The 57,462-nt window shown below is 72.3% G+C and carries 50 protein-coding genes and 1 pseudogene (1 of these 51 cut by a window edge); 28 read left to right on the plus strand and 23 right to left on the minus strand.

Annotated elements, in window-relative coordinates; genetic code table 11:
* The 4 genes from R2S09_RS24525 to R2S09_RS24540 all read right to left on the minus strand — a co-directional run.
* Window positions 1-185 carry the start of a roadblock/LC7 domain-containing protein gene (locus R2S09_RS24525; RefSeq protein WP_316743265.1) on the minus strand. It extends 328 nt beyond the left edge of the window, so 185 of the gene's 513 nt are visible here — the first part of the coding sequence; its start codon is at window positions 183-185; its stop codon lies beyond the left edge, outside the window.
* Window positions 186-198: 13 nt separating this feature from the next.
* Window positions 199-1,134, minus strand: coding sequence for a hypothetical protein (locus tag R2S09_RS24530; protein ID WP_316743266.1), 936 nt, complete (start codon window positions 1,132-1,134; stop codon window positions 199-201).
* Window positions 1,131-1,520 (minus strand): hypothetical protein, encoded by a 390-nt coding sequence (locus R2S09_RS24535; RefSeq protein ID WP_306186010.1) that lies wholly within the window; start codon window positions 1,518-1,520, stop codon window positions 1,131-1,133. Before R2S09_RS24535 ends, R2S09_RS24530 begins: the two co-directional genes overlap by 4 nt.
* Before the next feature lie 170 nt (window positions 1,521-1,690).
* Window positions 1,691-3,079, minus strand: coding sequence for a diaminopimelate decarboxylase (locus tag R2S09_RS24540; RefSeq protein WP_316743321.1), 1,389 nt, complete (start codon window positions 3,077-3,079; stop codon window positions 1,691-1,693).
* 173 nt (window positions 3,080-3,252) lie between these two features.
* Here R2S09_RS24540 and hutU point away from each other — a divergent pair, with 173 nt between their 5' ends.
* From hutU to hutI, 4 genes are read left to right on the plus strand one after another with little or no spacing between them, the layout of a single operon-like run.
* A complete protein-coding gene (gene hutU / locus R2S09_RS24545; RefSeq protein WP_316743267.1) occupies window positions 3,253-4,971 on the plus strand; it encodes a urocanate hydratase in 1,719 nt (572 codons plus the stop codon).
* Window positions 4,968-6,185, plus strand: coding sequence for an allantoate amidohydrolase (locus R2S09_RS24550; RefSeq protein WP_306186012.1), 1,218 nt, complete (start codon window positions 4,968-4,970; stop codon window positions 6,183-6,185). Before hutU ends, R2S09_RS24550 begins: the two co-directional genes overlap by 4 nt.
* Window positions 6,185-7,531, plus strand: coding sequence for a formimidoylglutamate deiminase (locus R2S09_RS24555; protein ID WP_316743269.1), 1,347 nt, complete (start codon window positions 6,185-6,187; stop codon window positions 7,529-7,531). The genes R2S09_RS24550 and R2S09_RS24555 overlap by 1 nt, the downstream gene beginning before the upstream one ends.
* A 26-nt stretch (window positions 7,532-7,557) precedes the next feature.
* Window positions 7,558-8,739, plus strand: a complete 1,182-nt coding sequence (gene hutI / locus R2S09_RS24560) for an imidazolonepropionase (RefSeq protein WP_316743271.1) — start codon at window positions 7,558-7,560, stop codon at window positions 8,737-8,739.
* Here hutI and R2S09_RS24565 read toward each other — a convergent pair.
* Together R2S09_RS24565 and R2S09_RS24570 are read right to left on the minus strand one after the other, a co-directional pair.
* Entirely contained in the window at window positions 8,730-10,460 is a 1,731-nt protein-coding gene (locus R2S09_RS24565) for an RICIN domain-containing protein (RefSeq protein WP_306186018.1), read from the minus strand. The two genes, hutI and R2S09_RS24565, sit on opposite strands and share 10 nt — an antisense overlap.
* A gap of 194 nt (window positions 10,461-10,654) precedes the next feature.
* On the minus strand, window positions 10,655-11,593 hold the full coding sequence (locus R2S09_RS24570; protein ID WP_306186020.1) for an RNA polymerase sigma factor SigF: 939 nt from the start codon (window positions 11,591-11,593) through the stop codon (window positions 10,655-10,657).
* A gap of 239 nt (window positions 11,594-11,832) precedes the next feature.
* Between R2S09_RS24570 and R2S09_RS24575 the strand changes: the two genes are divergently transcribed.
* Window positions 11,833-12,210, plus strand: coding sequence for an STAS domain-containing protein (locus tag R2S09_RS24575; RefSeq protein WP_030164158.1), 378 nt, complete (start codon window positions 11,833-11,835; stop codon window positions 12,208-12,210).
* Window positions 12,211-12,507: 297 nt separating this feature from the next.
* A complete protein-coding gene (locus R2S09_RS24580) occupies window positions 12,508-13,056 on the plus strand; it encodes an ATP-binding protein (protein ID WP_316743275.1) in 549 nt (182 codons plus the stop codon).
* Between the two features lie 154 nt (window positions 13,057-13,210).
* Here R2S09_RS24580 and R2S09_RS24585 read toward each other — a convergent pair whose 3' ends face one another.
* Window positions 13,211-14,707: an oligopeptide:H+ symporter gene (locus R2S09_RS24585; RefSeq protein WP_306186024.1), complete on the minus strand. Its 1,497-nt coding sequence runs from the start codon at window positions 14,705-14,707 to the stop codon at window positions 13,211-13,213.
* Window positions 14,708-15,271: 564 nt separating this feature from the next.
* On the opposite strand from R2S09_RS24585, the gene R2S09_RS24590 reads away from it, so the two are divergent.
* Window positions 15,272-15,949, plus strand: a complete 678-nt coding sequence (locus tag R2S09_RS24590; RefSeq protein WP_020940464.1) for a response regulator transcription factor — start codon at window positions 15,272-15,274, stop codon at window positions 15,947-15,949.
* A 55-nt stretch (window positions 15,950-16,004) separates the two neighbouring features.
* Window positions 16,005-17,276 (plus strand): ATP-binding protein, encoded by a 1,272-nt coding sequence (locus R2S09_RS24595; RefSeq protein WP_316743281.1) that lies wholly within the window; start codon window positions 16,005-16,007, stop codon window positions 17,274-17,276.
* Window positions 17,277-17,327: 51 nt separating this feature from the next.
* On the opposite strand, the gene R2S09_RS24600 is transcribed toward R2S09_RS24595, so the two are convergent.
* Window positions 17,328-17,882, minus strand: a complete 555-nt coding sequence (locus tag R2S09_RS24600; RefSeq protein WP_306186111.1) for a GtrA family protein — start codon at window positions 17,880-17,882, stop codon at window positions 17,328-17,330.
* 532 nt (window positions 17,883-18,414) lie between these two features.
* Between R2S09_RS24600 and R2S09_RS24605 the strand changes: the two genes are divergently transcribed.
* The 5 genes from R2S09_RS24605 to R2S09_RS24625 all read left to right on the plus strand — a co-directional run bounded on the left by R2S09_RS24605 (window position 18,415) and on the right by R2S09_RS24625 (window position 21,890).
* Window positions 18,415-19,554 carry a 5-(carboxyamino)imidazole ribonucleotide synthase gene (locus R2S09_RS24605; protein WP_306186033.1) on the plus strand — a complete coding sequence of 380 codons (1,140 nt, stop codon included), beginning with the start codon at window positions 18,415-18,417 and terminating at the stop codon, window positions 19,552-19,554.
* Window positions 19,555-19,619: 65 nt separating this feature from the next.
* Complete coding sequence (gene purE / locus R2S09_RS24610; protein WP_306186112.1) at window positions 19,620-20,135, plus strand: 5-(carboxyamino)imidazole ribonucleotide mutase; 516 nt, start codon at window positions 19,620-19,622, stop codon at window positions 20,133-20,135.
* Between the two features lie 5 nt (window positions 20,136-20,140).
* On the plus strand, window positions 20,141-21,319 hold the full coding sequence (locus R2S09_RS24615) for a dipeptidase (RefSeq protein WP_316743282.1): 1,179 nt from the start codon (window positions 20,141-20,143) through the stop codon (window positions 21,317-21,319).
* Window positions 21,320-21,357: 38 nt separating this feature from the next.
* Window positions 21,358-21,630, plus strand: coding sequence for a type II toxin-antitoxin system prevent-host-death family antitoxin (locus tag R2S09_RS24620; protein ID WP_316743284.1), 273 nt, complete (start codon window positions 21,358-21,360; stop codon window positions 21,628-21,630).
* On the plus strand, window positions 21,627-21,890 hold the full coding sequence (locus R2S09_RS24625; protein WP_306186039.1) for a Txe/YoeB family addiction module toxin: 264 nt from the start codon (window positions 21,627-21,629) through the stop codon (window positions 21,888-21,890). Before R2S09_RS24620 ends, R2S09_RS24625 begins: the two co-directional genes overlap by 4 nt.
* 10 nt (window positions 21,891-21,900) lie before the next feature.
* Here R2S09_RS24625 and R2S09_RS24630 read toward each other — a convergent pair whose 3' ends face one another.
* Window positions 21,901-22,260 carry a VOC family protein gene (locus R2S09_RS24630; RefSeq protein WP_316743286.1) on the minus strand — a complete coding sequence of 120 codons (360 nt, stop codon included), beginning with the start codon at window positions 22,258-22,260 and terminating at the stop codon, window positions 21,901-21,903.
* A gap of 134 nt (window positions 22,261-22,394) precedes the next feature.
* Between R2S09_RS24630 and R2S09_RS24635 the strand changes: the two genes are divergently transcribed.
* Window positions 22,395-22,901, plus strand: coding sequence for a CGNR zinc finger domain-containing protein (locus tag R2S09_RS24635; RefSeq protein ID WP_306186042.1), 507 nt, complete (start codon window positions 22,395-22,397; stop codon window positions 22,899-22,901).
* Window positions 22,902-23,088: 187 nt separating this feature from the next.
* On the opposite strand, the gene R2S09_RS24640 is transcribed toward R2S09_RS24635, so the two are convergent.
* Window positions 23,089-24,432: a UDP-glucose/GDP-mannose dehydrogenase family protein gene (locus R2S09_RS24640; RefSeq protein WP_316743287.1), complete on the minus strand. Its 1,344-nt coding sequence runs from the start codon at window positions 24,430-24,432 to the stop codon at window positions 23,089-23,091.
* Between the two features lie 185 nt (window positions 24,433-24,617).
* Between R2S09_RS24640 and R2S09_RS24645 the strand changes: the two genes are divergently transcribed.
* Window positions 24,618-25,775 carry an acyl-CoA dehydrogenase family protein gene (locus R2S09_RS24645; protein WP_316743288.1) on the plus strand — a complete coding sequence of 386 codons (1,158 nt, stop codon included), beginning with the start codon at window positions 24,618-24,620 and terminating at the stop codon, window positions 25,773-25,775.
* 86 nt (window positions 25,776-25,861) lie between these two features.
* On the opposite strand, the gene R2S09_RS24650 is transcribed toward R2S09_RS24645, so the two are convergent.
* The gene (locus R2S09_RS24650) at window positions 25,862-26,890 is read right to left on the minus strand and encodes a glycosyltransferase family 2 protein (protein WP_306186048.1); all 1,029 of its coding nucleotides are present in this window, start codon (window positions 26,888-26,890) and stop codon (window positions 25,862-25,864) included.
* A 128-nt stretch (window positions 26,891-27,018) separates the two neighbouring features.
* Between R2S09_RS24650 and R2S09_RS24655 the strand changes: the two genes are divergently transcribed.
* Window positions 27,019-28,530 carry an LCP family protein gene (locus tag R2S09_RS24655; RefSeq protein ID WP_316743290.1) on the plus strand — a complete coding sequence of 504 codons (1,512 nt, stop codon included), beginning with the start codon at window positions 27,019-27,021 and terminating at the stop codon, window positions 28,528-28,530.
* Window positions 28,531-28,543: 13 nt separating this feature from the next.
* Here R2S09_RS24655 and R2S09_RS24660 read toward each other — a convergent pair whose 3' ends face one another.
* Window positions 28,544-29,101, minus strand: coding sequence for an acyl-CoA thioesterase (locus R2S09_RS24660; RefSeq protein ID WP_316743291.1), 558 nt, complete (start codon window positions 29,099-29,101; stop codon window positions 28,544-28,546).
* Between the two features lie 119 nt (window positions 29,102-29,220).
* Between R2S09_RS24660 and R2S09_RS24665 the strand changes: the two genes are divergently transcribed.
* Window positions 29,221-30,564 (plus strand): LCP family protein, encoded by a 1,344-nt coding sequence (locus R2S09_RS24665; protein ID WP_306186053.1) that lies wholly within the window; start codon window positions 29,221-29,223, stop codon window positions 30,562-30,564.
* A 101-nt stretch (window positions 30,565-30,665) separates the two neighbouring features.
* Here the strand turns inward: R2S09_RS24665 and R2S09_RS24670 are convergent, their stop codons facing one another.
* Complete coding sequence (locus R2S09_RS24670; RefSeq protein WP_306186055.1) at window positions 30,666-31,028, minus strand: four-helix bundle copper-binding protein; 363 nt, start codon at window positions 31,026-31,028, stop codon at window positions 30,666-30,668.
* 153 nt (window positions 31,029-31,181) lie between these two features.
* On the minus strand, window positions 31,182-32,066 hold the full coding sequence (locus R2S09_RS24675; protein WP_316743292.1) for a hypothetical protein: 885 nt from the start codon (window positions 32,064-32,066) through the stop codon (window positions 31,182-31,184).
* 169 nt (window positions 32,067-32,235) lie between these two features.
* Here R2S09_RS24675 and R2S09_RS24680 point away from each other — a divergent pair, with 169 nt between their 5' ends.
* A complete protein-coding gene (locus R2S09_RS24680) occupies window positions 32,236-32,424 on the plus strand; it encodes a hypothetical protein (protein ID WP_316743293.1) in 189 nt (62 codons plus the stop codon).
* Between the two features lie 32 nt (window positions 32,425-32,456).
* Here the strand turns inward: R2S09_RS24680 and R2S09_RS24685 are convergent, their stop codons facing one another.
* From R2S09_RS24685 to R2S09_RS24700, 4 genes are all read right to left on the minus strand, one after another.
* Window positions 32,457-34,133 carry an LCP family protein gene (locus R2S09_RS24685; protein WP_399144564.1) on the minus strand — a complete coding sequence of 559 codons (1,677 nt, stop codon included), beginning with the start codon at window positions 34,131-34,133 and terminating at the stop codon, window positions 32,457-32,459.
* A gap of 90 nt (window positions 34,134-34,223) precedes the next feature.
* Entirely contained in the window at window positions 34,224-36,014 is a 1,791-nt protein-coding gene (locus tag R2S09_RS24690) for an LCP family protein (RefSeq protein ID WP_316743296.1), read from the minus strand.
* Window positions 36,015-36,243: 229 nt separating this feature from the next.
* Entirely contained in the window at window positions 36,244-37,515 is a 1,272-nt protein-coding gene (locus R2S09_RS24695; RefSeq protein WP_316743297.1) for an LCP family protein, read from the minus strand.
* A gap of 759 nt (window positions 37,516-38,274) precedes the next feature.
* Entirely contained in the window at window positions 38,275-39,030 is a 756-nt protein-coding gene (locus R2S09_RS24700) for a TIGR03089 family protein (protein ID WP_306186063.1), read from the minus strand.
* 115 nt (window positions 39,031-39,145) lie between these two features.
* Between R2S09_RS24700 and R2S09_RS24705 the strand changes: the two are divergent.
* Both R2S09_RS24705 and R2S09_RS24710 read left to right on the plus strand, forming a co-directional pair.
* Window positions 39,146-39,576: pseudogene (locus R2S09_RS24705) on the plus strand (N-acetylmuramoyl-L-alanine amidase); the annotation flags it as partial.
* Between the two features lie 106 nt (window positions 39,577-39,682).
* Window positions 39,683-40,765, plus strand: coding sequence for an NDP-sugar synthase (locus R2S09_RS24710; RefSeq protein ID WP_316743299.1), 1,083 nt, complete (start codon window positions 39,683-39,685; stop codon window positions 40,763-40,765).
* Between the two features lie 258 nt (window positions 40,766-41,023).
* Here the strand turns inward: R2S09_RS24710 and R2S09_RS24715 are convergent, their stop codons facing one another.
* The 4 genes from R2S09_RS24715 to R2S09_RS24730 form a co-directional block, all read right to left on the minus strand.
* Window positions 41,024-42,052: a DNA-3-methyladenine glycosylase 2 family protein gene (locus tag R2S09_RS24715; RefSeq protein WP_316743301.1), complete on the minus strand. Its 1,029-nt coding sequence runs from the start codon at window positions 42,050-42,052 to the stop codon at window positions 41,024-41,026.
* 113 nt (window positions 42,053-42,165) lie between these two features.
* Entirely contained in the window at window positions 42,166-43,473 is a 1,308-nt protein-coding gene (locus R2S09_RS24720; protein WP_306186068.1) for a coenzyme F420-0:L-glutamate ligase, read from the minus strand.
* On the minus strand, window positions 43,470-44,429 hold the full coding sequence (cofD, locus tag R2S09_RS24725; RefSeq protein ID WP_316743302.1) for a 2-phospho-L-lactate transferase: 960 nt from the start codon (window positions 44,427-44,429) through the stop codon (window positions 43,470-43,472). The genes R2S09_RS24720 and cofD overlap by 4 nt, the downstream gene beginning before the upstream one ends.
* Before the next feature lie 149 nt (window positions 44,430-44,578).
* On the minus strand, window positions 44,579-45,097 hold the full coding sequence (locus R2S09_RS24730) for a cysteine dioxygenase family protein (RefSeq protein WP_316743304.1): 519 nt from the start codon (window positions 45,095-45,097) through the stop codon (window positions 44,579-44,581).
* A gap of 684 nt (window positions 45,098-45,781) precedes the next feature.
* On the opposite strand from R2S09_RS24730, the gene R2S09_RS24735 reads away from it, so the two are divergent.
* The 3 genes from R2S09_RS24735 to R2S09_RS24745 all read left to right on the plus strand — a co-directional run bounded on the left by R2S09_RS24735 (window position 45,782) and on the right by R2S09_RS24745 (window position 51,595).
* Window positions 45,782-46,045 (plus strand): WhiB family transcriptional regulator, encoded by a 264-nt coding sequence (locus R2S09_RS24735; protein ID WP_003975777.1) that lies wholly within the window; start codon window positions 45,782-45,784, stop codon window positions 46,043-46,045.
* Between the two features lie 229 nt (window positions 46,046-46,274).
* Entirely contained in the window at window positions 46,275-50,078 is a 3,804-nt protein-coding gene (locus R2S09_RS24740) for a glycosyltransferase family 2 protein (protein ID WP_316743305.1), read from the plus strand.
* Window positions 50,075-51,595 carry a DUF5719 family protein gene (locus tag R2S09_RS24745; RefSeq protein ID WP_316743306.1) on the plus strand — a complete coding sequence of 507 codons (1,521 nt, stop codon included), beginning with the start codon at window positions 50,075-50,077 and terminating at the stop codon, window positions 51,593-51,595. Before R2S09_RS24740 ends, R2S09_RS24745 begins: the two co-directional genes overlap by 4 nt.
* 68 nt (window positions 51,596-51,663) lie before the next feature.
* Here the strand turns inward: R2S09_RS24745 and R2S09_RS24750 are convergent, their stop codons facing one another.
* Window positions 51,664-52,113, minus strand: a complete 450-nt coding sequence (locus tag R2S09_RS24750; RefSeq protein WP_306186077.1) for a metallopeptidase family protein — start codon at window positions 52,111-52,113, stop codon at window positions 51,664-51,666.
* A 374-nt stretch (window positions 52,114-52,487) separates the two neighbouring features.
* Here R2S09_RS24750 and R2S09_RS24755 point away from each other — a divergent pair, with 374 nt between their 5' ends.
* The 5 genes from R2S09_RS24755 (at window position 52,488) to manA (ending at window position 57,356) form a co-directional block, all read left to right on the plus strand.
* On the plus strand, window positions 52,488-52,913 hold the full coding sequence (locus tag R2S09_RS24755; protein WP_030182488.1) for a DUF3499 domain-containing protein: 426 nt from the start codon (window positions 52,488-52,490) through the stop codon (window positions 52,911-52,913).
* A gap of 245 nt (window positions 52,914-53,158) precedes the next feature.
* Window positions 53,159-54,523, plus strand: a complete 1,365-nt coding sequence (locus R2S09_RS24760) for a phosphomannomutase/phosphoglucomutase (RefSeq protein ID WP_316743307.1) — start codon at window positions 53,159-53,161, stop codon at window positions 54,521-54,523.
* Between the two features lie 132 nt (window positions 54,524-54,655).
* Window positions 54,656-54,826 (plus strand): Trm112 family protein, encoded by a 171-nt coding sequence (locus R2S09_RS24765; protein WP_078917501.1) that lies wholly within the window; start codon window positions 54,656-54,658, stop codon window positions 54,824-54,826.
* Window positions 54,827-55,012: 186 nt separating this feature from the next.
* A complete protein-coding gene (locus R2S09_RS24770; protein WP_306186082.1) occupies window positions 55,013-56,140 on the plus strand; it encodes an SIS domain-containing protein in 1,128 nt (375 codons plus the stop codon).
* Window positions 56,141-56,204: 64 nt separating this feature from the next.
* Entirely contained in the window at window positions 56,205-57,356 is a 1,152-nt protein-coding gene (gene manA / locus R2S09_RS24775; protein WP_316743311.1) for a mannose-6-phosphate isomerase, class I, read from the plus strand.
* Window positions 57,357-57,462 lie beyond the last annotated feature (106 nt).

The following is a 57,462-nucleotide window of genomic DNA, read 5'->3' on the forward strand; positions in this document are numbered from 1 at the left end:
TCCGCCATGCGTACGGCGACGCCGAGCGCGGTCGCGGTCAGCGCCGCCACGCCCTCCGGTTCCACGCCCGGGGTGTCGTGGGCCAGGACGAGGCCGTCGGTGCTCGCGGCGAGGGCGCCGGTGAGCTGGGGGACGCGGGCTCTCAGCCGGCGCAGCTCGTCCAGGATCTCGGGCTCGGCCGCCATCCGGTGTCTCCTTTCAAAGGGCCTCCAGCGCATCCCTGAGCCTCTTCAGCAGCGTGATGTGGGGGTCGGTGGTGCACGCGATCCGCTCGGTGACGCCAGGCGGCGGCCCGGCGCCCGACACCGCCGGTCCGGTGCCCGCCGCTGCCCGTCCGGTGCCCGACACCGCCGGTCGCTCGTCGGTCGGTGGCGGTCCGTCGTCCGGCGCCGCCGGCCCGGTGGCGGCCTCCGGCGGGCGCGGAGCCACGAGGCCGGCGGACGCCAGGCGCCGTACGTCCGCCAGGGTGTGGAACGCCTGCCGGCCCAGCTCCCGGGCCAGTTCGGCGGCCGTGCGGGTGCCGTCGATCCGTTGCAGCAGGGCCCGCTGGCGGGCGGTGAGCTTCGGCGCCGCGGTGGTGCGCGTCCGCGCCAGTGGGGCGCTGTCCGCCCGTGGGTCGGGCCAGATGCGGCGCAGCAGATCGCGGCGGCGCAGGGTCTCGCGCTCCAGGGCGGCGACCGGGACCGGCAGGACGGGGCCGAGCCGGTGGGTGACGCCGTAGCGGAAACGGCCCGGGGTGCTGCTCGGGGCGAGCGCGAAGTAGGCGGCGTCGTAGAGGGCGCCCAGATGGCACAGTTGCAGCGCGCCCTCGGTCAGCCGGCCACCGGCCAACAGCAGGTGTGCGGCGCCGCTGCGCTCGTCGGCCCGGGAGACGGCGTCCCGCCAGGCCTCGGCCGTGAGCGTGCCGTGCGCGGTGAGGAGGGTTTCCAGGTCCGGGGCCAGCGGGCTTTCGGCGTGCACCACGCGGCCCTCGTTGAGATAGAGCGTGCCGCGCTCGCGGACGAGGACGCCGCTGGCCCGCTCGGCGGCGAGCCGGGTCAGCATCGGCGACAGGCCGCCCCAGGCCCGCTCGGCGGCGGCCGCCCGGTCGCGCACCGGCAGCCGGGGCGGGGGAGTGGTGTCGACCACGGTCATCCCAGCACCAGCCGCTCGGCCATCTCGCCCAGGCGTATCCGGGCCAGCGCGAGGTTGCCCTCCGCACGGGTCAGCCACAGGTGCAGGAACACACTGCTGTCGAAGGTCGTCTCCACGAACCGCAGCAGGTGGTAGCTGTCCCGGTTGCTGACGATCAGGTCCTCGACCGGAGGGCGCTCGCCGTCGGGGTCTTCGGCGGCGAACGCCCCGTGCTCCGCGGCCAGCCGGGCCAGCTCGGCGGCCTCGGCCGCCGCGGTCTCGTGGTCGCCGCCCGGTGCCTCCCCGACGGTGCCCAGGGCCAGCCCGCTCGTCCAGTCGACCAGCGCGGCGCCCCGCGCGCCGGGCAGCCGCATGGCCTCCAGTAGGCACTCGTCGATTCCGGGCACCGTCGCTCCCCTCCCACCTGGTGTGTCGGCCGAGTGAGGACGACGCTACGCAGGGTGTGCGAAGCTGGTCGGGGTTACGGCATTTTCCAGAGGAACATGCGACCGAGGGGCTAATGTAGGTCAACTGACCCCGGTTTCCGCCTTGTTGCACCGGTTGCTTCTGGCGTGCCTCAAGAGCGCCCGGGTGCGCGCAGGGTGGTGAGCGCCGATGCGTGCGCCCCTCCGGCCTCGGCCACGATCTCCTCGACCCCCTGCGGCGCGCGCACGGTCGCGAAGGCGACACCGCTGGCGCCGTCGGGCGCGTAGCCGTAGACGCCGGGGCGGGGCAGGGAGTTGTAGGCGTAGTGGTGCGCGAAGTAGTACGCGCCGGTGTCCAGCGCGGCCACGTGGTCGCCCGGTTCCAGCGGGGGGAGCGCGCGGGCCTCGGCGAGCAGGTCACCCGCGAAGCACGCCGGTCCGGCCACGTCCTGGACCACCTCCGGGCCCGCCTTGGGCCGTCCCTTGGTGTCGTACGCGGCCAGCCGCAGCGGCCACGACCCCGGTGCGTACACCGTCCGGGTGGCGACCTGCACGCCCGCGTGCGTCACGGCGACCGGCCGCCCGCCGGCGCTCTTGGTGTACTCCACCCGTGCCACCACCGTGCCCTGCTTGGCCAGCAGCGACCGCCCGAACTCGGTCACCAGCCCGTACCGCCCGTCGAACAGCCCCGGCACCACCTCGCCCAGCAGCCGCGCGTACTGCGCGTACGTCGGTGTCGTCGCCTCCGAACCGAAGTTCACCGGCAGTCCGCCGCCGATGTCGAGGGTGTCGATCTGCCGCCGCCCCGCCCGCTCGTTGATCTCCTCGGCCAGCGCGTACGTCTCCGCCACGCCCCGCACCATCAGGGACAGCGGGATGCCCTGCGAGCCGGTGTGGGCGTGCAGCCGGGTCAGCCACGGCCGGTCCAGGTACGCCTGTACGACCCACTCGCGCGCTCCCTCGTCGAGCAGCGCCACTCCGAACTTCGAGGTCGCCGTCGCCGTCGACAGCGCCCCGATGGAACCCCCGCCGACCTGCGGGTTCACCCGGATCCCGAGCGGGGAGCGGGGCGCGGAGGACCGTACGAGGGCGTCGATGCGGTCCAGCTCCTGCGGGCTGTCGGCGTTCACGGCGATGCCCAGGGCCAGCGCCTCGCGCAGCTCGGCTGAGGTCTTGGCGGGCGAGTCCAGGACGGTGCGGGCGGCCGGCACCCCGGCCGCCCGGGCCAGCGCCAGCTCTCCCGGGCTCGCCACCTCGGCGCCGATGCCCTCCTCGCACAGCAGGCGCAGCACCGGCACCAGCGGGGTCGCCTTCACCGCGAAGGCGTGCAGCACCGGTGTCCCCGGCGCCGCGACCGCGGCGAACGCCGCCGTGAGCTTCGCCGCCGCCTCCCGGATGCCCTGGACGTCCAGCAGTCCCACGAGCGGGGACCCGGGCCCGAGCAGCCCCTGCTCCACCGCGGCCCGCACCGCCTCGTCCCGCCGGACGGCCCGCTCGCCGTCCGTACGGCCCGTCCGGTCCTCGTCGCCGTAGCCGCCCATGTCCTCGTCCCCCGTTCTCCTGCTGCCGGCAGTCGTCCACACCATGTGTCCAGCCAAACATCCGGGGCGCGCCGATGTCGGCACACCGACGTATTGACTAGTTCTATTCAGCAAGTCAGGATGTGAATAGACGTAGTAATAATCCATCGGGAGCAACCGCCAGGAGGCAGACCATGTCAGGACCCCGCCCGCCCGCCTCCCACCACCACCCTCGAACGGGGCCCTACGGGCCGCCCCCTGGTGGAGTGCGAGCGCCGCGCGGTACGGAACTGAGCGCCCTGGGATGGCAGCAGGAGGCCGCCCTGCGGATGCTCCAGAACAACCTCGACCCCGAGGTCGCCGAGCACCCCGACAAGCTCGTCGTCTACGGCGGCACCGGCAAGGCGGCCCGCGACTGGCGCTCCTTCGACGCCATGGTCCGCACCCTGAGGACCCTCAAGGCCGACGAGACGATGCTCGTCCAGTCCGGCCGCCCCGTCGGCGTCATGCAGACCCACGAGTGGGCGCCGCGCGTCCTCCTCGCCAACTCCAACCTCGTCGGCGACTGGGCCAACTGGGAGGAGTTCCGCCGCCTGGAGGCCCTCGGCCTGACCATGTACGGCCAGATGACCGCCGGCTCCTGGATCTACATCGGCACCCAGGGCATCCTCCAGGGCACCTACGAGACCTTCGCCGCCGTCGCCGCGAAGAAGTTCGGCGGCACGCTCGCCGGGACGATCACGCTCACCGCCGGTCTCGGCGGCATGGGCGGCGCCCAGCCGCTCGCGGTCACCATGAACGACGGCGTGGCGATCTGCATCGACTGCGACCCCCGCGCCATCGAGCGCCGCATCGAGCACCGCTACCTGGACGTCAGGGCCGACTCCCTCGACCACGCCCTCCAGCTGGCCGTCGAGGCGCGCGACCAGCGCAAGCCGCTGTCCATCGGCCTCCTCGGCAACGCCGCCGAGCTGGTCCCGCAGCTGCTCGCCATGGGCGCGCCCATCGACATCGTCACCGACCAGACCTCCGCCCACGATCCGCTGTCCTACCTGCCGCTCGGCATCGCCTTCGAGGACATGGCCGACGAGGCCGCCAAGGACCCGGCCGGCTTCACCACCCGGGCCCGCGAGTCGATGGCCCGCCATGTCGAGGCGATGGTCGGCTTCCAGGACGCCGGCGCCGAGGTCTTCGACTACGGCAACTCCATCCGCGGCGAGGCGCAGCTGGCCGGGTACGAGCGGGCGTTCGCCTTCCCCGGCTTCGTCCCCGCCTACATCCGGCCGCTGTTCTGCGAGGGCAAGGGCCCGTTCCGCTGGGCCGCGCTGTCGGGCGAGGCCTCCGACATCGCCAAGACGGACAAGGCGATCCTGGAGCTGTTCCCCGAGAACGAGTCCCTGGCCCGCTGGATGAAGATGGCCGGCGAGCGCGTCCACTTCCAGGGCCTGCCCGCGCGCATCTGCTGGCTCGGCTACGGCGAGCGGGACAAGGCGGGCGAGCGGTTCAACGACATGGTCGCGAGCGGTGAGCTCCAGGCGCCGATCGTGATCGGCCGCGACCACCTCGACTGCGGCTCCGTCGCCTCCCCGTACCGCGAGACCGAGGCCATGCTCGACGGCTCCGACGCGATCGCCGACTGGCCGCTGCTGAACGCCATGGTGAACGTGGCGTCGGGCGCGTCGTGGGTCTCCATCCACCACGGCGGCGGCGTCGGCATGGGGCGGTCCATCCACGCCGGGCAGGTGACCGTCGCCGACGGGACGAAGCTCGCCGGCGAGAAGATCCGGCGGGTGCTCACCAACGACCCCGGGATGGGCGTCATCCGGCACGTGGACGCCGGGTACGACATCGCGGAGTCGGTGGCCGGCGAGCGTGGCGTGCGGGTGCCGATGCGCGAAGGTGACGACGCGTGACCTTCCACAGCATGTGGGCGGAGCTGCTGCCGATCGGCCGCAGCTCCGCCTCCGGCGGTTACCGGCGCTACGCCTGGACCGGGGCCGACGGCGAGTGCCGGGCCTGGTTCCGGGAGCAGGCCGAGGGGCGAGGACTGGCGTACGAGGTCGACCGGAACGGGAACCAGTGGGCCTGGCTCGGGGATCCGGACGGTGAGGACGCCGTCGTGGCCGGGTCGCACCTCGACTCCGTGCCCGACGGCGGGGCCTTCGACGGGCCGCTCGGCGTGGTGTCCGCCTTCGCCGCGCTCGACGAACTGCGCGGGAGGGGAGCGCGGTTCGGCAAGCCGTTCGCCGTCGTCAACTTCGGGGACGAGGAAGGCGCCCGGTTCGGGCTGGCCTGCGTCGGGTCGCGGCTGACCGCCGGTCAGCTCACCGTGGAGCAGGCGCACCGGCTGACCGACGCCGACGGGATCACGCTGCCCCGGGCCATGGAGGCCGCCGGGTACGACCCGGACGCCATCGGACCGGACCCGGAGCGGCTCGCGCGCATCGGGGCCTTCGTCGAGCTGCACGTCGAACAGGGCCGCGCCCTCGACCTCACCGGGGACGCCATCGGGGTGGCCGGCGCCATCTGGCCGCACGGACGGTGGCGGTTCGACTTCCGCGGCGAGGCCAACCACGCCGGCACCACCCGGCTGGCCGACCGGCGCGACCCGATGCTGTCGTACGCCGAGACCGTGCTGGCCGCCCGGCGCGAGGCCGAGCTCGCCGGTGCCGTCGCCACCTTCGGCAAGATCGCCGTGGAGCCGAACGGTGTCAACGCGATCCCGTCCCTGGTGCGCGGCTGGCTCGACTCCCGCGCCGCCGACCAGCAGACCCTGGACGAGGTGGTCAGCGGTGTGGAGGAGGCGGCCCGCGCGTACGCCGCCGCGCACGGGGTGGACCTCGACGTGGTCCGCGAGTCCTTCACCCCCGTCGTCGAGTTCGACCACGCCCTGCGCGACGAACTCGCCCGCATCCTGGGCAGCCGGACGGATCTGAAGGTGCCCGTGCTCGGCACCGGTGCGGGACACGACGCCGGAATCCTCTCCGGGAGCGTCCCGACCGCCATGCTGTTCGTGCGTAACCCCACCGGTGTCTCGCACTCCCCGGCCGAGTTCGCGGCCGAGGACGACTGCCTGGCGGGGGTGCGCGCACTCGCCGACGTACTGGAAGGACTGGCCTGCACGTGATGCCCACCCAGCGGACGCGGACGTACTGGCTGGAGCACGCCTGGCTCGGCACCCACGCCGAGCCGGGCGTGGCGCTCGACGTGCGGGACGGTCGCATCGCGGCCGTCCGCACCGGCGTGCCCATCCCGCCCCCGGAAGCCGAACCCCTGCGCGGGCTGACGATCCCCGGGCTGGCCAACGCCCACAGCCACGCCTTCCACCGCGCCCTGCGCGGCACCGTCCAGGTCGGTTCCGGAACCTTCTGGACCTGGCGCGAGGTCATGTACGCCACCGCCGAGCGGCTCACCCCGGAGACCTACCACGCCCTGGCCCGCGCGGTGTACGCCGAGATGGCACTCGCCGGGATCACGGCCGTCGGTGAGTTCCACTACGTCCACCACGCCCCGGGCGGCTCCCCGTACGCCGACCCGAACGCGATGGGCGAGGCACTGATCGAGGCCGCCGCCGAAGCCGGCATCCGCATCACCCTCCTGGACGCCTGCTATCTCTCCGCCGGCTTCGGGCAGTCGCCCGAGCGGCACCAGCTCCGCTTCTCGGACGGGACGGCCGAGGCCTGGGCCGAACGCTGTTCACTTCTCAAGGAACGGGATCACGCGCGGATCGGTGCCGCCGTCCACTCGGTGCGCGCCGTACCCGCGCCCGAGCTGGCGACCGTGGCGCGGTGGGCCGAGGAGCGGCGGGCCCCGCTCCATGTGCACCTGTCGGAGCAGACCGCCGAGAACGACGCCTGCCTCCAGGCCCACGGATGCACCCCCACCCGGCTGCTGGCCGACCACGGCGTCCTCGGCCCGCGCACGACCGGCGTGCACAACACCCACCTCACCGAGGAGGACATCGCCCTGCTCGGCGGGTCCCGCACCGGCACCTGCATGTGCCCGACCACCGAACGGGACCTGGCCGACGGCATCGGCCCCGCCGTCGCCCTCCAGCGCGCCGGCTCCCCCCTCTCCCTCGGCTCCGACAGCCATGCCGTCATCGACCTGCTCGAAGAGGCCCGCGCGATGGAGCTGAACGAGCGACTGCGCACCCGCACCCGCGGGCACTGGACCGCCGCGGCCCTGCTGCACGCCGCGTCCGAGGCCGGTCATGCCGCCCTGGGCTGGGAGGAGGCCGGCAACCTGCGGACGGGGGCGCTCGCCGACTTCACGACGATCGCCCTCGACACGGTCAGGACAGCGGGCCCGCAGCCGCGACTCGCCGCCGAGACAGCCGTATTCGCCGCTTCCGCGGCGGACGTGCGCCACACGGTCGTGGGCGGCCGTCATGTCGTGCGCGACGGTGTCCACGCCCTCGTACCCGATGTGGCGTCGGCGCTGGCAGGCGCCGTCCGAGCGCTGCGCGGCTGAATCTCCCCGTCATCCCTGAGGACACCATGAGCAGCACAGTCATCAGCAACATCGCCACGCTGGTCACCAACGACCCCTCCCTCAATGACGGCTCCCCGCTGGGCCTGATCCGGGACGCGGCCGTCGTCATCGACGGCGACCGCGTCGCGTGGACCGGTGAATCAAGCAAAGCACCCGCCACTGACAATCGGGTCGACGCGGGCGGCCGGGCGGTGCTCCCGGGCTTCGTGGACTCCCACTCCCACCTGGTCTTCGCCGGTGACCGCACCGAGGAGTTCAACGCCCGCATGTCCGGCCGGGCCTACGGCGCGGGCGGCATCCGCACCACGGTCGCCGCCACCCGGGCCGCCTCGGACGCGGAACTGGAGGCCAACCTCACCCGTTACCTCGCCGAGGCACTGCGCCAGGGCACCACCACGTTCGAGACGAAGTCCGGTTACGGCCTGACCGTCGCCGACGAGGCCCGAGCCCTGCGCATCGCCGCCGCGCACACCGACGAGGTCACCTACCTCGGCGCCCACATCGTCTCCCCCGACTACGCCGAGGACCCGGCGGCGTACGTGGGCCTGGTCACCGGCGAGATGCTCGACGCCTGTGCCCCGCACGCCCGCTGGATCGACGTCTTCTGCGAGAAGGGCGCCTTCGACGGCGACCAGGCCCGCGCGATCCTCACCGCGGGCAAGGCCAGGGGCCTGCACCCGCGCGTCCACGCCAACCAGCTCTCCTACGGCCCCGGCGTGCGGCTCGCCGTCGAGCTGGACGCGGCCAGCGCCGACCACTGCACCCACCTCACGGACGCGGACGTCGACGCCCTCGCGAACAGCCGTACCGTCGCCACCCTGCTCCCGGGCGCCGAGTTCTCCACCCGCGCGGAGTGGCCCGACGCCCGCCGCCTCCTCGACGCCGGTGCCACGGTCGCCCTGTCCACCGACTGCAACCCGGGCTCGTCCTTCACGTCCTCACTGCCGTTCTGCATCGCCCTCGCCGTACGGGACATGGGCATGACCCCGGACGAGGCGGTCTGGTCGGCCACCGCGGGCGGGGCCGCGGCCCTGCGCCGCACGGACATCGGCCGCCTGACGCCCGGCGCCCGCGCCGACCTGATGCTCCTGGACGCTCCCAGCCACGTCCACCTGGCCTACCGGCCGGGCGTACCGCTGGTGAGCGAGGTCTGGCGGCGCGGCGTGCGCGAGGTCGCTCACCGCTGACCCGCCCGCCAGCGCTGCTCCGCCCCACCGCTCAGCGGTTCCAGGGACAGGTAGCCGCGACCGTTGTCGGTGAGGGCCGTCTCGATGGCGATGGCCGGGCGGATGACGCCGTCCGGGTCGACGGTGAACGTCAGGTTCCGGCCGTTTCTGCCGTCGACCGAGTCGCACGACCAGATGCCGACGCCCTTGTCCACGGATCCCCGGCTGTCCAGGCAGAAGTCGGGGTCCGCCGCCGACTGCACGACACCGCGCTCGGAGTCCACCCGCCAGCGCTGGGTGTCCGCGGAGCCGCAGGGAGCGGTGACGACGTCCGTGCCGTTGTCGAAGTCGCCGGCCACGTCCAGACAGCGTCCCGAGGCGTCGTTCACCACCTGGGCGAACACCGCGCCCGGCGGATAGGCGGGGGACGGCCTGGGCGTCGGCTTCGGCGGCGGGGGATCGGCGTGGGCGGTCCGTGTGGGGCGTGGGGACGGTGTGGGCGACGGCGGCCGTGAGGTCGGTGGCGGAGAGGGCGTCGCGGGGCCGGTCGACACCGTCGCCGTCACCGTGACCTGGGCGGGCATTGAGGGAGTGGTCACCGCGCCCGCCGACCGCCGGTGCGGCTCCGCGTCTCCCGAGAAGAGGACGAAGAGCAGCAGCGGGGTGAGGGCGACGCCGAGCGCCGCCGAGGCCAGGACGTAGCGGCGGGACGGCGGCCAGGCGGTGGTCCGCGTGCCCGCGTGCGTGGGCGCCCCGGCCTCCGGGCCCGGTTCGGTGGGCCGGCGCGTGACGTAGGCCGTGCCGCCCCAGGGCAGCAGGCCCTCGGCGAGCGCGGTGCGCGGGTCGTCGCGCAGCGCGGACTGCTCCTCGAACGCGGCCGTGCAGTGCGCGCAGTGCGCCATATGGGTGTGCAGATCCGCGCTGGAACGGGGGTTCTCCGGCCGTACGGACTCCTCGATCAGCCGCCGGAAGTCGCCGCAGTGCGGGTCGTCGGAGGCGGCGAGGCGTCTTCTCAGACAGGCCCGGGCCATGGACTGGAGTGCCTGCGGGGTGCCGTAGCGCACATCCTCGCGGGTGAGGCCGAGGAACCTGGCCGTCCGTTCGTCGTTCTCCTGCTCCACGGTCCCGTACCAGAGCAGTCCCTGGGCCCGCAGTGGCAGCGACTGGAAGGCCGCGAGCAGCGGCGGTTCGGGGCCGTCGGCGCCGGCCGTGCTCAGGATCAGCAGCAGCCCCGCGTCCAGGCCGCCCGCGCGCTCGTCGCGCGACCAGGCGGCGGCCAGACGGGCGGTCAGCAGCAGGAGTTGCAGCCGCACCGGGACGCCCCGGTCCACACCGCGAGCACTCTCGCGCGCGGCATGGGTGAACGCCTGCGCGGCCAGTTGCCGCGCCGCCGCATCACTGGTCGTGCACCGGCGGGCGTAGGCAAGCACGGCAGAGTGATGACGGCCCCGCAACTCCCGAAGCGCCGGATAGACCGTCGGCGTCTCAGCACGCAACAACCCGACCAGCCGGGCATCGGCCGCCGCCGCGCAGCCGCCGTCGACCTCCCCGAACTCGCCGTCCCCGCCCGCACCCGAGGCCGTGACCCCGCCGGGCAAGTCCGCGTACGGGCCCGCTGCTTCGCCCGGCGTCCTTGCGCGCTGGCCCGTCGCCCCTCCGGCGGCCCCGCCGGACGCACCCGTGTACGGGCCACCCGCGTCCCCGGTCTCGACGTCGTTGCCGGTACCGTCGGCCCGAGCCATCGTCTGCCTCCTCGCAGCCCCGGCCGGCATTCCGGAGTCCTGACGTACCGGCCGGTTCGGAGGGCGACCCTAGTGGGGGAGGCGGGGCGGGGAAAGAGGTTTCCGCGGGTAACCGGGAGTCGTCGGTGCGGTGCCCGACGGGTTCCGCCCGGCGCCGTTCGCGGCACCGGGCGGAGAACCTCATGTCAGGCCGGTCACTCCTCGACGGTCAGCCCCTTGCGCAGCCGCACCAGCGTGCGCGACAGCAGCCGTGAGACGTGCATCTGCGAGATGCCGAGCTCGTCGCCGATCTCCGACTGGGTCATGCCCGCCACGAACCGCAGGGACAGGATCTTCCGGTCCCGGCAGGGCAGTTCGGCGATCAGCGGCTTCAACGACTCGACGTATTCGATGCCTTCGAGCCCGTGGTCCTCGTAGCCGATGCGGTCCGCGAGCGCACCCTCGGAGTCGTCCTCCTCGGGCTGGGCGTCCAGCGACGAGGCGGTGTACGCGTTGGACGCCGCCATGCCCTCGACCACCTCGTCCCGGGACAGGCCGAGGTGCTCGGCCAGTTCCGTCACCGTCGGGGCGCGGTCCAGGCGCTGGGCCAGTTCGTCCCCGGCCTTGGCCAGGTCCAGCCGCAGTTCCTGGAGCCGGCGCGGCACGCGCACGGACCACGAGGTGTCGCGGAAGAAGCGCTTGATCTCGCCGATGATGGTGGGCATCGCGAAGGTCGGGAACTCGACGCCCCGGGAGAGCTCGAAGCGGTCGATCGCCTTGATCAGGCCGATCGTGCCGACCTGGATGATGTCCTCCATCGGCTCGCTGCGGGAGCGGAAGCGGGAGGCGGCGAACTTGACCAGCGCGAGGTTGAGCTCGACGAGGGTGTTGCGGACGTACGAGTACTCGTGGGTGCCTTCCTCGAGGGACTCCAGCCGCTCGAAGAGGGTCTTGGACAGCGCCCGGGCGTCGTCCGGGGCCACTTCGTCGTACGGGGGGATGTCCGGAAGTCCGGCCAGCGCGGCGGCCGCCTCGGCCCGCTCGGCGCGTACGTCGTCCTGAAACTCGATGGGATCAAGATGGACCGAACGGGGTGTCGACGTCGCCGTCTGGGTATGCGAGGCGTCGAGCCGGGGTGACATGATGTCCTCCATCGTTCTCGGCATATGGCTGCCGAAGCCAGTTCGTGCACTGCGGTGTGCGGCGCCTCCAAAGCCGGCCGTGTCGGGTGCGTGTCTCTACTAGCCCTACCCGCTTCACCACGGCCACCGCAAGTGCCTTATGTGGCTATATGTCCGTTTCTGTGTGGTTGTTCGGGTGTCGAAGGGGTGAGGGAAGGCGTAGTGTTCGAGGGCGTCAGTCAGCAGCCGAGACACCGGGAGAGAGAGACGGCATGGACCGCGGGACGGTCGGCAGCGCACAGTCGGGCCGGCTTCTGGTGGAGGTGCGGCAAGAGGGCTCCAGCGCTGTCGTGACACCGGCTGGTGAGCTGGACCATCACACGGCCGACCTGCTGCGCGAGCCGCTCGAGGAGTGCCTCGACAAGGGGCGCTCGCGCCTGGTGGTGGACTGTTCGCGCCTGGAGTTCTGTGACTCCACCGGGCTGAACGTGCTGCTGGGGGCGCGACTGAAGGCGGAGGCGGCCGGGGGAGGTGTGCACCTCGCCGGGATGCTGCCGGTGGTGGCGCGTGTGTTCGAAATCACAGGAGCCGACGCCGTCTTCAGCGTGCACGACACGCTCGAGGATGCTCTGGCCGACGAGACCGGCTGATCCGGTCGCGGGCCGCCCGTCGGCCGCCGGCGCGTCGGTTTCGTGTGCTGTTCTGCGGAAACCTTCAGCCGGCCGACCGACGGGCCGACGGGCCCACCGGCCCGCGCCGGGAGGCGCGCCGAGGGATACGCCGGGGGGTACGCCCCACGCGCCGGAAAACGGGGGTGTCCCATGGGATCGGTCGGGCAGGAGTCATCCTGGAGCATCGGCAGGTGGCGTACCGACATGTATGTGTGCAGTGACTTTGTGTAGTGACGTGTGAAACGTGAACTGGTGAATCGGTGAGGTGAAGCGCTGATGAGCACCACCCGGCCTTACTCGCCGGGCGACCACGGCCCGGAGCCCAGCGGCGCTTCCGGGGCGGCCGAGGGGGGCGCGCCGGCGGACGGGATGTCCGCGAGGGGCGCGACGACCGTGCCCGCGGTCCCGTCGGGGGGTCGTCAGGTCCGCAGGCTGAGCTTCGACGGCGAGAGCGGCGTCGTGCCGCTCGCCCGCGACTTCGCCCGCCAGGCGCTGTACGCGTGGGGCTGGCTGCCCGCCGCGAGCGCCGACCAGCGGGCCGCCGCCGAGGACGTGCTCCTCGTCGTCTCCGAACTGGTCACCAACGCCTGTCTGCACGCCGAGGGCCCGGACCACATGGAGATCGCCTGCGACAACAAGGTGATCCACATCGAGGTCTCCGACCGCGGCACCGGCCAGCCGGCCCCGCGCACCCCGCACCGCGCCGGCCGCCCCGGCGGTCACGGCATGTTCATCGTGCAGCGCCTGTGCCTCGACTGGGGCGTCGTACGCGTTCCCGGCGTCGCCGGCAAGAGGGTCTGGGCGGAGCTGGGAGCTCCCGCGTAGGCACGCCTGCCACAGGAGCCCGCCGCGGGGCGGCTCCCGCCAACACCCGCAAACGCCGGAAGGGCCCTCGCATCCGTACGGGATGCGAGGGCCCTCCAGTGCGACGGACGACCGGCGAACCGACGAGCCGGAGACGTACGTGCGCCGACGAACGTCAGCGCACGTCGCCCATGAGCTCCTTGACCTTCTTGCGGTACATCCACACCGCCACACCGGCCACGGCGGCGAGGGCCGCCTCCATGGTCACGATGCCCGTCTTGTTCAGGTCGACACCCGCGATGGAGAGCAGACCGGTCGTGGCGTCACCGGCGGTGACGGCCAGGAACCAGACACCCATCATCTGGGAGGCGTACTTCACGGGCGCCATCTTCGTGGTGACCGACAGGCCGACCGGGGAGAGCGTCAGCTCACCGACGGTCTGGACGAAGTAGATCGCCACCAGCCACAGCGCGGCCGCCTTGTGACCGCCGTCGGCGATGGCCAGCGGGGCGAGGAACAGGAAGAAGGACGCGCCGATGAGCAGCAGACCCATCGCGAACTTCACCGCGGTGCTCGGCTCCTTGCCGCGCCGGGCGAGCGCGACCCACATCCAGGCGAACACCGGCGCGAACGCCATGATCATGACCGGGTTGACCGACTGGTACCAGGAGACCGGGAAGCCCCAGCCGAAGACGCTGTTGTTGGCCGACCCCTCGGCGAACAGCGACACCGTGGAACCGCCCTGGTCGTAGATCATCCAGAACACGGCCGCGGCGACGAAGAACCAGATGTACGCGGTCATCTTCGACTGCTCGGAGCGGTCCAGCTCCTTGTCCCGCTTGATCCGGGCGATGACCAGGATCGGGATGAGCAGACCGGCGACGGTGATCGGGACCAGCAGCCAGTTCAGGGTGTAGACGCCGGAGAAGCCGACGATCGCGTAGAAGACGACCGCGACGGCCGCCCACAGGGCCGACTTGCGCAGCACGGCCGACTTCTCCTGCGCGGACAGCGGCGTCGGTACGACGTCGGAGCGCGTGTCCAGGTGACGGGAGCCGAGCAGGAACTGGGCCAGACCCAGCGCCATGCCGAGCGCGGCGAGCGCGAAGCCGATGTGCCAGTTGACGTTCTCACCGACCGTACCGATGACCAGCGGCGCGGCGAAGGCACCCAGGTTGATGCCGATGTAGAAGATCGTGAAGCCGCCGTCCCGGCGCGGGTCGTCGGTGCCCTTGTACAGGTGGCCGACCATCGTGGAGATGTTGGCCTTCAGCAGGCCCGAGCCGACGGCGACGAGGCCGAGACCGGCGAAGAAGCTGCCGGCCCACGGCAGGGCCAGCGTCAGGTGGCCCAGCATGATGACCGCGCCGGCGACGGCGACGGTCTTGCGGGGGCCGAGCACCCGGTCGGCGAACCAGCCGCCCGGCAGGGCGAGCAGGTACACGAGGGACAGGTAGACCGAGTAGATCGCGGTCGCGGTGGCCGCACTCAGGTGCAGGCCGCCCGGAGCCACCAGGTACAGCGGGAGCAGAGCCCTCATGCCGTAGTAGGAGAAGCGCTCCCACATCTCGGTCATGAAGAGGGTGGCCAGGCCGCGGGGGTGGCCGAAGAAGGTCTTCTCGGAACCGGGGGTGCCCGGGCGGACCGAGTCCTTCGTCAGGCTGGACGCCATGGTCGTTCCTTGCTGGTCGGGACGCGCGGCGGCGAGCCGTTGCGCGCCCGGTGGGGGGCGGCCGGCACCGGCAGGACCGGTCGTCCACCCCACGCCCAGGGGGAGTCCGCCCCGGGTCACGGAGCGGCGGACGGCGGCCACCGGGATCCACGCCTCACGACGCGTCATGACGCGCGATGAGGCCCGGCCCTAGGTCATTCCTTTCAGGACCGGTCGGAGCCGGCCCGCACGCAAAAGGGACCCTCAGCGTTGAATGAGTGCCAAAGGTCCGCTGCGTGCTACAGGCGTTCAGGTCACCATACGGCAGGACACCGCCCGGTATGGAAGGACTTGAGACGCGGATCACAGGTCCAAGGGGAACCGTGCCCACTCTTTCGAAGGTGTAACCAAGGGGCGTATTCCAGGATCGCATCCCCGGCTCAATGGTCCGGACCGGGGGACACGCGGGTCCGCACCCGTACTCCGGGGGCTCCGTGACCCTAGGGGCGGAAGGTAAGAGCGCACGATGTCGATCACACCGCAGCACCAACCCAGCGGACGGCACCGTCGGACTACCATCACCCCATGACCCGTGTACTGCTCGCCGAGGACGACGCGTCCATCTCGGAGCCGCTGGCCCGCGCACTGCGCCGGGAAGGTTACGAGGTCGAGGTGCGTGAGGACGGACCCACCGCGCTCGACGCCGGAATGCAGGGCGGCGTCGACCTGGTCGTGCTGGACCTCGGTCTGCCCGGTATGGACGGCCTGGAGGTCGCCCGCCGGCTGCGCGCCGACGGTCACACCGTGCCCATCCTGATCCTCACGGCGCGCGCCGACGAGGTCGACACGGTCGTCGGCCTGGACGCGGGTGCCGACGACTACGTCACCAAGCCCTTCCGCCTCGCCGAACTGCTCGCCCGGGTCCGGGCCCTGCTCCGGCGCGGTGCCGCCGAGCCCCAGCAGCCGCCGGCCACGCACGGCGTGCGCATCGACGTCGAGTCCCACCGCGCCTGGATGGGCGACGAGGAGCTCCAGCTCACCGCCAAGGAGTTCGACCTGCTGAGGGTGCTCGTGCGGGACGCGGGCCGGGTCGTCACCCGCGACCAGCTGATGCGGGAGGTCTGGGACACCACCTGGTGGTCGTCGACCAAGACCCTCGACATGCACATCTCGTGGCTGCGCAAGAAGCTCGGCGACGACGCGGCGAACCCCCGGTACATCGCGACCGTGCGCGGCGTGGGCTTCCGCTTCGAGAAGAGTTGAGCGGCCGCCCCAGGGCTGCTCACGGATGCTTACGGGTAAGTACGGGTAAGAGGTCATGCGCCGTCGACTGATCCAGTCCACGCTCGCCGTGGTGCTCGTGGTGATCGCCGTCTTCGGTGTCTCCCTGGTGCTCGTGGAGACCCGCACGATCAGCAACAGCGCCCAGGAGCGGGTCGACTCCGAGGCGCTCCGGCTGGCCAGCATCGTCGACGGCCGGCTGCTCGGCGACGAGACGGTCGACGCGCGGATCCTGCACGACCAGGTGGCCCCCGGCCAGTACGCGGTGATCGGCATTCCCGGCCGGCCGGCCATCGAGGTCGGCACCAAGCCGGACGGCGACGTGATCCACTCCACCGCCAAGGGCGAGCAGGGCGAGACCGTCCGGATGGAGGAGTCCCGCTCCTCCGTCACCCGCGAGGTCGGCCGTACGCTGCTGATCATCGGCCTGGTGGCGCTGCTGGCGGTGGTGGCGGCGGTGCTGCTCGCGATTCGCCAGGCCAACCGGCTCGCCTCCCCGCTGACCGACCTCGCCGAGACCGCCGAACGCCTCGGCTCGGGCGACCCGCGTCCCCGGCACAAGCGCTACGGCGTCCCGGAACTGGACCGGGTGGCCGATGTGCTGGACTCCTCCGCCGAGCGGATCGCCCGGATGCTGACCGCCGAGCGGCGCCTGGCCGCCGACGCCTCCCACCAGCTGCGTACGCCGCTGACCGCGCTGTCGATGCGCCTGGAGGAGATCACCCTCACCGATGAGCTGGACACGGTGAAGGAGGAGGCGAACGTCGCGCTCACCCAGGTGGAGCGGCTGACGGACGTGGTGGAGCGCCTGCTGACCAACTCCCGCGACCCGCGCATCGGCTCCGCGGTCTCCTTCGACCTCGACCAGGTCATCCAGCAGCAGATCGCCGAGTGGCGGCCCGCCTACCGCAGCGCCGGCCGCGCGATCGTCAGCTCCGGCAAGCGGCACCTGCAGGCGGTGGGCACACCGGGCGCGGTCGCCCAGGTGCTGGCCGCGCTGATCGAGAACTCCCTCATGCACGGCGGCGGCACGGTGGCGCTGCGCACCCGCGTGACCGGCAACCAGGCGGTCGTGGAGGTCACCGACGAGGGTCCGGGCGTCCCCGCCGACCTGGGCGCGCGGATCTTCGAGCGCACGATCAGCGGCCGCAACTCCACCGGCATCGGGCTGGCCGTCGCCCGCGACCTGGCCGAGGCCGACGGAGGCCGCCTGGAACTCCTTCAGGCCAAGCCGCCGATCTTCGGACTGTTCCTGTCCCGCACGCCCCCGCTGAAGAAACCGGCGGACGCCGAGCCGACGGTGCGGTAAGCCGGCAGCGCGGCAGCGCGCGCCCGGGAGCGTGCCGGAGGGGTTGGCCGGTCAGCGGGAGACTCTGGTCGGGCGTGGCCTCTTCGCCTGTGCCTCCACGTGGAGGAACGACTCCGCGTCGGCCACGGCCTCCCGGGCGGGCAGGGCGCGGAAGACCCAGCTGCGGTAGGACCAGAAGCGGAACAGGGTCGCGATGCCGATGCCGAGGAACTTGAAGACGTTGCTCTGCAACGGGCTGTCCCAGCCGAACCCGTAGGTCGCCAGGTACAGCACACCGTTCTCGATCACCAGTCCGACCACGCTGAACAGCAGGAACAGGGTCAGTTCCTTGGTGCGGCCGCTCTTGTCGCGGTCCCGGTAGGTGAAGTACCGGAAGCCCACGTAGTTGAAGATGATCGAGACGACGGTCGCGATGACGCTCGCTCGCACCACCTGAAGATCGGTGACATGCCGTACCAGGTTGAACACCAGCAGGTTGACAAGGAGCCCCGCTCCGCCCACCGCACCGAACTTGGCGACCTCCCGCCAGAGCCGGCCGACACGCCCCAGCAGCGCGTCCCGGGGCGTCGGGGGCGCCGATCGGTGCCCCGAGGAACCACGTCCCATGGTCGTGCAGGCCCCCGTCCGGGTCGATTGCGTCAACCACGCCATGCTAACCAGCGGCCGGTGGCCGCGCCTGGGGACGGGTCATGCGCCGGGGAACGGGAAGGGAAGAGACCCGCAAGAGCCAGGAAAGAGTGCGCGAAACGGTCGGTAAGAGAACACCGAAGAACACCCGGAACGGCGGGCGGTACGGACGAGCGACGGGCGGACGCGCGGCGGGAGGCGGGGAACTGACGGCGTGAGGCGCCCGGGGGCGACTGGCGGCGGGAGCCGGGCGGGCGGCCCGGGGCGGTGGGCGTGGTGGCGGAGACGGGTGGCTTGCGGCGGGAGCCGGGGGACTCATGGCGGGGAGTCGGGTGGACTGATGGCGGGAGGCGGCCGGCTCACGGCCCGGAACGACGGGTAGTACCGATGAACGGCGAGTGGGCTCGCGGCAGGGGGAGGGCGGGGCCCGAGACCGTGGGCTCACGGCCCGGGGCGGGTGGGCTCGTGGTGGGTGATCGGGCCATGGTGGCGCGGCCGATACCCTGGGGGCGTGACGTTCCCGGTAGTCGGCATGGTCGGCGGTGGCCAGCTCGCTCGTATGACACACGAGGCGGGCATCCCGCTGGGCATCAGGTTCAAGCTCCTCAGTGACACTCCTCAGGACTCCGCGGCGCAGGTCGTGAACGAAGTCGTCGTCGGCGACTATCGCGACCTGGACACGCTGCGCGAGTTCGCGCGCGGATGCGACGTGATCACCTTCGATCACGAGCACGTGCCCACCGAGCACCTCAGGGCCCTGGAGGCGGACGGCATACCCGTGCGCCCCGGCCCCGACGCGCTGGTGCATGCCCAGGACAAGGGGGTGATGCGCGCCAGACTCGACGCGATCGGAGTGCCCTGCCCACGGCACCGCATCGTGACCGACCCGCACGACGTCGTCCGCTTCGCGGCCGAGGGGGACGGCTTCCCGGTCGTCCTGAAGACCGTCCGCGGCGGCTACGACGGCAAGGGCGTGTGGGTCGTGGAGTCCGCCGAGGAGGCCGCCGACCCGTTCCGGGCGGGCGTCCCGGTCCTCGCCGAGGAGAAGGTCGACTACGTCCGCGAGCTCGCCGCCAACGTCGTCCGCTCCCCGCACGGCCAGGCCGTCGCCTACCCGGTGGTCGAGTCCCGGCAGGTGAACGGCGTCTGCGACACGGTCATCGCCCCGGCCCCCGGCCTGGACGAGACCCTCGCGCTCCAGGCCGAGGAGATGGCCCTGCGGATCGCCAAGGAACTCGGCGTCGTCGGCCACCTCGCCGTCGAGCTGTTCCAGACCCGCGACGGCCGCATCCTCGTCAACGAGCTGGCGATGCGCCCGCACAACTCGGGCCACTGGACCCAGGACGGCGCGATCACGTCCCAGTTCGCCAACCACGTCCGCGCCGTCCTCGACCTGCCGCTGGGCGACCCGCGCCCGCGCGCCGCGTGGACGGTCATGGTCAACGTCCTCGGCGGCGACTACCCCGACATGTACTCCGCGTACCTGCACTGCATGGCCCGCGATCCCCAGCTCAAGATCCACATGTACGGCAAGGACGTGAAGCCCGGCCGCAAGGTCGGACACGTCAACACCTACGGCGACGACCTGGACGACGTGCTGGAGCGCGCCCGTCACGCAGCCGGCTACCTGAGAGGCACGATCACCGAATGAGCCCTGCCCATCCGTCGCCCGACCACCACCCCTCAACGAGCGCTGACGCGGGCCCCTGTCCTCTGGTGGGCATCGTCATGGGGTCGGACTCCGACTGGCCCGTCATGGAGGCCGCCGCCAAGGCGCTCGACGAGTTCGAGATCTCCTACGAGGTCGACGTCGTCTCCGCGCACCGCATGCCCCGGGAGATGATCACCTATGGCGAGCACGCGGCGGAGCGAGGACTGAAGGTGATCATCGCGGGCGCGGGCGGCGCCGCCCACCTGCCCGGCATGCTCGCCTCCGTCACCCCGCTGCCGGTGATCGGCGTGCCCGTCCCGCTGAAGTACCTGGACGGCATGGACTCGCTGCTGTCGATCGTGCAGATGCCGGCCGGCGTGCCGGTCGCGACGGTCTCGGTCGGCGGCGCCCGCAACGCGGGCCTGCTCGCCGCCCGGATCCTCGCCGCCCACGACGAGGAGCTCCTCGGCCGGATGCGGGAGTTCCAGCAGGACCTCAACGACCAGGCCACCGAGAAGGGCAAGCGGCTGCGCGCCAAGGTCGAGGGCGCCGGCGGCTTCGGCTTCGGCACGGGGAAGTGACGCCGATGGCCTCCCTCGAGGAAGCCCGGGAACTGCTGCGCGACTTCCCGGTCGTCGACGGTCACAACGACCTGCCCTGGGCGCTGCGCGAGCAGGTCCGCTACGACCTCGGTGCCCGCGACATCGCCGCCGCCCAGAACGCCCACCTGCACACCGACATCCCACGGCTGCGCGCGGGCGGCGTCGGCGCGCAGTACTGGTCGGTGTACGTCCGCTCGGACCTGCCCGACCCGGTCCCGGCGACCCTGGAGCAGATCGACTGCGTACGGCAGCTGCTCGCCCGCTACCCCGCGGACCTGGCCCCCGCGCTGACCGCCGCGGACATGGAGGCGGCGCGCGCGGACGGCCGTATCGCCTCGCTGATGGGCGCGGAGGGCGGCCACTCCATCGCGAACTCGCTCGGCACCCTGCGCGGTCTGCACGCGCTCGGCGTGCGCTACATGACGCTCACCCACAACGACAACGTGGCGTGGGCGGACTCGGCGACGGACGAGCCGGGCGTGGGCGGACTGTCGGCGTTCGGCCGCGAGGTGGTCCGGGAGATGAACCGCCTGGGCATGCTGGTGGACCTCTCCCACGTGGCCGCGACGACCATGCGGGACGCCCTGGACACCTCGGACGCCCCGGTGATCTTCTCCCACTCCTCCTCCCGGGCCGTGTGCGACCATCCCCGCAACATCCCCGACGACGTCCTCGAACGCCTGCCCGCCAACGGCGGCATGGCCATGGTGACGTTCGTACCGAAGTTCGTCCTCCAGGCCGCCGTCGACTGGACGGCCGCGGCCGACGAGAACATGCGGGCGCACGGCTTCCACCACCTCGACACCTCGGAGGAGGCCATGAAGATCCACCGGGCCTTCGAGGAGCACACCCCCCGTCCCGTCGCCACGGTGGGCACGGTCGCCGACCACCTCGACCACATGCGCGACGTCGCCGGCATCGACCACCTGGGCATCGGCGGCGACTACGACGGCACCGCGTTCACCCCCGACGGCCTGAACGACGTCTCCGGCTACCCCAACCTGCTCGCCGAACTGCTGGACCGCGGCTGGTCCAGGTCCGACCTGGCCAAGCTGACCTGGCAGAACGCGGTCCGCGTGCTGGGCGCCGCCGAGGACGTCTCCCGCGACCTGCGCGCCACACGGGGCCCGTCCAACGCGACGATCGAGGAACTGGACGGCTGAGGTCCGGTACCAGTGCTGTGTGCGAGAGGTGGCGTCAGATGACCATAAGTGCCGGTGAGGCCCGCCGGGACCTGTTCCCTCTCATCAAGCGGGTCAACGACGACCACACGCCGGTGCACATCAGCTCCAAGGGCGGTGACGCCGTCCTCATGTCCGCCGACGACTATGAGTCATGGCAGGAGACCGTGTATCTCCTGCGGTCCCCGGCGAACGCCCGGCGGCTCATGGAAGCGGTCGCCCGCGACAGGGCCGGTTCGGTCGGCGTCAGCAAGACCATGGAAGAGCTGCAGGCGCTGACGGGGGACGAGTGAGGAGCGTCCACTTCGACCCCGACGGCTGGGAGGACTTCCTCTTCCGGCTCGGTTCCGACCGCAGAATGGCCCGCCGGATCACCCGCCTGATCGGCGAGATCCAACGGGACCCCTTCAGCGGTATCGGCAAGCCGGAACCGCTGAAGGGCGACCTGTCCGGCTACTGGTCCCGCCGGATCGGCGACGAGCACCGGCTCGTGTACCGGGCGGACGACAAGGAAGTGAAGATCCTCAAGGCCCGCTGCCACTACAGCGACTGACGAGCGCCTCTCAGCAGGCGCAGAGGCAGAACGGGTGTCCGGCGGGGTCGGCGTAGACCCGGAAGGTGCGGGTGTGGTCCGTCGCGTCCAGCGGCTCCGCGCCGAGCGCGAGGACGCCCTTCTCCGCCGCGTCCAAGTCGTCCACCACCAGGTCCAGGTGAAACTGCTGCGAGTGGTCGGACCCCGGCCACTTCGGCGGGACGTGCCCGGGCGCCGCCTGGAACGCCAGCGACGGCCCGCCCGGCACCTGCAGGTCCACCCAGTCGCCCTCGCCCTCCACCGTTCCGCCGAGCACCTCGGCGTAGAAACCGGCGAGCGCGCGCGGGTCGGGACAGTCCAGGACGACGACACCCAGCTTGGCCAGAGCCATGACTTCCTCCCGAGGGATGTTGGTTGACACCCGGTCGGTTGGTTACCTGTAGGAGCCGGTAACCGGTAACCGTTACCGCATGCTCCCCCATGGCGGGTAACCGTGCAATCGGTTTGCGAGGTAGCGTCGCTGCCATGAGTGAGAGGTCGCCCGCGCCCGGGGGCCTGGCGCTGGTCGAGTCCCTGGTGAACACGCTGGACCTGGAGACGGGCGGCGACGCCCTCGCCTCGCCGGACGGCCGGGCGCGCTTCGGGATCACCGAGGCGGAACTGGCGGGCGCGCGCGAGCTGCGCGAGTCGCTGCGGGCCGCGCTGCTCGCCCACGCCGGCCATCCGCCGCACCGCGAGGTGACGCCCCTGGGCGAGCTGCTGGCGCGCGCCCCGCTGCTGGTCGCGGTCGACGCACGGGACGGCTCGGCGCGCCTCGCCCCCGCCGACGCCCTCCCCCTGACCTCCCGTGTGGCGGCCGCCGTGGCCGAGGCCCTGGTCGCCGGCACCTGGACCCGGCTGAAGGCCTGCGAGGCGGTCACCTGCCACTGGGCGTACTACGACCGCAGCCCGGCCGGCCGCGGGCGCTGGTGCTCGATGCGGGTGTGCGGGGCACGCGCGAAGATGCGCCGGTACCGCGCCAGGGAGCCATGACCGCCCTGACCGTCGGCCCGGTGGTGCAGAGGGCGCGGACACGGATGGTGCAGAATGCGGGAAGACGCCGGTTCGGCCGACTGAGCCTCGGCCGAACCGGCGTCGCGCGTTGTGCCGGTCGTCGGCCCGCGGGGCGCTCGAAGCCCTGCGGCTCACACCCGTCAGGCCGCCTGCCGGCGTGTACGGCCTATGCCGTCGGGCGCCCCATGGCCCGGTACGTCCATCCGGCCCGCCGCCACAGCTCCGGGTCCAGCGCGTTGCGGCCGTCCAGGACCAGCCGGGACGCCGCGACCTCGCCCAGCTCGGCCGGGTCCAGCTCGCGGAACTCGCGCCACTCGGTCAGGTGCAGGACCACGTCGGCGCCCCGGACCGCTCCCAGCGCGGACTCGGCGTACCCCAGCGTGGGGAAGACGCGCCGGGCGTTCTCCATTCCCTTGGGGTCGTAGACGGTCACCTGGCCGCCCTGGAGATGGATCTGCCCGGCCACGTTGAGGGCGGGCGAGTCGCGTACGTCGTCCGAGTCGGGCTTGAAGGTGGCGCCGAGCACCGCGACCCGCTTGCCGAGGAACGGCCCGCCGCCCAGCGCCTGCCGGGCCAGCTCCACCATCTGCCCGCGCTGGCGCATGTTGATCGAGTCGATCTCGCGCAGGAAGGTCAGCGCCTGGTCGGCACCCAGCTCGCCGGCGCGCGCCATGAAGGCGCGGATGTCCTTGGGCAGGCAGCCGCCGCCGAACCCGATCCCCGCGCGCAGGAACTTCTTCCCGATCCGGTCGTCGTACCCGATCGCCTCCGCCAGCTTGGCGACGTCGCCGCCGGCGGCCTCGCACACCTCCGCCATCGCGTTGATGAAGGAGATCTTCGTGGCGAGGAAGGAGTTCGCGGAGGTCTTCACCAGCTCGGCGGTGGGGAAGTCGGTGACGACGAAGGGCGAGCCCTCGCCGATCGGCGTGGCGTACACCTCGCGCAGCAGCTTCTCCGCCCGCTCGCTGCGCACCCCGACCACGATCCGGTCCGGGTGCAGCGTGTCCTGGACGGCGAAGCCCTCGCGCAGGAACTCCGGGTTCCACGCCAGCTCTGCGTCCTCGCCCGCGGGCGCCAGCTCGGCGATCGTCCGGGCCAGCCGCTCCGCGGACCCGACCGGCACCGTCGACTTGCCGACGACCAGCGCGGGCCCGGTCAGATGCGGGGCGAGCGAGGCGACCGCGGAGTCGACGTAGGACATGTCGCAGGCGTACTCGCCGTGCTTCTGCGGGGTGTTCACACAGACGAAGTGGACGTCGCCGAAGGCACCCGCCTCCGCCCAGTCCTGGGTGAAGCGCAGCCGCCCGCTGGAGCCCTCGATACCGGCCACGTGCTTGCGCAGCAGCTCCTCCAGACCGGGCTCGTACATCGGGACCTCGCCCCGCTGCAGCATCTCGATCTTCTCGGGAACGACGTCCAGTCCCAGCACCTCGAACCCCAGCTCGGCCATGGCCGCGGCGTGCGTCGCGCCGAGATAGCCGGTGCCGATCACGGTGATCTTGAGGCTCATGGATGCTCCAGGAGGGACGAGGGTGATGCGCTGCCCGAGCATATCGGGGGTATGCGCAAGCCCATCGCCGGGCAATGTCCCTGCTGTCGCCAAGCTCACGTATCACTTGCGTGGGCAGGCACCTAAAATTCGGGTTACTTAACGGTAGTTAGCGTCACACTGGTCGCTTTGGAGCGTGAGAGACCTTGGCCGGATCGGCTGATTTCGACCTGTACCGCCCGTCCGAGGAGCACGACATGCTCCGCGACGCCGTCCGCTCGCTGGCCGAGGCGAAGATCGCGCCGTACGCCGCCGCGGTGGACGAGGAGGCCCGCTTCCCGCAGGAGGCCCTGGAGGCACTGGTCGCGGGCGACCTGCACGCCGTGCACATCCCCGAGGAGTACGGCGGCGCGGGCGCGGACGCCCTCGCGACGGTCATCGTGATCGAGGAGGTGGCCCGCGTCTGCGCGTCCTCCTCGCTGATCCCCGCGGTGAACAAGCTGGGCTCCCTGCCGGTGCTGCTGTCCGGCTCCGAGGACCTGAAGAAGCGGTACATGGCCCCGCTCGCCAAGGGCAACGGGATGTTCTCGTACTGCCTCTCCGAGCCGGACGCGGGCTCCGACGCGGCCGGCATGAAGACCAAGGCGGTCCGCGACGGCGACACTTACGTGCTCAACGGCGTCAAGCGCTGGATCACCAACGCGGGCGTCTCCGAGTACTACACGGTGATGGCCGTCACCGACCCGGAGAAGCGCTCCAGGGGCATCAGCGCCTTCGTCGTCGAGAAGTCCGACCCGGGCGTCTCCTTCGGCGCCCCGGAGAAGAAGCTCGGCATCAAGGGCTCCCCGACCCGCGAGGTCTACCTCGACAACGTGCGCATCCCCGCCGACCGCATGATCGGCGAGGAGGGCACCGGCTTCGCCACGGCGATGAAGACCCTGGACCACACTCGCATCACCATCGCCGCCCAGGCCCTGGGTATCGCCCAGGGCGCCCTGGACTACGCCAAGGGCTACGTCAAGGAGCGCAAGCAGTTCGGCAAGCCGATCGCCGACTTCCAGGGCATCCAGTTCATGCTCGCCGACATGGCCATGAAGATCTCGGCCGCCCGCGCCCTGACCTACCAGGCCGCCGCCGCCTCCGAGCGCGGCGACGCCGACCTCACCTACCAGGGTGCCGCCGCCAAGTGCTTCGCCTCGGACGTCGCCATGGAGGTCACCACCGACGCCGTCCAACTCCTCGGCGGCTACGGCTACACCCGCGACTACCCGGTGGAGCGCATGATGCGCGACGCCAAGATCACCCAGATCTACGAGGGCACCAACCAGGTCCAGCGGATCGTCATGGCGCGCAACCTGCCGTAAGCGGGCCGGTGAGCCGATGACCGAAGGGTGCCCGCAGGCCGGGCACCCTTCGGTCTTGTTGTCACTCTTCTCGCGGGACCGGCCGCTCAGCTCGGCGAGGTGACCGCCGGCCGGCGCGAGGCGATGACCCTCCTCGCCAGCGACTTAGGGCTGGTCAGGAAGCCCCAGCCCCACGACATGTGCATGGTGGCCAGGGCCACGGGTATCCGCAGCCGGGCGCCCAGCGTCAGACCCTTGCCGGCCGGGAGCGAACCGGCGGCGATCGCCGCCAGATAGCCGCCCGGGACCACGAAGCCCCACGGGGTCAGGGCCGCGCCCACCACGATCCCGGCCGCGATCGCGCACACGGCGGTCGGCGGGGCGAGATAGCGCAGGTTGATGGAGCCCTCGTGGTAGCGGGCGACGACGTGCCGCCAGCGGCCGTAGTCCTTGTACTGCTTGGCGAGCGCCCTCACGTTCGGGCGCGGCCGGTAGGAGACCCGCAGCTCGGGCGAGAACCAGATCAGGCCGCCCGCCTCACGGATGCGGAAGTTCAGCTCCCAGTCCTGGGCGCGGATGAACTCCTCGTTGTAGCCGCCCTGTTGCTCCAGGGCCGCGCGGCGGAAGACACCCAGGTAGACCGTCTCGGCCGGGCCCGCCTCGCCGCCGGTGTGGAAGGCCGCGTTGCCCACGCCGATCTTCGAGGTCATCGCGGCCGCGACCGCGTGCTCCCAGGCGTTCTCGCCCTCGGCGTGCATGATGCCGCCGACGTTCTGCGCGCCGGTCTCCTCCAGGAGGCGTACGGCTGTGGCGATGTAGTTCGGCGAGAGCATGCCGTGGCCGTCGACGCGGACCACGACCGGATGGCGGGAGGCCTTGATCGCGGCGTTCAGCGCGGCGGGGGTGCGGCCGGTGGGATTCGGGACCGTGTGCACGCGCGGGTCGTTCCGTACGAGCTCGGCGGCGATCTCGTCCGTGCGGTCCGTGGACGGACCCAGGGCGATCACGACCTCCATCTCGCCGTCGTACTCCTGCGCGAGGATCGCTTCGACGGCCCCGCGCAGATGCCGCTCCTCGTTGAGGACGGGCATGATCACAGACACGGCGGGGAGCCGCACGTCGGGCTTGGCGTTCATCGGTGCTCACGTTACCGCGTACGGGGGACACCGGTGCGCGCCGCAGGGGGCACTGCCCCGGTGCGCAGATCGTATGGCCCTACGGTGCTCATGGTGCCCACCCACGCCATATGCGGAGGTGTCCCTGCATGTCCACCACGCCGTCCCGGTCGTCCCCGCAGTCCCGGCCCGCCGCGCGGTCCCGGCGAGGGTCCCGGAAGGCCGCCGCACCGCAGCGGCCGTACGGCGTGCCGTACGCGCCGGTGCCGCGCCGCAGACCGCGCTGGGCCATGCGGGCGGTGACCACGCTGTCGGTGGTGGTGCTCGCCTCGGCCGGGATCGGACACGCGGTGGTCTCCAGCCTGGACGCCGGCATCGTCCGGGTCGACCCCTTCAAGGACATGAAGAACCGCCCGCCCAGGGGCCATGGAATGAACGTCCTGCTGGTCGGCACCGACGGCCGGGACAAGATCAGCGCCCAGGAGCGGCGCAGGTACCGGCTGGGCGGGCAGCCCTGCCACTGCACCGACACGATGATGATCGTGCACCTGTCGGCGGACCGGGAACGGGCCAGCGTGGTCAGCCTGCCCCGCGACTCCTACGCCGAGCTGCCCGCCCATGTCGACCGGAACACCGGCAAGCGGCACGGACCGCACCCGGTCAAGCTGAACGCGGCCTATGCCGAGGGCGGACCGAACCTGACCGTGCGCGTGGTCGAGGGCATGACCCGGCTGAAGATCGACCACTACCTGGAGGTGGACTTCACCACCTTCATGCGCACCGTCGACGTCCTCGGCGGCGTGCGGATCTGCACCGCCGAACCGCTGAAGGACTCCTACACCGGCCTGGACCTGCCCGCCGGCACGCACACCCTCACCGGCGGCCAGGCGCTGCAGTACGTCCGCTCCCGGCACGTCGACGGGGCCAGCGACTTCGGCCGGATGCAGCGCCAGCAGCGCTTCCTGGCCGCGCTGATCGAGCGCGCGACCTCATCCCGGGTGCTGCTGAACCCGATGAGGTTCCGGGACGTGACCCGGGCCGTGCTCAGCTCGGTACGCGCCGACCGGGGCTTCCGCACCGAGGAGCTGCTCGACCTCGGGCGGGCGATGCGGAGCTTCTCCCCCTCCTCCTCCGAGTTCACCACCGTGCCGGTCGAGCAGACGGCCGTTCCCATGGGCGGGCTCGGCTCGACCGTGAAGTGGGACAAGGCCAAGGCGGAGCAGCTGTTCCGGACGCTGCGCGAGGACCGCCCGCTCGCGGTGCGCAAGCCGTCACCGCGGCGGGACCGCGCCGTGGCCGTGGAGGTCGCCCCGCAGAGCGTCCGGGTCCAGGTGGAGAACGGCACCACCACGGTCGGGCTCGGCAGGCGCGTGGACACCGCGCTGGCCGGGGCCGGGTTCCTCACCACCAAGGCTCCCGTGGACTCCAAGGAACGCGGGGTGAAGCGGACCGTGGTGCTCTACGACCCCCGGTGGGACCGCTCGGCGCGGTCGCTCGCCGCCGCGCTGCCGGGGGCCGGGCTGCGGGCCGTGCCGGGGCAGGGGCCGACCCTCAGGGTGATCGCGGGCGGCGACTTCCGCCAGGTGCGCAAGGTGCGCGTGGAGGACCCGGTGGAGGGCGCGGCCCGCGTGGTCAGAGGCGACGAGGTGCGGTGCGGGTGAGGCCGGCGGGAACTCAGTCCTCGTGGCCCTCCGCCACCCGCTTCTCCCGGAGCTCCTTGATCGCCCGGCGGCGGGCCAGGCGGTGGGTGCGGCGTATCTGGGCCTCCTGGTAGCGCCGCTTGTCGCGCTCGGTCTCGGGCAGGACCGGTGGCACGACGCGGGGCTTGCCGTCGGCGTCCACGGCGGCGAAGACCAGGTAGGCCGAGCCGACCTGGGTGGGCGGGGTGGACTCGTTCCAGCGTTCGGCCAGGACGCGGACGCCCACCTCCATGGAGGTCCGGCCGGTCCAGTTGACCTGGGCCTTCACATGGACGAGGTCGCCGACCCGGACGGGTTCCAGGAACACCATCTCGTCCATGGAGGCGGTGACGGCGGGGCCGCCGCTGTGCCGGCCGGCCACCGCGCCCGCCGCGTCGTCGACCAGCTTCATGATCACACCACCGTGCACCGTACCCAGGAGGTTGGTGTCGTTGTGGGTCATGATGTGGCTGAGGGTGGTGCGGGACGCCGAGGTCGGCTTGCCCGGGACATCCGCGGTTCCGGTTTCCGCGGCGAAGGCCTGGTCTGTCATGGCCCCCACCTTATGCCGAGGCGACATAGGGGGGATTTGTGTCGGGTTCGCAACAGCCGTGACCTGATTTTCCGACGGCCCTTGTACGCCATACGGGCGGGACCTGCACACTGGGGCCCATGAATGATTGGCCCGAGGGGTGGTCCGGCGACGAGCGTGGACCTCGGTACGGACGCGGCAGCGCCGGAGCGCAGCCGGAGGGCGCGCGCGTGATGCGCCAGGTACGGCGCGGCGGCCCGGCGGTACCGCCCGGGCAGGGCGCCTACGGCAGGCCGGGCGGGCAGCGGCCCGCGGCGCCCCCGTACGGAGTGCCGCAGCAGCCGTCGTACGTCGACGGCGGCTACACGGACGGTTACACCGACAGTGACGACGGTTACGGCTACGACAGCGGCTACAACACCGGACAGGTCTACGGCCGGCCGGGCGGCGACGGCCCCGGCGGGCCGGGCGGCCCGGGCGAGGGCCGCACCCGCGGTCCCCGTCCCGCGCCGAACTGGGGCCGTCGCATCAAGTGGACCGCGATAACCCTGGTCACCGCGCTGGTGGTCACCTCGGTGGCCACCTACTTCTGGGCCGACTCCAAGCTCCACCGGGACGTCGACCTGTCCAAGGTCATCGACCGGCCGGAGGCCGGCAAGGGCACGAACTACCTGATCGTCGGCTCCGACAGCCGCGCCGGAATGTCCGCCGAGGACAAGAAGAAGCTGCACACCGGCTCCGCCGAGGGCAAGCGCACCGACTCGATGATGATCCTGCACGTCGGGGACAACGGCGACACGCTGATCTCCCTGCCGCGCGACTCCAACGTCACGATCCCGCAGTTCCGCGGCTCGGAGTCCGGCAAGATCAGGCCCGCGATGGGCGCGAACAAGCTGAACGCGGCGTACGCGTTCGACGGGCCGACCCTGCTGGTCCGCACCATCGAGTACAACACCGGCCTGCACATCGACCACTACGTGGAGATCGGCTTCGCCGGCTTCGCCAACATCGTGGACGCGGTCGGCGGCGTCGAGATGACCATCGACAAGCCGTTCAAGGACAAGTGGTCCGGCGCCGACTTCAAGGCGGGCAAGCAGAAGCTGAACGGCGAGCAGGCCCTGGCCTTCGTCCGCACCCGGCACGCCTTCGCCGCCTCCGACCTCCAGCGCACCAAGAACCAGCAGAAGTTCCTGTCCGCCCTGGCCCACCAGGTGGCCACCCCGTCGACGGTCCTGAACCCGTTCAAGTTCTATCCGACGATGGGTGCGGGCCTGGACTCCCTGGTCGTCGACAAGGACATGAGCCTGTGGGACCTGGCGTCCATGTTCTGGGCGATGAAGGGCGTCAGCGGCGGTGACGGCAAGTCCATGAACATGCCGATATCCGGCTCCACGGGCGGCAACCTCGTCTGGGACAAGGCGAAGGTCAAGACCCTGGTCGACGAGTTGAAGAACGACGAGACGGTGACCGTCTCCGGCGACTGACCGGACGGCCGCCGGACAACCGGGCGGCCGCCGGACGACCTGTCAGGGGCGAGGGCCCCGCGGTACGCGGCCGCGGCGCCCTCGCCGTCGCGCCGGCCGGGTCACATCCGGGCGCCTGTCATCGCGCGACACATCTCCGCGCAGCGGCGACACGCCTCCGCGCAGCGCTGCATCATCTTGTCCTCGGGCAGCGACATACACGCCTCGGCGCACATGTCACAGGCCTTGGCGCACATCGCGCACATCTCGGCCGCCATCGGCGAGCGGCGCATCATCATGTCCGCGCACATGCGCGTGGTCTCGGAGCAGTCCATGAGCGCGCGCATGATCTGCATCTGCGCCTGGCCGCCCATCTGCATGCAGGAGCTCATGGCCTCCTCGCAGACGGTGTGGCAGGCCATGCACGCCTCGACGCAGTCCTGCATCTGCTTGCTCATGGCGGTCATGGTTCCGGGCTGAGTCATGGCTCCTCCTGGGGGGCGAAGGGAGCCGGGGCCTCGGGCGGGCCCCGCGCCCTTCCGTCGTACGCCCCTCGACCGCCCTCCGCCATCCGACGGAAGCACGGAATCCGCTACGCCCGCCCGGGTGAGGCGGTGCCCGGTGTCCGCGTCCGCCGCTCACCCCGCCTTCGCCGGGTCCGTCCCGTACAGGGCGGAGGCCGTCAGGGCCCGGGACATGTCGCAGGTCTCCTGCTCGTCGGCCGGGGCGAGCCACAGCGGTACCAGGCGGGACGCGGTGGACGAGGAGTCCATCCGCAGATAGTGGCAGGTGCCGTTGACGCGCAGCGCGAACACGTCCACGTCGCCTCCGGCGGGGCCGCCGGAGACCTCGCTCACGGTGTCCTGCGCGGCGACCAGCCGCTTGTCCTTCAGGAAGTCCACGGCGCCCTGCGCGGTGTGCGGGTATCCCGCGGTCGCCATCCGCCGGGACGCGCCGGTGGACTGCCGCGCGAGCAGCGCGCCCATCTGCGCCACGAGGCTGCCCGGCCGGCCGTCGGTCCGTACCGCCGGGCAGTCCAGGGCGGCCTTTTTGACGCTGTACGTGCCGACGGCGAACGTGTAGCGGTAGCAGCGGACCGGGTAGGCGTGCGCGTCGACGGTTCCCGTCTCCGGCGGCACGAGCCCCAGCATCACCGTCATCGTGTGCGTCCTGCCGCCCGGCCCGCCCGGTGTCGTGCCCGAGCTCAGCAGCACACCTCCGTGGGCCTCGGCCTGGGCGACGAGGGTTCCCTCGGTGAACTGCCCTCCGTAGGTCTGCCCCGGCGAGTAGAAACCCGCGTTCAGGTCCGCCCGCAGATCCTCGGCGAGCCGGTCGGCCTGCGCGTCGACCGCCGCCGTGTCCTCTGCGGTCACCCTCTGGTACACCAGCGTGCCCGCCACGCCCGCGGCCCCGGCCACCAGCGCGGTCAGCACGAACAGCAGCCCGCGGACCAGGGCCCCGCGCCGCCGCTGCTCCACATGGGGCCGCCCGTCCTGCCGGGCCACCGTCACATCTGCCGCCACGTCACCTCTCCCGTCGGCAGGACGTCTCACCTGCCGACGGGACGCCCGGATCACCTCGATGCCCGCCGATCCTGCCATCCGTACCCGCAACACCCGCACGGGGCCGGGACCTTGCCCCGCAGCTGCCCGAGACGGGTCAGCTCCGGCCGCCAGGTGGTAGACGACCGCGTTGACCGAGACCGCGCGGCCGGCCGGCTCGAGCACGGTGACCCGGGTGGTCCCGGTCGGAGACCTGGGTCCCCGTCAGGAGGGAGCGGCCTGGCCGGACACCTCCCGGTTCCGGGCGGTGTCCGGCCTCGTCCGCGCCGCCATGGAGGCAGCGGAGGACAGCCACGCGCAGACCGCCGCCTCCGCGTGAGCCGGGCAGGCAGTCAGGAGCGGCGATGCCGGCTACCAGCGGTAGGGCGCGTACACGTCCATGCACTGCCCGGTGTCGGCGCCGTTGATGGCGTCGGAGTTCTTCGGGATGTCCCCGGCCTTCGGCGCCTCCTGCTTCGGGTAGCTGGTGCCCGTGCGCCAGTCCGAGCCCACGACGACGGTCACACCGGTGACGTCCGTCGACTTCTCCACCGAGGACGTCGGGATGCCCAGCGCCGCCGCGACCCGCTCGGCGTCGCCCTTCAGCTCGGCACTCGGGTAGCGGACGACCGTCTCGTCCGCGGACGGCGTCACCGACGCGTCCGCCGCGGCCCTGGTGAAGCCCTTCTGCACGAGCTCCCGGCTGATGTCGGCCGCCCGGTGGGAGACCGGGGCGAGAGTGGCCGTACGGGTGCCGTTCTGCACCGTGACGCCGATCCGGCCGTCCGGGTGCGCGGGGTCCGCGGTGGCCTGTTCCTGGTCCCCGCCCTCTGTGCCGCCGTCGCCGGCCCCGTCCTTCTTCCCGTCGGACTCCTTGCCGTTGGAGTCGAAGGACACGTCGTCGCGGATCATCTTCCACATCTTCTCGGCGTTGGCGCCGTCCGGTACGAGATGGTCCTTGTTCTGCGGGTCCTCGACGTTGGGCATCGTCGTCATGGTGATGCGGTTGGTCGGGACAGTCTTGAGCTGCATCGCCAGGTCGTACAGCTTCTTGACGGTGCCGATCTCCTCGGAGACCTGAAGGGACTTCGTGGCCGCCTCGGCCAGGTCCATCAGGCGGCCGGTGTCGGTGAAGACGCTCTGGCTCTTCAGCGTGCGGATCATCGAGTTCAGGTACATGTGCTGGGCCCTGGCCCGCAGCGGGTCACTGCCCCAGGCGTGCCGGGTGCGCAGCCACTGCAGGGCCTGCTTGCCCTTGACCTTGGTCGTGCCGGCCTCCAGCTTCAGCCCCGAGCCGCCGGGCACGCCCGGCAGCGGGCGGTCCCACACGTTCTGATTGGTGCAGACGTCGACGCCGCCGATGGCGTCCGCCATCTTCACCACGCCCGCGAAGTCGATGGTCATCCAGTGGTCGATGTAGACATGGGTGAGGTTCTGCCAGGTGGCGAGGGTGCAGCCGGCGCCGCCGCGGGCCAGCGACTCGTTGATGATGGCGTTGGTCGGCGGGTAGACGTGGCCGGTCTTGGGGTCCGTGCACTCGGGGATGTCGACGCGGGTGTCGCGCGGAATGCTCACCACGGCCGCGCTCTTGCGGTCCGCGGCCAGGTGGATGAGCATCTGCACATCGCCCAGCGGCGGGTTGCCCCGGTTCTCCCTGCTGCCGCCGAGCGCGACGTTCGCGTCGGAGTTACGGCTGTCGGAGCCGATCAGCAGGATGTTCACGGGCGTCTGGCCGGCCGCGTTCGGCTTCGACTTCTGCGCCTTGGAGTCGCCGCTGCTGCGCTCGCCCTTGCGGATGTTGCTGTTCAGGTGTTCGTAGTAGAGGTATCCGGCGCCGGCCGTGCCGAGTATCACCAGCGCGAGCACCGTCGCCGACCAGCGCAGCACGCGCCGCTTGGGACGTCTGCCCGCGGTACCGCGTCCGCCGCGTCCGCCATGTCCTCTGCCGCCGTGACGGCCGTGGCCGCCCGGCGCGTTCCCACCCCGCGACGCGAGGGGCACCGCTTCCTTTACCGCAGGCCCCTCCCCGCGCAGACCGCTCTGGGTCAACTCCCCATCCTCCCCACCCTGGCTTCACCGAACAGGCCTGTCGTGCGCCCTGTTAGACGCTCGACAGGCCCGAAGGGTGGCCCTGTGCGCTCAACTCGCGCACTGGACCTTGTCGGCCGTGGACTTCCCCTCCACGTCCGGTGCCTTCGTCGGAGCGGTGAGGGACACTCCCGCGCCCTTGAAGTCCTTGCCCAGGGTCAGCGTCATCGCCGGCAGCCCCTGGGAGTTGGTCACGCTCTTGCCCGGCTTCAGCGCGGAACCGGGCAGCCCCATCAGCGCGGCGAGCTTACGGGCCTGGTCGGCCTGGTCGGGCGCGTACTCGAGCGTGGTCTTGCCGATGTCCGCGGTCGCGTTGCCCGCGTTCTCCGACTTGGTGACGCCCTGCTGGTTCTGGAGCCAGGTCAGCGTCTGCGACGCGGAACCGGAGGGGGCACCTCCGTTCAGGATCCGCACCCGCACGTCGGAGGCGGCCGACTGGGAGCCCTTGAGCCGGTCGGCCTCGGCGTCCTTCGCCTGCTGCTGCTTCTTCTTCACCTCGGTGAAGGAGACGTCGCTGCCGATGGTGTCGAAGACCTGGGGGGCCTTGTTCGGGTCGACGATGACCGTCTTGTGGATCTTGCCGTCCGCCGGGTTGTCGAGGACCGGCACCGTCAGGAAGGTGATGTTCTTCGGCGGCACCTTCTTCAATTCCAGGGCGATGTCCTTGAGCGTGTTGACCTTCTTTATGCCCTGGTCGACGGTGAGTGCCTTGGTGGCGGCGTCGGCCAGGTCGTAGAGCTTGGCCGGGTTGGTGAGGGTGTCGCTGGAGGACATCTTGCGCATCAGCGAGCCGAGGAACTGCTGCTGCACCTTGATGCGATCCAGGTCGCCCTGGTTGCCGAAGCTGTGCCGGGTGCGGACGAACGCCAGCGCCTGCTCGCCTTCGACCTTGTGCGAACCGGAGGACAGCTTCAGATGCGAGTCCGGGTCGTCGACGGCGTGCTTGAGGCACACCTCGACCCCGCCCACGGCGGACGTCAGGGTCTTCACGGCGTTGAAGTCGGCCATCATGAAGTGGTCGGGCGCGATGCCGGTGACCTCCTTGACCGTACGCATCGTGCAGCCCGCGTCGCGGCCGTCCTGGCCGAGGCTCGTGTTGAAGCGGACGTTGTCCGTGCCCGGGATGACCTTCGTGCTGCCGTCGGGCTGCTTGGTCGGGCAGTCGGGGACGTTCACGATCAGGTCGCGGGGGATGCTCAACGCGGTCGCGTTCGTACGGTCCTTGGCGACGTGCAGCAGGATGTTCGTGTCCGCGTGGCCCACGCTGCCCTTGTCGCCGTAGCCCTCGTTGCCCTTGCCTGTCCGCTTGTCGGTGCCGATGATCAGGATGTTGAAGGCCTCGTCCTTGCTGAAGCCGTTCTTGGCCGCACTGCCCACGTCCGTGGTGGAGATGTTGCCCTCGAGGTGCTTGAGGATCAGATAGCCGGCCGTGCCGACGCCCACCAGGACGAACGCCATGGTGCCGCCGGTCCACATCAGGACCTTCTTGGTCCTCGACTTCTTCTTCTCCGGCCGGCGCCCCCGCCGCCCGGGCAGCGGCTCCTGCGGCGGCGGCGCGCCACGACGGCGGCGCGGCCCGGGCACGGTGCGGCCGGGAGCCGTCTCCCGGGACTGCTGCTGCCCGGGCGCCGACTGACCTCCCGGCGCACCGGCGCGCCGTCCCGCCGCCGCGTTGCCGCCGGCCCCGCCCGCACCGCGCGATGGCGGTCTGCGCGGGCTGGGGACGGACGACTGCGGAGCGGAAGGAGTCAGTCGCAGTTCGTATTCGCCGGTGTGCGGATTGAGTACCCACTGGTCTGCGGGGTCGATGTTGTCCGCCCGCCCACGGCCTTGCGCGTCCACGGTTGTCCGAATCCTCCGTCGGGGCCACGCGGCGCCTTCCCCCTCAAAGGCGCTCAGGGTCTCGTTCACACAGTGCACGACCCCAGGGAGACCTCGTGGCCGGTGGCACCGGATCGCTCACACTATCCGGCTGGTCGGGGATTCAGCGACGCCGGTGACAAATTCCACGTCCCTACAACTGGGCAATCCGCCCATTTCCCTGAACAAAAGTTCGCCTTTGGTCGGGGCTTTACCCGCAGATGTCCTCAGCGGCGGTGTTGCCGGGGAACGAGGGGGTGGGTGACGGTGGGTCCACGAAAGCGGCAGTGCGCGCTCGGCGCTTCGGCGCGCGCTCGGAAACGTACTGAACGTAGTCGTGCGACTGCGCAGCCGAACGGCCGCCGAGGAGGGAATCCGGCCCCCCGGCCGGAGAATCCTGCCGGCCGGCCCGGGAATCCGGCCGACCGGTCGAGGAACGGGAATGCGGTGCGGCCGAATTGGCGCCGTTTGCTCCGGAATACCGTGAAACCTCCTTGGCTACCGCCACCGGCTGGTCCGCCCGCAGCCGGGCGAACAGTTTCTCGGCCTCCGGTTCCACGAGTTGGTCACGATCGGCGTCGTAGACGTACGACTCCCTCGGAACCGTCAGGAACCGCACCTGTTCCGTGGGGATCTCACGCAGCCCGCGCACGAGTTGGTAGAGGCCGCGCAGGCTCGCCAGCGCCGGGTCGGTGGTCAGGGAGGAGGTGGCCGCGTCCAGGACGGGATACAGCTTCACCGGGTTCAGCAGGACGTCGTCGCCGCGGACCTTGTTCACGAGGGCGCCGAGGAACCGCTGCTGGCGCTCCATGCGGTCGGTGTCGCTGCCGTCGCCCAGGGACTTGCGGGCGCGGACGTAGCCGAGCGCCTGCTCGCCGTCGAGCGTCACCCGGCCCGCCGGCAGCCGCAGTCCGGCGTCCTTGTCGTTCACCGGCTTCTTCAGGCACAGCTGGACGCCGTCGACCGCGTCGACCATCGCCTTGAAGCCGCTGAAGTCGACGACGACGTGGTGGTCGATCCGGATGTCCGTCAGCTTCTCGACGGTGCGGATGGTGCAGGCCGGGCCGCCCGTCTCGTAGGCGTAGTTGAGCATCGCGAACGTCGGCTCGGTGCGGCTGCCGTCCGGGCGGCGGCAGCCGGGCACGTCCACCATCAGGTCGCGGGGCAGGGACACGGCGGTGGCGCTGCGCCGGTCCGCGGCCAGGTGCAGCAGGATCATGGTGTCGGAGCGCTCGGTCCCCGAGTCCCGCCCGTAGCGGGTGTTGCCGTCGCCCGCGCGCGTGTCCGACCCGATCAGCAGGATGTTCTGCGCACCCTTGACCAGGGCGGTGGGCCGTTCCTTCTCGTAGCGCCGGAGCTCGGCGGCGGCCGCCTCGTCGGGGGTGATGTTGTCGCTGAGCTTGACGTAGACCGCCCACCCGATCCCGGCGGCCGCGGTGACCAGGACGGCCGCGCCGAGTGCGGTGCCCCGCAGCCAGCGCATACGCCGCCGGCGCGCGAGCCCGGCCCCGGTGGCCGATCCCCCCAGGCCCGGCCCGACGCCCGGCCCGTTTGGTTCACCGTCACGGCTCTCGGCACGGCGGCTCCCGCCTGCCCCACGGCTCACGTCTGGAACCACCCGTCTCCTCCGTCCGGTCCTACGACCATGACCCGGGGGAGTCCGGGGGACGGCTGCTGATGGGCCGAACGGGGGAACCGAGCCGGCGCCGCGGCGGTGGTGCCCTGTGGCCCTGTGGTCCTGCGGCTATGGGCGGTCCCGCCCGTGCCGCGGCCTTGCGGCGCTGTGCTCGGGGTCCGGGAAGGGGCGTGCGGTGCTGCCTCCGGCCGCCGTCTCCCGGATCACGCCGCGGGCGTGCTTCCGGACGCCGTCCTTGGGTCGGTCGTATCTGCGGCCGTGTCTCCGACGGCGTTCACGGCCGCCGTCTGCCGGTCCGTGCCGGCGGTCGTCGGCCGTCCAGGCGTGCCGACGGTCGCCGCCTGCCCGGTGGTGTCCGTAGTCGCCGTCTGCCTGGTGGGGTACGCAGCCGCCGTCGTCCGGGCCGTGCCTGCGGGCGCCCTGTGCCGGGCTCTGCCCTGGCCAGGGGTGTCTCCGGCCGTCGTATGTCCGGCCGTGCCGGCGGCCGTGTCCCCGGCAGTGTCCGGGCCCCGCCGTCTGCCGGGATCGGCAGACGGTCACGTCTTGCGGCGGCCGCCCGCCCGGTCGCGGTCCGCCGGTCCGTGCCGGCGGCCACGCGGGCGGCCGTCATCGTGCCGTCGCCGTGACCCTTTCTGTCTCGATGCGCTTGGCCAGGGACTCCTCGCCCAGCCGGTCCAGGTGGCGGCACAGGACGACCGATCCTCCGGCGGCGAGCGGGGCGTACAGACCCGCGCTCAGCCCCTCCCAGGTGTCGTACGGCAGTCCCGACAGCAGCCGGGAACCCGGCCCCGTCAGATCCAGCCCCGGGGCGTCCGCGCGGGCCCGCTCCACGACCTCCGCCGCCGTGTACTCGGCGCCGGCCACGATCAGGCCGGGCCCCTCCGGGTCCACGGGCGCGAACGGCGCGAACCGGTCGCCCTGCCCCGGCACCTCGACGGCGTAGTCGACGAACCCCTCCGGCGGCTGCGGGAACCGCCCGCCCAGCGGCCGCAGAGCCAGCGCGACCCGCTCGCCGGAGCAGGCCCGTGCGACGTCGAGCGTGTCCGGTCCGCTGACCACGACATCGGCCGCCGCCGGATCCCCGCCGACGTCCGCGACCGCGCCCACCGACGCGCACGCCAGCAGCCACACCGCCGTCTGCCAGTGCGCCGGCAGCAGCAGGGTCACCCGGTCGCCCGGCCCGGCGGCGAGGTCCCCCTGGAGGAGATTCGCGGTCTTGGCCACCCAATTGGCGAAGGTGGCCACGGACAATTCGACACGTTCGCCCGTGGCGTCGTCGTAGAAGGTCACCAGGGGGCGCCCGGGATCCGCGGCGAGCGCGGAACCCAGCAGGTCGGCAGGGGTGCGTTCGGTGGCGTTCACCCGCGCTAGCGTACGCGGCGCCGCGCCCGCGCGGCGCGCCCCGGCGGCCGCGGGGCAGCGGGCGGCCACCGGTTCGGCGGCACATCATCCGACGCACCGTCAGTTCGCTGAATGCCGCTACCACGTCCTGAGCATGGGCTGGCGCGACATCGGCTACAACTTCCTCGTCGACAAGTGCGGCACATCTACGAGGGCCGGGCCGGCGGTGTGGCGAAACGGGTACGGGGCGCCCACACCACGGGCTTCAACAGCAGCAGCGTGGGCATCGCCGTCATCGGCACCTACAGCAGGTCCAAGCCTTCCTCGGCCGCCGTCAAGGCCGTGGTCCGGCTCGCCGCGTGGAAGCTCGGCCTGTACGGGATGAATCCGCGCGGAAAGACATATCTGAAGTCCGCCGGTGGCAACCTCTACCAAAAAGGAAAGAACGTACGTCTGAACGTGATCTCCGGTCACCGGGACGGCTTCGCCACCGACTGCCCCGGAGCAAAGCTCTACCGAAAGCTCGGCACCGCCCGTAGGACCGCGGCGCGCTACCAGGGCCGCTGAGGCCGGACCAGACCGCACGGTCCTCGAAGGCGGCCGGGAACGGTCTGCATACACTGGCCGGCCGAAGGACAGATCGGCCGGTCCCGGCAGGAAGCAGAGACGACAGGTGACAGAAGCGATCCTCCTGGTCGGCGGCAAGGGCACCCGGCTGCGCCCGCTCACGGTGCACACCCCGAAGCCCATGGTGCGGGCGGCGGGAGTGCCGTTCCTGACCCACCAGCTGGCGCGGGCGAGAGCGGCGGGCGTCGAGCACATCGTGCTCGCCACGTCCTATCTGGCGGAGGTCTTCGAACCGTACTTCGGCGACGGTTCCTCCCTCGGACTCCACCTGGAGTACGTCACCGAGGAGGAGCCCCTGGGCACGGGCGGCGCCATCCGCAACGTCGCCTCGCGGCTGCGCTCCGGCCCGGACGAGCCGGTCCTGATCTTCAACGGCGACATCCTGACCGGTTTGGACATCCCGGCGTTGGTGCGCACCCACGAGGAGACGGGCGCGGACGTCTCCCTGCACCTGACCAAGGTGTCGGACCCGCGCGCCTACGGACTGGTCCCGACCGACGAGACAGGCCGCGTGCTGGCCTTCCTGGAGAAGCCGCAGACCCCGGAGGAGATCGTCACCGACCAGATCAACGCGGGGGCGTACGTCTTCCGCCGCTCGGTCATCGACACGATCCCGCAGGGCCGCCCGGTGTCGGTGGAGCGAGAGACCTTCCCGGACCTGCTGTCCGCCGGCGCCCACCTCCAGGGCATGGTGGACTCCACCTACTGGCTCGACCTCGGCACCCCGGCCGCCTTCGTCCGCGGCTCGGCGGACCTGGTGCTGGGCCGCGCCCCCTCTCCGGCCGTCCCCGGCCGCTGCGGCGACCGCCTGGTCCTGCCTACGGCCGTCGTCGCCCCCGACGCCAAGCTGACGGACGGCACGGTGGTCGGCGAGGGCGCGCAGGTGGCCGAGGGCGCGCGGATCTCCGGCAGTACGATCCTGCCCGGCGCCGTCATCGAACCCGGCGCCGTCATCACCGACTCCCTCATCGGCGCCCGCGCCCGCATCGGCACCCGCTCCGTCCTCACCGGCACGGTCATCGGCGACGGCGCGATCATCGGCCCCGACAACGAACTCCGCGACGGCGTACGCATCTGGTGCGACGCCCAGATCCCACCCGGCGCGGTGAGATTCTCCTCGGACCAGTAGGACGCAGCCTCGACGGCATGACTGCGGGCGGTCGCGTGCCTCGGTAGCCGCGGGCAGTCGTGCCTCCCCCAGTGTTCAACGCCTGGGAGGTGCCCCCGGGGCGGCACGGGTGGGCGGTGGGGGTGCCCCCGCGCGAGCGCGTTCGAGCGTGGGGGAGGCACCCCGCACGCGCGGGCGAGCGCACCCCACCCCACGCCCGCCCCGACTCCGGGCACCAGTCAACGCAGGGTGCCCTGCCCCACCTCACACCGCCGTACCTCAAAAGCGCCCGATGTCACCCGGCGGCATCCGTGGCCCCCGCCGAGGCGGCACCCGCCCACTCAGCAGAATCAGCCGGGCCGCCCGATGCCGCTGCCCCTGCTCCGCATACGGCTCCAGCAACCGCAACATCGCCGCGTCGTCCGCATACCGGTCTCCCGCCAGCGCGAACCCCACGATCCCCGGCAGATGCAGATCGCCCACCGTCACCGCATCCGCCGCCCCATGACTGCGCTGCACGGTCTCCGCCGACGTCCACGGCCCGATCCCGGACACCAGCTCCAGCCGTTCCCGCGCCGCCGCCGGAGGCATCCCCGCCGCCTCCTCCAGCCGCGCCGCGACCCGCACCGCCCGCAGCACCGTGGACGCCCGCTTGTCGTCGACCCCGGCCCGATGCCAGTCCCACGAGGGAATCAGCGCCCAGGTGCGCGGCGCCGGCATGACGTACAGCCGTACCGGCGCCGGGCCGGGCGCCGGCTCCCCGTGCTTCCGCACCAGCGTCCGCCAGGCCGCGTACGCCTCGACCGTCGTGACCTTCTGCTCCAGGACCGAGGGGATCAACGACTCCAGCACCAGCCCGGTCCGGGTCAGCCGCAGCCCCGGCCGCCGGTGCCGGGTCAGCGCGAGCAGCCGGTGCCTCGGCTCGAACAAGGACGGGTCGTCGGCGGCCCCGAGCAACTCGGGCAACTGCTCCAGCAGCCATTCGGCCCCCGGCCCCCATGCCTGGCCGCACACCTCCCCGCCGCGCGCGAAGACCCGTAGCGTCCCGGGCCCCAGTGGCGTACGGCTGGCCCGCCACACGGATCCGTCGGGCGTCGCACGGAAGGTCGGATCGCCCGGTCCGCGCCGCAGCGGACCGAGCACCAGCCCGAGGTCCAGTGGCCCGTCCGGCACCCAGGTGCGCACCCGCCCCGGGGCGGCCGCCTGCCGCGGCACACCGCCGGCCGGCACCGCACCGCCCGAGGGCACGGCGACATGCCCACCGCGCACGGTCGTACGCGTGGGCCGCGGAGCGAAACGTCCTGCCACGAATGAGTCCTCAGAGGTCGCCGGAGTGGTCCTACGAGACTTACGAGACTAACGAGACCAAGCGGCCGTAGGCGGAAACCGCCGGAAGGAGGACCGGAAGAAGGGAGCGTGGGTCACCGCACCTCGATGAACGCGCCCGCCTCCCGCTCCGGCCGCGGTCGCGGCTCCTCCGCCGGATGCCCGACCGCCACCGCGCCCATCGGGTCCCAGGTCTCCGGAACGCCGAGCACCTCGCGCACCACGTCGCGGCAGAACATCGTCGACGACACCCACGCGGAGCCCAGCCGCTCTCCGGCCAGCGCGACCAGGAAGTTCTGCACCCCCGCGCCCGCGGCGACCACGAACATCTCGCGCTCGGCCCCGTCCCGCCGCGCGTCGCCGTAGGTGTGCGAGCCGTCCATGACGAGGCAGGGCACCACCAGGTAGGGGGCGTTCCGCAGCACGTCCCCGCGGCGCACCCGTTTGGCGATCGACTCCTCCGTCTTGCCGTCCCGTCTCAGGTCGGCGATCCACGCGTCCCGCATGGCGTCGAGCAGCCGGGTCCGGGACTCGGCGGACTCCAGCAGCACGAACCGCCACGGCGTCGTGTGGTGCGGCGCCGGCGCGGTCACCGCGGCGGCCACCGCCCGCCGTACCGCATCTGGGTCGACGGGTTCGTCCGTGAAGGCCCGTACCGTCCGCCGCTGGGTCACCGCCTGCCGTACCGCCTCGGAGGTGCCGAGCCGGAACATGTCGTCGCGCGCCTCGCGCACCATGGCCCTCGCTCCCTCGCCGTGCTCCCCGGACACCGCATGGGCCAGCCCGCGCACCACGGCGACGGGCAGCCCGGCCGCCTTGCCCTTCACCAGGTCACCGGCGGAGGCCAGTTCGTCCGCGGTGGCCATGACCGTCGCGCTGAGCGGATTGCCGTGCGTGTCCGTGGCACCCCGCAGGTCGTCCAGCACGCGTACGCCGGCCGCGCCGATCGCGACGTCCGTGAGTCCCGCGCGCCACGGCCGCCCGAACGTGTCGGTGACGACGACCCCGACGTCGACGCCGAGCGCGTCGCGCAGCCCGTCCCGGATCGCGCGCGCGGACGCGTCGGAGTCCTCGGGCAGCAACAGCACCGTCCCGGAAGGAGTGTTGGAGGCGTCGACGCCGGCCGCCGCCATGACCAGGCCCTGCCGGTTCTCGACGATCCGCAGCGGTCCGCGGCGGGCCACGACCCGCACGGTCTCCGCGTCGATGGCGGCCTCCCGATCGGCCGCGGTGACGACACGGCCCTCCGCCTTGGACACGATCTTGGAGGTGACGAGCAGCACGTCACCGTCGGCCAGTCCCGGCTCGGCGGCCGCGATCAGCTTGCCGAGGTCGTCGCCCTCCTGGACCTCGGGGATCCCGGTGATCGCCCAGACCCGGTACCCGGGCGCCTGTCCGCTCAAGCTCCCCGCACCTCCTCCGCCAGCGCCAGTGCCTCCCGCGCCATCTGCGCGGCGGCGTCGGCGTCGGTCATCATCAGCGGCACCGCGCGGCACCGGATCCCGGCCGCCTCGATCCGCTCCACCGAGGCCGCGTCCACCGTGTCGACGAGCCAGCCGTCGAGCAGGCCCGAGCCGTAGTGCTCGGCCACCGCCGCGGCCGTGGACTCCACGCCCACCGCGGCGAGCACCTTGTCGGCCATCCCGCGCACGGGCGCGTCCCCGACGATGGGGGACAGGCCGACCACCGGCACCCCGGCGTCGGCGATCGCCTCCCTGATGCCGGGCACGGCCAGGATGGTGCCGACGGAGACGACCGGGTTGGACGGCGGGAAGAGGATCACGTCCGCCTCCGCGATCGCCTCCAGCACGCCGGGCGCGGGCTTGGCCTGCTCCGCGCCCACCGGCACGACGGCCTCGGCGGGCACGGACGCGCGCAGCCGCACCCAGTACTCCTGGAAGTGGACCGCCTTGCGTTCGCCGTCGATCTCGACGGCGACATGCGTCTCCACGCGGTCGTCGCTCATCGGGATCAGTCTCACGCCCGGCTTCCAGCGGTCGCACAGCGCCTCGGTGACCGCGCTGAGCGGATAGCCCGCGCCCAGCATCTGCGTCCGCACGATGTGCGTGGCGAAGTCCCGGTCGCCCAGGCCGAACCACTCGGGCCCGACGCCGTACGCCGCCAGCTCCTCCTTGAGGTGGAAGGTCTCGTCGGACCGCCCCCACCCCTGCTCCTCGTCGATGCCGTCGCCCAGCGTGTACATCACCGTGTCAAGGTCCGGGCAGACCTTCAGCCCGAAGAGGTGGATGTCGTCGCCGGTGTTGCCGATGACCGTGACGTCCGCGTCCGGCACGGCCCGCTTCAGACCGCGCAGGAACCGGGCACCACCGATGCCGCCTGCCAGAACCACAATGCGCATGGGGCCAAGTCTGTCAGGCGGGTACGACAACGCGGTGCCGGTACGGCGACGCGGTGCCGGCAGGGCGACGCGGTACCGGTGCGACAGCACGGCGCCCCGCCCTCCGGCCGGACCCCTGCGTGCCGGCCGGACCCCTGTACGCCGGACTCCTACGCGCCGACGGCGCCCACCGTCTGCTGCGCGGCCACGGCCCCCGAGCACGACGCGGTGGGGTGCATGGGCATCTCGGTCAGCCCCGGGAAGTAGACGTGCAGGCTGACCGCCGGCCGCAGCGTGTCGTTGACGACCTCGTGCACGTACCCCGGCGCGAACACGCGCTGCGCGCCCGCGCCCAGTGCGCGCGTGCCCCGTCCGGTGTGCTCGTTCAGGGTGCCGTCCAGGACGGTGAGCACACCGGAGGAGCGGCCGTGGTCGTGCGGTCCGCTGCCCTGGCCGGGCACCCAGGACAGCAGCCACACCTCGTAGCCCGGACCGGTGCGCAGCCGGTGGTACCAGCGAGTGGTGGCGTCGTACTGGACGAGGTGCTCCCACTGGGCGCGGTCGGCCGCGATGGAACGGGCCAGGCCGACGAACTCGGCCACGGTGGCCGGGTGCTCGCGCGGGGTCTGGAGCAGGTGCGGGACTTCGAGGATGTCGCCGGCGATCTGGAGGTCGCTGTCGCTGTTCATGGGAGTGTCGTGGTTCCTCGGTGGGGCCGATCGGAGGGAACGGACGCCGGGCCGTACAGCCGTATGGGAAGGGGCCCGGACGGCGGCTGGAGCGCGCGCGTGCGCGCGGGGGCTCAACAGCCGGAACAGCGACAGCTACAGCGAGCGCGGGCAGCACCGTGGGACCCGGCGGTGCGGGTCGAGGTGGGTGCCGAGTTCGCGAGCATGCCCACAAGGAGACCCATTCACACCACCCCTGTCAACTCGACGCCCGGAATGTGGGACATGTTTCACCTCATCCGGTTCATCTCTCAGATGAAAGGTTTGCTCAGCGGGAGGGCGGGACACATGGCGCACATGCCGGGCGCGCAAGCCCCGTTGCGATCCCGTGATCCGACTGTGATCAGGTTCGCGGCGGTGCGCGTGTCGGAACGAGATCGAAGACCTGGGCGTCCTTCCTTCCGGGGGCTCGGTGAGGGCTCCGCGCGGGGCGACGGGTCTTCGGGGCCTCGGCTGTGTGTCAAGGTTTATGCCGATTTGAACACTTTCCGCATGGCCTTGGTTCCGCAGAGTGAATAAGGGACCCAATAGCAGATCTCGGCTTGACTCGCCCGGAGCAGCACACTTGTAATTTCACTCGTGTCGTTCAGCCGAGATCGGTAACGGCCACATCACGGGGACGCGAAAGACAGACGAGGGGCGCACATGACCGAGCTGGTGCAGCAACTGCTGGTCGACGACGCGGACGAGGAACTCGGCTGGCAGGAGCGCGCGCTGTGCGCCCAGACCGACCCCGAGTCCTTCTTCCCGGAGAAGGGCGGCTCCACCCGCGAGGCCAAGAAGGTCTGCCTCGCCTGCGAGGTCCGCTCCGAGTGCCTCGAGTACGCCCTCGCCAACGACGAGCGCTTCGGCATCTGGGGCGGCCTGTCCGAGCGTGAGCGGCGCCGGCTGAAGAAGGCCGCGGTCTGACGGTACGTCGGCCGTCGTCCGGCCGCCGCCCGGTCACCGTCCGACCACGGACGTACGCGTACATCCCCCACACAAACGTCACGAACGGCCCGTCGCAGGTGGGTTATCCACAGGCGGCGGGCCGCCGTCATGGCCAGCCAGTAGTGTGGTCGCTCGTCCGAGACGCCCCGCTGCCCCCAGGGTGCACAGGCGTCCACCGCAGTCCACCGAACCGGGGCCGTGTATCTCGATGTCCGTGCACAGCCATACGGCAGCCCACTACGACGTCGCCGCCGCAGCGCCGTCGGACCCCGCGCGCGCGACGCAGTCCGACCCGAACCGCCCGCCGGAGTTCCCGCGGCACGTCGTCACCGCCGTCCTCGTCTCCCACGACGGCGCCCGCTGGCTGCCCGACGCGCTCGCCGGCCTGCTCGGCCAGGAACGCCCCGTGCAGTACGCCGTGGCCGCCGACACCGGCAGCGCGGACACCTCCGCCCAGGTGCTCACCGACGCCCTCGGCGCCGACCGCGTGCTGCACCTCGCCCGGCGCACCGGCTTCGGCCAGGCCGTCGACGAGGCCACCCGCACCGCCCCGCTCCTCACCCCGGACGAGCTGCCGTACCTCAAGCGCCCCAGCGGCTGGGACCCCGTCACGCGCACCTGGCGCGACGACGCCTACGACCTGCCCGAACTCCCCCACGGCGAACCGGTGCAGTGGCTCTGGCTGCTGCACGACGACTGCGCCCCCGAACCCGACGCCCTGGCCGAGCTGTTGCGCGTCGTCGACAACGAGTACGAACTCGGCCGCGAGGACGTGGCGGTGGTCGGCCCCAAGCTGCGCGGCTGGTACGACCGCCGCCAGCTGCTCGAAGTGGGCGTCACCATCGCCAACTCGGGCCGCCGCTGGACCGGTCTGGACCGCCGCGAACAGGACCAGGGCCAGCACGACCACGTCCGGACCGTGCTGTCGGTCTCCAGCGCCGGAATGCTGATCCGGCGTGACATCTTCGAACAGCTCGGCGGGTTCGACCGACGCCTGCCCCTGATGCGCGACGACGTCGACCTGTGCTGGCGCGCCCACGCCGCCGGCCACCGCGTCCTCGTCGCCCCCGACGCCGTCGTACGGCACGCCGAGGCCGCCTCCCGCGAGCGCCGCACCGTCGACTGCATCGGCCGCACGTCCGCCTCCCCGCACAAGGTCGACAAGGCGGGCGCCGTCTACACCCTCCTCGTCAACACCCGTACCGCCGTGCTGCCCTGGGTGCTGCTGCGTCTCGTCCTCGGCACGCTGCTGCGCACCCTCGCCTACCTCGTCGGCAAGGTTCCCGGACAGGCCGTCGACGAGATCCGCGGCCTGATGGGCACGCTGCTGCGGCCCGAGCGGATCGTCGCCGGCCGGCGCAGGCGCGGCAGGCCGCAGATCGACAAGGGCGAGCTGAGAGCCCTGTTCCCGCCGCCCGGAGCGACGATCCGCGCCACTGTCGAACAGGTCGCGAGCAACCTCGTCGGCCGCTCCGACCCCGAGGTCTCCTCGGCCGGCCGGCACGGCGGCGCGATCGAGTCCGGACCCGGCGGCGACGACGCGGACTTCCTGGAGATCGAGCAGTTCGCCCGGCTCAAGCGGATCGCCCGCAAACCCGGCCCGGTGCTCTTCCTGGTGCTGCTGCTCGTCACCCTCGCCGCCTGCCGGAACCTGCTCGGCTCAGGCGCGCTCGCGGGCGGCGCCCTGCTGCCCGCCCCGGCCGACTCCTCGGAGCTGTGGTCGCGCTACCTGGACTCCTGGCACCCGGTCGGCACCGGTGGCACCCCGTCCGCACCGCCGTACCTGGCGCTGGTGGCGATGCTGGCCTCCGTGCTGTTCGGCTCGACCGGCCTGGCGGTCACGGTCCTGCTGATCGGCTCGGTGCCGCTGGCCGGGTTCACCGCGTACTTCGCCTCCCGCCCGCTCGTCCCCTCGCGGCTGCTGCGCGCGTGGGCCTCCGTCGCCTACGCCGTCCTGCCCGCCACCACCGGCGCGCTGGCCGGCGGCCGGATCGGCACCGCCGTACTGGCCGTGCTGCTGCCGCTCATCGCCCGCGCGGGCATCGCGGCGAGCGGCCTGGCACGCGCCTCCGGCGCCCGCGGCAGCTGGCGCGCCACCTGGGCGTACGCGCTGCTGCTGACCGTCGCCACCGCCTTCGCACCCATCGTCTGGCCCCTCGCCCTCGTCCTCGGCGTCGGCGTGCTGGCCGTGCGCCGCGGCGACGTCGTCGCCCACGCACTGCGTTTCCTGGCCCAGTTGGGCACCCCGCTGCTCGTCCTCGCGCCCTGGTCGCTGTCGCTGCTGCCGTTCGGCTTCTTCAAGGAGACCGGACTGGAGTACGGCTCCTCGGCCGCCTCCGCCCTCGACCTGCTCGGCGCCTCCCCGGGCGGCCCGGGCACGGTGCACGGGCTGATGCTGATCGGCATCGTCCTGGCCGCGCTGGCCGCCCTGCTGCGTTCGGAGCGCCAGTTCGCCATCTGGACCGCCTGGGCGGTCGCCCTGGTGGCGCTCGTCTTCGCGGTCCTGTCGAACGGCTCCGCCTGGGCCGGCCCCGCCACCCTCGTCGAGGGCATCGCCCTGCTGGCCGCCGCCGTGCTCGGCGCCGACGGGGCACGCGCGCGCGTGACCGAGCAGAGCTTCGGCTGGCGCCAGCCGGTCGCCGCACTCGTCGCCTTCGCCTCGGCCGCGGGTCCGCTGCTCGTCGTCGCCGGCTGGATGATCCGCGGCGCCGACGGCCCGCTGGAGCGGCGCGACGTGGCGCAGGTGCCCGCGTTCGTCGCCGAGGAGAGCAGTACCCGCGACCAGGCCCGCACCCTGGTCATCGACAGCGACTCCGCCGCCCACGTCGGCTACATGCTCGTGCGCGGCTCCGGGGTCCGGATGGGCGACGCCGAACTGGCCGCGGCGGACGGCGGCAACAGCAGGCTCGACAAGGTCGTCGCCAACCTGGTGGCTGGTTCCGGCGCGGACCAGGCCGGCCAGCTCGGCGGCTTCGCCGTGCGCTACGTCCTCGTTCACAAGGGCGCGCCCCGCGAGATCAGCCGCGTCCTGGACTCCACCCCGGGTCTGAGCCGGCTCAGCCAGCAGGACGGCAGTGCCCTGTGGCGCGTGGACCAGGAGGTCTCGCGCGCCGCCGTCGTGACCGCCTCCGGCTCGGACTCCGGCCAGGGCTCGGGCCAGGACTCGGGGGCGGCCACCGGGACCGGCGCGGCGCAGCCCGTCGCCGCCGGACCCGTCGAGATCCACACCACGATCCCGGCCGGTTCCGCGGGCCGCGTCCTGCGCCTGGCCGACGCCGCCGACCCGGGCTGGACGGCCACCCTGGACGGCAAGCCGCTCACCCGCACCACCCTCGACGGCTGGGCCCAGGGCTTCCAGCTCCCCGCCTCCGGCGGAAGGCTCGACGTCACCTTCGACGACCCGATCGGCCACACCGCCTGGCTGTGGGCCCAGGGCCTGCTCGCCGTCGTCCTCGTCGTCCTGGCCCTGCCCGGCCGGCGCCGCGAGGTCGACGACGACCTGCCCGAGGAGGAGGCCGTTCCCGCCGAGGCGGTCAGCGGCGAGGGCCGACGGGCCCGCCGGCTGCGCGCCCAGGCGGAGGCCGAGGAGGCCGCCCAGGAACAACCGCCGGGCCCGGCCACCCTGCCTCCTCCTCCGGAGGAGGCTCCCGCCGCCGTACCGCACCAGCAGTCCTACGGCGACTGGGACACCACCGCCTACGCCGGAGCCGGAGCCCCCGGAGCGGGAGCCGCGACCGGGTACGGCGCCTACGGCGACGACCCGTACCAGGCCGCCCCCGCCCAGCAGTACCCGGCGGGCGCCTACGACGATCCCTACCAGGGCGGCCAGGCCGACCCGTACCAAGGCGGCCAGTACGACCCGTACGCCTACGGCGGGCAGACACCGACCGCCTCCTACGACCCCACGGCCTACCACCAGGGCTACGAGGAGCCGTACGACCCGGCACAGCACCACGCGCAGGACCACGCGCACGGCATCGGCAGTGAGCGCCCCGACGGGAGCCAGCAGTGAACCGCACGACCCTGTCCCTGATCGCCGGCGTGACCGCGCTCGCCGCCGTCACCGGATTCGCCGCGCTGGACACCCCGGACGCGGCGGGCGCCGGCAGCGCCACGGCGGCCGCCCGGCTGCCCGTCGAGCGCACCACCCTGGTGTGCCCGGCCCCGAGCAACTCCGACATCGCCGACACCTCGTACACGTCCTTCACCCCCGTGACCCAGGGCACGGACGGCGACGGCAAGGCCCAACTCCAGTCCGCCGACGAGGAGTCGGCCGCGACCGGCGACGACAAGGGCAAGGACGGCGGCAAGAAGGACGACAAGAAGAAGGCCGCCAAGCCGGTCCTGGAACCGAAGGAGCCCGGCAAGCCGGTCACGGGCGACACCTCGGGTGCGGACGCGCCCGCGCTGATCGGCACCGCCGAGGGCAGGTTCGCACCCGGCTGGACCATGCAGCAGACCACCGAGGTCGCCGCGGGCACCGGCCGCGGCCTGCTGGGCGTGGACTGCACCGCCCCGGACACCGAGTTCTGGTTCCCCGGCGCCAGCACCACGGCCGAGCGCTCCGACTACGTCCACCTGACCAACCCGGACGACTCCGCCGCGGTCGTCGACATCGAGCTCTACGGCAAGGACGGCGCCGTGAAGTCGGCGGTGGGGGAGGGCATCACGGTCGCACCGCACTCCAGCGAGCCCGTCCTGCTGTCCACGCTCGCCGACGCGCCGCAGGAGGACCTCACCGTGCACGTGAGCGTGCGCAGCGGCCGCGTCGGGGCGGCGGTGCAGGCCCTGGACGACAAGCTCGGCGGGGACTGGCTGGCGGCCGCCGCGGACCCGGCGGACAGCCTCGTCCTGCCCGGCATCCCCAAGGACGCCACCTCCGTGCGGCTGATCGCCTTCACCCCCGCTGACGCCGACACCGACCTGAAGGTGAGACTGGCCTCGCCGTCCGGGCTTATCACGCCCGCGGGCCACGACACCGTGCATGTCAAGGGCGGGATGACGACCGCCGTCGACCTGGGCGACCTCACCCGCGGGGAGGCCGGCTCGCTGGTGCTGACCCAGAGCTCCCCGTCCGTGCCGGTGGTCGCCGCGCTGCGGGTGACACGCGGCAAGGGCGACCAGCAGGAGACGGCCTTCATCCCCGCGACCGGTCCCGTCGCCGCGCGCGCCACGTCCGCCGACAACAGCAAGAAGGGCTCGACGCTCTCCCTGACGGCCCCCACCGCCACCGCCCAGGTCAAGGTCACGGCGTCGGCAGGCAGCGAGGGCGGTACGGCGGTGACGAAGACGTACACGATCAAGGCGGGCACGACCCAGGACATCGCCCCGCCCGTCCCGTCCGGACTGAAGGGCACCTACGCCCTGACGGTGGAGCGCCTGTCCGGCGGCCCGGTGTACGGGGCACGCACCCTGACCGCCACGGAGGACGGCATCCCCGGCTTCACGGTCCAGACCCTGCCCGACGACCGGGGAACGGTGTCGGTGCCGCATGCGGACGAGGACGTGTCGGTGCTGCAGGGATCCTGAGCCCCGGGCGGAGGGGCGCGAGCCCTGAGCGGAAGCCTCTGAGCACCGACCCCGATTCGGACCCCGCCTCAGTCCTCCCCGTACCGGGGATCCACCGTCTCCGGTGTCAGCCCGAGCAGCTCGGCCACCTGCTCGACCACGATCTCGTGCACCAGGGCGGCCCGCTCGTCACGCCCCTTGCTGCGGATCTCCACCGGCCGCCGGTAGACGACCACCCGCGCCCGGCGGCCGTCCCGCGCGGGCATGGTGCCCCCGAGCGGCACCGGCTCGTCGCTCCAGGACTGAGCGGGCCCGTCCAGTCGCGGCACCTCCAGCACGAGGAAATCGATGTCGGCCAGCTGCGGCCAGCGCCGCTCCAGACGATCCACGGAGTCCTGCACCAGGTCCGCGAACGCCTCGGCACGGCTCGCGGCGAGCGGCACCTGGGGCGGTGCGATCGGGCCGCGCATGCCCCGGCCGTGGCGATCACGTCGTCGGGGCCCGGGGCCGGCGGAGCGGGGCGGTACACGGTTGTCCATCACTGCTGAAGCGTAGTCCCCGCCGCCTGATCACGCCCGGCCCGGCGCGGCACGCCGGGCACATCCCGGACACCGTGCCGCCCGCGCGATCGCAGGTCACGATCGCGGGTCACGATCACTGGTCACACGGATGACGACGACTGGTCATACCGGTCACGACGACTGGTCACTTGATACCGATTCCGGCCAAGCCTGGCTCGATTCCGTATCTCTCCGAGACCGTCGATCTCAAGGCGATTGACGGTGTTTGTACCCAGTCGTGACCGGAACAAGGGTCGCCAGAGATCGTTTTCTCGGCCGTCTGTGCAGGTCAGCGAGGCGTGTCGGAAGGGACGTGTGGGGCGTTTCACAGTACGACACGGTGGGGTGACCTGGTGGAGAGTCGTCGCGGCCCGCTCAAGAGTGCGGTACCGTCCAACGTCGTGAGCCCTGTACGTCGCTGTTCGCGCACCGCTTGCGGCCGTCCCGCCGTAGCGACGCTGACGTACGTCTACGCCGACTCGACCGCTGTCCTCGGCCCGCTCGCCACCTACGCCGAACCCCACTGCTACGACCTGTGCGCCGAGCACTCCGAGCGCCTCACCGCCCCCCGCGGCTGGGAGGTCGTACGACTGCTCGACGGTTCGGCGCCCGCCCGCCCCAGCGGCGACGACCTGGAAGCGCTTGCCAACGCGGTGCGCGAGGCGGCCCGCCCCCAGGAGCGGGCGGCGCAGGCCGGTGGCGGTGGAGCGCGCGGGGCGGACCCGATGGAGGTCGCGCGCCGCGGTCACCTGAGGGTGCTCCGGTCACCGGACAACTGACAAAACCGTTCACCACCGCGTGAGCCGAGGCGCGCCCACCAGGCGGGCCGGAGGCACCAGGCGGGCCGAGGGCCCGGCCCAACGGCTCGCCCGTCCTTCCGAGTTGTCCCGCCGGTGCTTCCGAGCCGCCCCAGCAGCAGGCCCGTGCTCATCCAGCAGTACGCCCGCGCCGCCCCTCACGCGTCGGCTCCACCGCCAGGGACGGGTAGTTTGTGGTGACCGATTGGACTCCAGAAGGGTTGGCCGTGGCTGCTGATCTGTCGCAGATCGTGAAGGCGTACGACGTGCGCGGTGTGGTCCCGGACCAGTGGGACGAGTCGCTCGCCGAACTCTTCGGGGCGGCCTTCGCCCGGGTGACCGGCGCGAACGCCATCGTGACCGGACACGACATGAGGCCTTCCTCGCCCGGCCTGGCCCATGCCTTCGCGCGCGGTGCCGCACGGCTCGGCGTCGACGTCACCGAGATCGGCCTGTGCTCGACGGACCAGCTCTACTACGCCTCGGGCGCGCTCGGCCTGCCGGGCGCCATGTTCACCGCCTCGCACAACCCGGCGCAGTACAACGGCATCAAGATGTGCCGCGCGGGCGCGGCGCCCGTCGGCCAGGATTCGGGCCTGACCGAGATCCGCGAACTGGTCGAACGGTGGAGCGAGTCGGGCGCCCCCGAACCGGCCGCCCAGGCGGGAACGATCACACGGCGCGACACGTTGGAGGACTACGCGGCCCATCTGCGCTCCCTCGTCGACGTCTCCGCCATCCGCCCCCTGAAGGCCGTCGTCGACGCGGGCAACGGCATGGGCGGCCACACCGTCCCCACGGTCCTGGCAGGCCTGCCCGTCGACCTCGTCCCGATGTACTTCGAACTCGACGGCACCTTCCCCAACCACGAGGCGAACCCGCTGGACCCGGCGAACCTCGTCGACCTGCAGAAGCGGGTCCGCGAGGAGGGCGCCGACCTCGGCCTGGCCTTCGACGGCGACGCCGACCGCTGCTTCGTGGTCGACGAGCACGGCGAGCCGGTCTCCCCGTCCGCCGTCACCGCGCTGGTCGCCGCCCGCGAACTGGCCCGGCACGGCGGCCGGGGCGTGATCATCCACAACCTCATCACCTCCTGGTCGGTCCCGGAGGTGGTCGAGGAGAACGGCGGCACCCCGGTGCGCACCCGGGTGGGCCACTCCTTCATCAAGGCCGAGATGGCGCGGACGGGCGCGATCTTCGGCGGCGAGCACTCCGCGCACTACTACTTCAAGGACTTCTGGAACGCCGACACGGGCATGCTGGCCGCCCTGCACGTCCTGGCGGCCCTGGGTGGCCAGGACGGCCCCCTGTCGGCGCTGGTGGCCCAGTACGACCGCTACACCGGCTCCGGCGAGATCAATTCCACGGTCGCCGACCAGGCGGCCCGCCTCACCGCGCTCAAGGCCGCCTACGCCGACCGCGAGGACGTGACCCTGGACGAACTCGACGGACTGACCGTCACCGCCGCCGACTGGTGGTTCAACGTCCGTCCCTCGAACACCGAACCGTTGCTCCGCCTGAACGCCGAGGCGAAGGACGCGGCCACGATGGCCGAGGTCCGCGACGAAGCCCTGAGGATCATCCGGGGCTGACAGGCGACCGCCGGGGCCGTCCGCCGCCGTACGGCCCCGGCCGACTCCGTCACCGCGCCCCCACCGGCGGTAGTCTGACCAGGCACGTCCGTACAACCGCACACGCCCCCCTACGCCCCGGAGGGAACACCCATGCCGCTCGAAGCCGGCCTCCTGGAGATCCTCGCCTGCCCGGCCTGCCACGCCCCCCTCAAGGAGCAGGACACGGAGCTGATCTGCACCGGTCAGGGCTGCGGCCTGGCCTACCCCGTCCGCGACGGCATCCCCGTCCTGCTCGTCGACGAGGCGCGCCGCCCCGAGTGACGGACGACCCGGCGAGCCGCCCCGCGTGACCGATGACGTGACCGACTCTTCGACGACCGGGCGGCCCGGCGTCCCACCGTCCTGACGTCCCACCATCCCGACGACTCGACGTCCCGACGTCCGACGACTCGACGTCCTGGCGCCCCAGCGCCCCGGCGCTCGGAGCCCGATCGGAGGCTGCCGCCCATGCTCGACGAATCGCTGCTCGACGACCCGGAGGCACTCGCCCGGGCCGACCACCGCGGCCTGCTCCGCGGTGCCGCCGAGGCCGGTGCCCGGATCCGCACCGCCGCCCGGCACGCCGCCGAGGCCGGCGTGGGCGACCTCAAACCCGACGGCCGCCCCCGCGCCGTGCTGATCGCCGGCCCGGGCGCCGCCGCCACCCACGCCGCCGACCTGCTCGGCACCCTCGCCGGCGGCGGCAGCCCGGTCATCCGGCTGGCCCCCACCGGCGTCGCCTCCGCCTCCGGCGCGCTGCGCTGGGAACTGCCCGGCTGGACCGGCTCCGTCGACCTGCTGCTGATCGCCACCCCGGACGGCACCGAACCCAGCCTGGCCCTGCTCGCCGACCAGGCCTACCGCCGAGGCTGCACGGTCGTCGCCGTCGCCCCGGCCCACACTCCCCTCGCCGAGGCCGTCGAGGGCGCCCACGGCCTGTTCGTCCCCATGGCGACGGCCCCCTACGACCACGGCGAACCCCTCGCCGGATCCGCCCCCGGAGTCTTCTGGGCGCTGCTCACCCCGCTGCTCGCGCTCCTGGACCGGGTCGGCCTCGTCACCGCCGCGCCCGACGCCCTGCATGCCGCCGCCGACCGGCTCGACCACATCGCCGAGCGCTGCGGACCCGCCATCGCCGCCTACAGCAACCCGGCCAAGACCCTCGCGGCCGAACTCACCGACGCGCTGCCGCTGATCTGGACCGAGGGCCTCGCCGCCGGGCCCGCCGGCCGCAGGTTCGCCGCCGGACTCGCCGAACTGTCCGGCATCCCCGCCCTCGTCGCCGAACTGCCCGAAGCGCTCGCCGCGCACAACGCCCTGCTCGCCGGCCCGCTGGCCGCCAGCGCCGACCCCGGCGACTTCTTCCGCGACCGCGTCGAGGAACCGCCCGCGCTGCACGCGCGCGTGGTCCTGCTCCGGGACCGTCCGCTCAGCGAGCTCACCGCCGCTCCCGCCGCCCGGGACCTGGCCCTCAGCCACGAGACGCCGATCAGCGAGCTCGAGCCGGAGCCCGGCGGCGAGATCGAGACCCTCGCGGAACTGATCGCCGTCACGGATTTCGCCGCCGTTTACCTGTCGCTCGCCTCCAGGGCCTGACCTGGGCACCGGGCGTCCGCTGCCGGGCGCCCCGAGCCCCGACAACAACCGCAGAGAGAAGCGCATGGACCGCCTCGACAACACCATCCGCCCCTACGCCTGGGGGTCCACCACCGCCATCCCGCAGCTGCTCGGCGTCGAACCGAGCGGTGAGCCGCAGGCGGAGATGTGGATGGGCGCCCACCCGGGCGCGCCCTCGCGCACCACGCGCGGCACCCTGGTCGAGGTCATCGAGTCCGACCCGAAGCGCGAACTGGGTGCCGAGGCCGTCGCGAAGTTCGGCCCGCACCTGCCCTTCCTGCTCAAGATCCTCGCCGCCGGCGCCCCCCTCTCCCTCCAGGTCCACCCCGACCTCCGGCAGGCCCAGGAGGGTTACGTCGACGAGGAGCGCCGCCAGATCCCCGTCGACGCCCCGCAGCGCAACTACAAGGACGCCAACCACAAGCCCGAACTGATCTGCGCACTCACCGAGTTCGACGGCCTGTGCGGCTTCCGCGCGCCGGACGAGGCCGCCGGCCTGCTCGCCGCCCTCGACGTCGACTCCCTCAAGCCGTACGTCGACCTGCTGCACGCCCACCCCGAAGAGGCCGCCCTGCGCGAGGTCCTCACCGCGATCCTCACCGCCGACCGCGAGGAGATCGCCCACACCGTCACCGAGGCCGCGGCCGCCTGCGCCCGCCTCGGCGGCGACCACGCCCCCTACGCCGGCATCGCCCACCACTACCCCGGCGACCCGGGAGTGCTGGCCGCGATACTCCTCAACCACGTCCGCCTGCAGCCCGGCGAGGCCCTCTTCCTCGGCGCCGGCATCCCGCACGCCTACCTCAGCGGCCTGGGGGTGGAGATCATGGCCAACTCCGACAACGTCCTGCGCTGCGGCCTGACCCCCAAGCACGTGGACGTCCCCGAACTCCTGCGCGTCGTCCGCTTCGAGGCGGGCGACCCCGGCGTACTGCGCCCCGAGGCCGCCCCGGACGGCGAGGAGGTCTACGAGACCCCCATCGACGAGTTCCGCCTCTCCCGCTACGTCCTGCCCGAGGGCACCACCGCCCACGACCTCACCCTGCGCACCCCGCAGATCCTGCTCTGCACCGCCGGCTCCGTGCACGCCGGCGAGCACGAGCTGACCGCCGGGCAGTCGGTGTTCGTCCCGGCGGGAGAAAAGGCCGAGGTGTCCGGGGCCGGCACCGTCTTCCGGGCCACGGTCGTCGTCTGACCCCGCATACGGCCCTGCTTGTGGTGACCTGACGTATCGCGGCCGGACCGGGCTGCAACAATGACCCACCGGCAAAGGACGGGCAAAGGCCGGCACGAGGGCGAAG

The sequence above is a fragment of the Streptomyces sp. MK7 genome, from assembly GCF_032658145.1.
GTDB lineage: Bacteria > Actinomycetota > Actinomycetes > Streptomycetales > Streptomycetaceae > Streptomyces > Streptomyces spiralis.

Bases quoted from the DNA above. Each gene is read 5' to 3' on its own strand.
- R2S09_RS24530 (WP_316743266.1), bottom strand. From the start codon at position 1,134: ATGACCGTGGTCGACACCACTCCCCCGCCCCGGCTGCCGGTGCGCGAC.
- R2S09_RS24540 (WP_316743321.1), bottom strand. From the start codon at position 3,079: ATGGGCGGCTACGGCGACGAGGACCGGACGGGCCGTACGGACGGCGAG.
- hutU (WP_316743267.1), top strand. From the start codon at position 3,253: ATGTCAGGACCCCGCCCGCCCGCCTCCCACCACCACCCTCGAACGGGG.
- R2S09_RS24555 (WP_316743269.1), top strand. From the start codon at position 6,185: ATGCCCACCCAGCGGACGCGGACGTACTGGCTGGAGCACGCCTGGCTC.
- hutI (WP_316743271.1), top strand. From the start codon at position 7,558: ATGAGCAGCACAGTCATCAGCAACATCGCCACGCTGGTCACCAACGAC.
- R2S09_RS24565 (WP_306186018.1), bottom strand. From the start codon at position 10,460: ATGGCTCGGGCCGACGGTACCGGCAACGACGTCGAGACCGGGGACGCG.
- R2S09_RS24570 (WP_306186020.1), bottom strand. From the start codon at position 11,593: ATGGAGGACATCATGTCACCCCGGCTCGACGCCTCGCATACCCAGACG.
- R2S09_RS24575 (WP_030164158.1), top strand. From the start codon at position 11,833: ATGGACCGCGGGACGGTCGGCAGCGCACAGTCGGGCCGGCTTCTGGTG.
- R2S09_RS24580 (WP_316743275.1), top strand. From the start codon at position 12,508: ATGAGCACCACCCGGCCTTACTCGCCGGGCGACCACGGCCCGGAGCCC.
- R2S09_RS24585 (WP_306186024.1), bottom strand. From the start codon at position 14,707: ATGGCGTCCAGCCTGACGAAGGACTCGGTCCGCCCGGGCACCCCCGGT.
- R2S09_RS24590 (WP_020940464.1), top strand. From the start codon at position 15,272: ATGACCCGTGTACTGCTCGCCGAGGACGACGCGTCCATCTCGGAGCCG.
- R2S09_RS24595 (WP_316743281.1), top strand. From the start codon at position 16,005: ATGCGCCGTCGACTGATCCAGTCCACGCTCGCCGTGGTGCTCGTGGTG.
- R2S09_RS24600 (WP_306186111.1), bottom strand. From the start codon at position 17,882: ATGGGACGTGGTTCCTCGGGGCACCGATCGGCGCCCCCGACGCCCCGG.
- R2S09_RS24615 (WP_316743282.1), top strand. From the start codon at position 20,141: ATGGCCTCCCTCGAGGAAGCCCGGGAACTGCTGCGCGACTTCCCGGTC.
- R2S09_RS24620 (WP_316743284.1), top strand. From the start codon at position 21,358: ATGACCATAAGTGCCGGTGAGGCCCGCCGGGACCTGTTCCCTCTCATC.
- R2S09_RS24630 (WP_316743286.1), bottom strand. From the start codon at position 22,260: ATGGCTCTGGCCAAGCTGGGTGTCGTCGTCCTGGACTGTCCCGACCCG.
- R2S09_RS24635 (WP_306186042.1), top strand. From the start codon at position 22,395: ATGAGTGAGAGGTCGCCCGCGCCCGGGGGCCTGGCGCTGGTCGAGTCC.
- R2S09_RS24640 (WP_316743287.1), bottom strand. From the start codon at position 24,432: ATGAGCCTCAAGATCACCGTGATCGGCACCGGCTATCTCGGCGCGACG.
- R2S09_RS24650 (WP_306186048.1), bottom strand. From the start codon at position 26,890: ATGAACGCCAAGCCCGACGTGCGGCTCCCCGCCGTGTCTGTGATCATG.
- R2S09_RS24655 (WP_316743290.1), top strand. From the start codon at position 27,019: ATGTCCACCACGCCGTCCCGGTCGTCCCCGCAGTCCCGGCCCGCCGCG.
- R2S09_RS24660 (WP_316743291.1), bottom strand. From the start codon at position 29,101: ATGACAGACCAGGCCTTCGCCGCGGAAACCGGAACCGCGGATGTCCCG.
- R2S09_RS24665 (WP_306186053.1), top strand. From the start codon at position 29,221: ATGAATGATTGGCCCGAGGGGTGGTCCGGCGACGAGCGTGGACCTCGG.
- R2S09_RS24670 (WP_306186055.1), bottom strand. From the start codon at position 31,028: ATGACTCAGCCCGGAACCATGACCGCCATGAGCAAGCAGATGCAGGAC.
- R2S09_RS24695 (WP_316743297.1), bottom strand. From the start codon at position 37,515: ATGCGCTGGCTGCGGGGCACCGCACTCGGCGCGGCCGTCCTGGTCACC.
- cofD (WP_316743302.1), bottom strand. From the start codon at position 44,429: ATGCGCATTGTGGTTCTGGCAGGCGGCATCGGTGGTGCCCGGTTCCTG.
- R2S09_RS24730 (WP_316743304.1), bottom strand. From the start codon at position 45,097: ATGAACAGCGACAGCGACCTCCAGATCGCCGGCGACATCCTCGAAGTC.
- R2S09_RS24735 (WP_003975777.1), top strand. From the start codon at position 45,782: ATGACCGAGCTGGTGCAGCAACTGCTGGTCGACGACGCGGACGAGGAA.
- R2S09_RS24740 (WP_316743305.1), top strand. From the start codon at position 46,275: ATGTCCGTGCACAGCCATACGGCAGCCCACTACGACGTCGCCGCCGCA.
- R2S09_RS24750 (WP_306186077.1), bottom strand. From the start codon at position 52,113: ATGGACAACCGTGTACCGCCCCGCTCCGCCGGCCCCGGGCCCCGACGA.
- R2S09_RS24765 (WP_078917501.1), top strand. From the start codon at position 54,656: ATGCCGCTCGAAGCCGGCCTCCTGGAGATCCTCGCCTGCCCGGCCTGC.
- R2S09_RS24770 (WP_306186082.1), top strand. From the start codon at position 55,013: ATGCTCGACGAATCGCTGCTCGACGACCCGGAGGCACTCGCCCGGGCC.
- manA (WP_316743311.1), top strand. From the start codon at position 56,205: ATGGACCGCCTCGACAACACCATCCGCCCCTACGCCTGGGGGTCCACC.